This window comes from Yinghuangia seranimata (assembly GCF_029953285.1).
GTDB classification, from domain to species: Bacteria; Actinomycetota; Actinomycetes; order Streptomycetales; family Streptomycetaceae; genus Yinghuangia; species Yinghuangia seranimata.
In genome coordinates this window covers 114,154-171,824 of the sequence record NZ_JASAOI010000022.1, presented here as the reverse complement: position 1 = coordinate 171,824, position 57,671 = coordinate 114,154, and the positions used below count along the sequence as shown (strand labels likewise).

Annotated in this window: 47 protein-coding genes and 1 pseudogene (2 of these 48 only partly in view); 19 read left to right on the top strand and 29 right to left on the bottom strand. The window is 72.7% G+C overall.

Annotated features, from left to right (window positions below; translation table 11 throughout):
• The 3 genes and pseudogenes from QI554_RS15225 to dusB form a co-directional block, all read right to left on the bottom strand.
• A pseudogene (locus tag QI554_RS15225) lies at window positions 1-465 on the bottom strand (TetR/AcrR family transcriptional regulator) (its annotated part extends 63 nt beyond the left edge of the window); the annotation flags it as partial.
• A gap of 162 nt (window positions 466-627) precedes the next feature.
• Entirely contained in the window at window positions 628-3,375 is a 2,748-nt protein-coding gene (gene ppdK, locus QI554_RS15220) for a pyruvate, phosphate dikinase (protein ID WP_281470272.1), read from the bottom strand.
• A 192-nt stretch (window positions 3,376-3,567) separates the two neighbouring features.
• A complete protein-coding gene (gene dusB / locus QI554_RS15215; RefSeq protein WP_281470339.1) occupies window positions 3,568-4,749 on the bottom strand; it encodes a tRNA dihydrouridine synthase DusB in 1,182 nt (393 codons plus the stop codon).
• A gap of 185 nt (window positions 4,750-4,934) precedes the next feature.
• Between dusB and ybiA the strand changes: the two genes are divergently transcribed.
• A complete protein-coding gene (gene ybiA / locus QI554_RS15210) occupies window positions 4,935-5,579 on the top strand; it encodes a riboflavin biosynthesis intermediates N-glycosidase (protein WP_425527983.1) in 645 nt (214 codons plus the stop codon).
• A 125-nt stretch (window positions 5,580-5,704) separates the two neighbouring features.
• Here the strand turns inward: ybiA and QI554_RS15205 are convergent, their stop codons facing one another.
• Window positions 5,705-7,087: a glycine--tRNA ligase gene (locus tag QI554_RS15205; RefSeq protein ID WP_281470269.1), complete on the bottom strand. Its 1,383-nt coding sequence runs from the start codon at window positions 7,085-7,087 to the stop codon at window positions 5,705-5,707.
• A 196-nt stretch (window positions 7,088-7,283) separates the two neighbouring features.
• On the opposite strand from QI554_RS15205, the gene QI554_RS15200 reads away from it, so the two are divergent.
• Genes QI554_RS15200 through QI554_RS15185 form a run of 4 tightly spaced genes read left to right on the top strand, consistent with a single transcriptional unit; the run spans window position 7,284 to window position 10,442 of the window.
• Window positions 7,284-8,258 carry a metal ABC transporter substrate-binding protein gene (locus QI554_RS15200; protein ID WP_281470268.1) on the top strand — a complete coding sequence of 325 codons (975 nt, stop codon included), beginning with the start codon at window positions 7,284-7,286 and terminating at the stop codon, window positions 8,256-8,258.
• The gene (locus QI554_RS15195) at window positions 8,249-9,073 is read left to right on the top strand and encodes a metal ABC transporter ATP-binding protein (RefSeq protein ID WP_425527980.1); all 825 of its coding nucleotides are present in this window, start codon (window positions 8,249-8,251) and stop codon (window positions 9,071-9,073) included. Before QI554_RS15200 ends, QI554_RS15195 begins: the two co-directional genes overlap by 10 nt.
• Window positions 9,070-10,029 (top strand): metal ABC transporter permease, encoded by a 960-nt coding sequence (locus QI554_RS15190; protein ID WP_281470266.1) that lies wholly within the window; start codon window positions 9,070-9,072, stop codon window positions 10,027-10,029. Before QI554_RS15195 ends, QI554_RS15190 begins: the two co-directional genes overlap by 4 nt.
• Window positions 10,026-10,442, top strand: coding sequence for a Fur family transcriptional regulator (locus QI554_RS15185; protein WP_281470264.1), 417 nt, complete (start codon window positions 10,026-10,028; stop codon window positions 10,440-10,442). The genes QI554_RS15190 and QI554_RS15185 overlap by 4 nt, the downstream gene beginning before the upstream one ends.
• A 30-nt stretch (window positions 10,443-10,472) precedes the next feature.
• On the opposite strand, the gene QI554_RS15180 is transcribed toward QI554_RS15185, so the two are convergent.
• From QI554_RS15180 to QI554_RS15110, 15 genes are all read right to left on the bottom strand, one after another.
• Window positions 10,473-11,327 carry a TIGR03943 family putative permease subunit gene (locus QI554_RS15180; protein ID WP_281470262.1) on the bottom strand — a complete coding sequence of 285 codons (855 nt, stop codon included), beginning with the start codon at window positions 11,325-11,327 and terminating at the stop codon, window positions 10,473-10,475.
• Entirely contained in the window at window positions 11,324-12,391 is a 1,068-nt protein-coding gene (locus tag QI554_RS15175; RefSeq protein ID WP_281470260.1) for a permease, read from the bottom strand. The genes QI554_RS15180 and QI554_RS15175 overlap by 4 nt, the downstream gene beginning before the upstream one ends.
• Before the next feature lie 100 nt (window positions 12,392-12,491).
• Window positions 12,492-13,340, bottom strand: coding sequence for an isoprenyl transferase (locus QI554_RS15170; RefSeq protein ID WP_281470334.1), 849 nt, complete (start codon window positions 13,338-13,340; stop codon window positions 12,492-12,494).
• Window positions 13,341-13,378: 38 nt separating this feature from the next.
• Window positions 13,379-14,131, bottom strand: coding sequence for a DNA repair protein RecO (recO, locus tag QI554_RS15165; RefSeq protein WP_281470258.1), 753 nt, complete (start codon window positions 14,129-14,131; stop codon window positions 13,379-13,381).
• Window positions 14,132-14,185: 54 nt separating this feature from the next.
• Window positions 14,186-14,794 (bottom strand): TerB family tellurite resistance protein, encoded by a 609-nt coding sequence (locus tag QI554_RS15160; RefSeq protein ID WP_281470256.1) that lies wholly within the window; start codon window positions 14,792-14,794, stop codon window positions 14,186-14,188.
• Between the two features lie 185 nt (window positions 14,795-14,979).
• The gene (locus QI554_RS15155) at window positions 14,980-15,888 is read right to left on the bottom strand and encodes a TauD/TfdA dioxygenase family protein (RefSeq protein WP_281470255.1); all 909 of its coding nucleotides are present in this window, start codon (window positions 15,886-15,888) and stop codon (window positions 14,980-14,982) included.
• 182 nt (window positions 15,889-16,070) lie between these two features.
• The gene (gene leuA, locus QI554_RS15150; RefSeq protein ID WP_281470254.1) at window positions 16,071-17,834 is read right to left on the bottom strand and encodes a 2-isopropylmalate synthase; all 1,764 of its coding nucleotides are present in this window, start codon (window positions 17,832-17,834) and stop codon (window positions 16,071-16,073) included.
• A gap of 420 nt (window positions 17,835-18,254) precedes the next feature.
• Window positions 18,255-19,217 (bottom strand): GTPase Era, encoded by a 963-nt coding sequence (gene era / locus QI554_RS15145; RefSeq protein ID WP_425527979.1) that lies wholly within the window; start codon window positions 19,215-19,217, stop codon window positions 18,255-18,257.
• Between the two features lie 56 nt (window positions 19,218-19,273).
• A complete protein-coding gene (locus tag QI554_RS15140; RefSeq protein WP_281470250.1) occupies window positions 19,274-19,621 on the bottom strand; it encodes a cytidine deaminase in 348 nt (115 codons plus the stop codon).
• Between the two features lie 195 nt (window positions 19,622-19,816).
• A complete protein-coding gene (locus QI554_RS15135) occupies window positions 19,817-20,671 on the bottom strand; it encodes a hypothetical protein (protein ID WP_281470248.1) in 855 nt (284 codons plus the stop codon).
• Between the two features lie 198 nt (window positions 20,672-20,869).
• Window positions 20,870-21,712, bottom strand: a complete 843-nt coding sequence (locus QI554_RS15130; RefSeq protein ID WP_281470246.1) for a hypothetical protein — start codon at window positions 21,710-21,712, stop codon at window positions 20,870-20,872.
• Between the two features lie 123 nt (window positions 21,713-21,835).
• Window positions 21,836-23,155 carry a hemolysin family protein gene (locus tag QI554_RS15125; RefSeq protein ID WP_281470244.1) on the bottom strand — a complete coding sequence of 440 codons (1,320 nt, stop codon included), beginning with the start codon at window positions 23,153-23,155 and terminating at the stop codon, window positions 21,836-21,838.
• Window positions 23,156-23,191: 36 nt separating this feature from the next.
• Complete coding sequence (gene ybeY / locus QI554_RS15120) at window positions 23,192-23,662, bottom strand: rRNA maturation RNase YbeY (protein ID WP_281470242.1); 471 nt, start codon at window positions 23,660-23,662, stop codon at window positions 23,192-23,194.
• Between the two features lie 5 nt (window positions 23,663-23,667).
• A complete protein-coding gene (locus tag QI554_RS15115; protein WP_281470332.1) occupies window positions 23,668-24,672 on the bottom strand; it encodes a PhoH family protein in 1,005 nt (334 codons plus the stop codon).
• Window positions 24,673-25,542: 870 nt separating this feature from the next.
• Window positions 25,543-26,457: a ribonuclease Z gene (locus QI554_RS15110; protein ID WP_281470240.1), complete on the bottom strand. Its 915-nt coding sequence runs from the start codon at window positions 26,455-26,457 to the stop codon at window positions 25,543-25,545.
• An 80-nt stretch (window positions 26,458-26,537) separates the two neighbouring features.
• Between QI554_RS15110 and QI554_RS15105 the strand changes: the two genes are divergently transcribed.
• On the top strand, window positions 26,538-26,822 hold the full coding sequence (locus QI554_RS15105) for a VOC family protein (protein ID WP_281470238.1): 285 nt from the start codon (window positions 26,538-26,540) through the stop codon (window positions 26,820-26,822).
• Window positions 26,823-26,849: 27 nt separating this feature from the next.
• Here QI554_RS15105 and QI554_RS15100 read toward each other — a convergent pair whose 3' ends face one another.
• Window positions 26,850-27,212: a histidine triad nucleotide-binding protein gene (locus tag QI554_RS15100; RefSeq protein WP_281470236.1), complete on the bottom strand. Its 363-nt coding sequence runs from the start codon at window positions 27,210-27,212 to the stop codon at window positions 26,850-26,852.
• A 105-nt stretch (window positions 27,213-27,317) separates the two neighbouring features.
• Between QI554_RS15100 and QI554_RS15095 the strand changes: the two genes are divergently transcribed.
• Window positions 27,318-28,934, top strand: coding sequence for an MFS transporter (locus QI554_RS15095; protein WP_281470233.1), 1,617 nt, complete (start codon window positions 27,318-27,320; stop codon window positions 28,932-28,934).
• Here the strand turns inward: QI554_RS15095 and QI554_RS15090 are convergent.
• From QI554_RS15090 to hrcA, 4 genes are all read right to left on the bottom strand, one after another.
• Window positions 28,917-29,657 carry a 16S rRNA (uracil(1498)-N(3))-methyltransferase gene (locus QI554_RS15090; RefSeq protein WP_281470231.1) on the bottom strand — a complete coding sequence of 247 codons (741 nt, stop codon included), beginning with the start codon at window positions 29,655-29,657 and terminating at the stop codon, window positions 28,917-28,919. The two genes, QI554_RS15095 and QI554_RS15090, sit on opposite strands and share 18 nt — an antisense overlap.
• Window positions 29,658-29,915: 258 nt before the next feature.
• A complete protein-coding gene (locus tag QI554_RS15085; protein WP_281470229.1) occupies window positions 29,916-31,076 on the bottom strand; it encodes an NAD(P)H-dependent flavin oxidoreductase in 1,161 nt (386 codons plus the stop codon).
• A 119-nt stretch (window positions 31,077-31,195) separates the two neighbouring features.
• Window positions 31,196-32,320 carry a molecular chaperone DnaJ gene (dnaJ, locus tag QI554_RS15080; protein WP_281470227.1) on the bottom strand — a complete coding sequence of 375 codons (1,125 nt, stop codon included), beginning with the start codon at window positions 32,318-32,320 and terminating at the stop codon, window positions 31,196-31,198.
• On the bottom strand, window positions 32,321-33,337 hold the full coding sequence (gene hrcA / locus QI554_RS15075; protein ID WP_281470225.1) for a heat-inducible transcriptional repressor HrcA: 1,017 nt from the start codon (window positions 33,335-33,337) through the stop codon (window positions 32,321-32,323).
• A 103-nt stretch (window positions 33,338-33,440) separates the two neighbouring features.
• On the opposite strand from hrcA, the gene QI554_RS15070 reads away from it, so the two are divergent.
• The 8 genes from QI554_RS15070 (at window position 33,441) to QI554_RS15035 (ending at window position 43,421) form a co-directional block, all read left to right on the top strand.
• The gene (locus QI554_RS15070; protein WP_281470223.1) at window positions 33,441-34,205 is read left to right on the top strand and encodes an MBL fold metallo-hydrolase; all 765 of its coding nucleotides are present in this window, start codon (window positions 33,441-33,443) and stop codon (window positions 34,203-34,205) included.
• A gap of 11 nt (window positions 34,206-34,216) precedes the next feature.
• Complete coding sequence (locus tag QI554_RS15065) at window positions 34,217-35,071, top strand: DUF3097 domain-containing protein (protein WP_281470220.1); 855 nt, start codon at window positions 34,217-34,219, stop codon at window positions 35,069-35,071.
• 124 nt (window positions 35,072-35,195) lie between these two features.
• Entirely contained in the window at window positions 35,196-36,779 is a 1,584-nt protein-coding gene (locus QI554_RS15060) for an ABC transporter substrate-binding protein (protein WP_281470219.1), read from the top strand.
• Window positions 36,780-36,786: 7 nt separating this feature from the next.
• The gene (locus QI554_RS15055) at window positions 36,787-37,731 is read left to right on the top strand and encodes an ABC transporter permease (RefSeq protein ID WP_281470218.1); all 945 of its coding nucleotides are present in this window, start codon (window positions 36,787-36,789) and stop codon (window positions 37,729-37,731) included.
• A gap of 5 nt (window positions 37,732-37,736) precedes the next feature.
• Entirely contained in the window at window positions 37,737-38,603 is an 867-nt protein-coding gene (locus tag QI554_RS15050) for an ABC transporter permease (protein WP_281470217.1), read from the top strand.
• Window positions 38,600-40,483, top strand: a complete 1,884-nt coding sequence (locus tag QI554_RS15045) for a dipeptide ABC transporter ATP-binding protein (protein ID WP_281470216.1) — start codon at window positions 38,600-38,602, stop codon at window positions 40,481-40,483. The genes QI554_RS15050 and QI554_RS15045 overlap by 4 nt, the downstream gene beginning before the upstream one ends.
• A gap of 12 nt (window positions 40,484-40,495) precedes the next feature.
• Window positions 40,496-42,847 (top strand): arylsulfatase, encoded by a 2,352-nt coding sequence (locus tag QI554_RS15040; protein ID WP_281470215.1) that lies wholly within the window; start codon window positions 40,496-40,498, stop codon window positions 42,845-42,847.
• Between the two features lie 67 nt (window positions 42,848-42,914).
• Complete coding sequence (locus QI554_RS15035) at window positions 42,915-43,421, top strand: DinB family protein (protein ID WP_281470213.1); 507 nt, start codon at window positions 42,915-42,917, stop codon at window positions 43,419-43,421.
• 117 nt (window positions 43,422-43,538) lie between these two features.
• On the opposite strand, the gene QI554_RS15030 is transcribed toward QI554_RS15035, so the two are convergent.
• The 5 genes from QI554_RS15030 to QI554_RS15010 form a co-directional block, all read right to left on the bottom strand.
• The gene (locus QI554_RS15030) at window positions 43,539-44,426 is read right to left on the bottom strand and encodes a phenylalanine 4-monooxygenase (protein WP_281470211.1); all 888 of its coding nucleotides are present in this window, start codon (window positions 44,424-44,426) and stop codon (window positions 43,539-43,541) included.
• Between the two features lie 405 nt (window positions 44,427-44,831).
• Window positions 44,832-45,530, bottom strand: a complete 699-nt coding sequence (locus QI554_RS15025; protein WP_281470209.1) for a hypothetical protein — start codon at window positions 45,528-45,530, stop codon at window positions 44,832-44,834.
• Window positions 45,531-45,548: 18 nt separating this feature from the next.
• Complete coding sequence (locus tag QI554_RS15020) at window positions 45,549-46,304, bottom strand: hypothetical protein (protein ID WP_281470206.1); 756 nt, start codon at window positions 46,302-46,304, stop codon at window positions 45,549-45,551.
• Window positions 46,305-46,866: 562 nt separating this feature from the next.
• Window positions 46,867-47,748, bottom strand: a complete 882-nt coding sequence (locus QI554_RS15015; RefSeq protein WP_281470205.1) for a hypothetical protein — start codon at window positions 47,746-47,748, stop codon at window positions 46,867-46,869.
• Between the two features lie 98 nt (window positions 47,749-47,846).
• Window positions 47,847-48,677, bottom strand: a complete 831-nt coding sequence (locus QI554_RS15010) for a hypothetical protein (RefSeq protein ID WP_281470204.1) — start codon at window positions 48,675-48,677, stop codon at window positions 47,847-47,849.
• Between the two features lie 304 nt (window positions 48,678-48,981).
• Between QI554_RS15010 and QI554_RS15005 the strand changes: the two genes are divergently transcribed.
• From QI554_RS15005 to QI554_RS14990, 4 genes are all read left to right on the top strand, one after another.
• Window positions 48,982-51,165 (top strand): dynamin family protein, encoded by a 2,184-nt coding sequence (locus QI554_RS15005; RefSeq protein WP_281470330.1) that lies wholly within the window; start codon window positions 48,982-48,984, stop codon window positions 51,163-51,165.
• Entirely contained in the window at window positions 51,162-52,997 is a 1,836-nt protein-coding gene (locus tag QI554_RS15000; RefSeq protein ID WP_281470203.1) for a hypothetical protein, read from the top strand. Before QI554_RS15005 ends, QI554_RS15000 begins: the two co-directional genes overlap by 4 nt.
• A gap of 293 nt (window positions 52,998-53,290) precedes the next feature.
• The gene (locus QI554_RS14995) at window positions 53,291-55,882 is read left to right on the top strand and encodes a dynamin family protein (protein ID WP_281470202.1); all 2,592 of its coding nucleotides are present in this window, start codon (window positions 53,291-53,293) and stop codon (window positions 55,880-55,882) included.
• 91 nt (window positions 55,883-55,973) lie between these two features.
• On the top strand, window positions 55,974-57,671 hold the 5' portion of the coding sequence (locus tag QI554_RS14990; protein WP_281470199.1) for a dynamin family protein. Its footprint extends 279 nt past the window's final position; the window shows 1,698 of its 1,977 coding nt (coding positions 1-1,698); it begins with the start codon at window positions 55,974-55,976; its stop codon lies beyond the right edge, outside the window.

Genomic DNA, 57,671 nt, shown 5'->3' with positions numbered 1-57,671 from the left:
CTCGATCCGGCGCACCGCCGCGTCGACCATGCCCTGCACGAGCGAGGCGACCAGCATCGGGTCCGGGTGGCCGAGGTCGGCCAGCGCGCTGACGACGAGTTCGACGATGCGCCCGTGCGCCGCGCGGATGCGCTCGCGCGCGCCCGCGTCCAGCTCGCCGGTCGAGATCGCCACGACCACGCGGTGCGTGCGGTCGCCGACCAGCTCCAGCTGGCGGTGGACGTACGCCGCGATCTTGCCGGCCGGGTCCTCGACGGCGGCCATGGCGTTCTCGACCTCGGCGACCCAGGCCGGCAGGTCGACGGCGCACAGTTCCTCGACGACCGCGGCCCGCGAGCGGAAGTACTCGTAGACCGAGGACCGGGCGAGCCCGGTGCGCTCGGCGAGTGCGGGGAAGGTCAGTGCGGCGAATCCGCCCTCGTCCAGCAGGGCGCGGGCGGCGTCGAGCAGGGCGGCGTGCTGCATGGCGCGGTGCTCGGCGACGGAGGCTGCTCGTATCTTCGGCACGGGATCACTGTAGAGCGTCGACACGGCCGGGTTTCAAGGGCGCCCGCGCCATCGACGTGCGACGAACCCGCCGGGGAGTCCCCGGAAGGCGCCCCGCAGCGATCCCGTGCGAAGTCCCCGTCAGCGGGTGTCGGCGGTGCCTCCGCCCGTGCCGTGCGCGCGGCCGTCGAGCACGGCGGCGCGGCCGGCCTCGAGTCGGGCGACGGGGAGCCGGAACGGCGAGCACGAGACGTAGTCGAGCCCGGTGTCGTGGAAGAACCGCACCGAGTCGGGGTCGCCGCCGTGCTCGCCGCACACCCCGAGGCCCAGGCCGGGGCGGGTGGCGCGGCCCTCGGCGGCGGCGAGCGCGACGAGGCGGCCGACCCCGTCCCGGTCGAGGGACTCGAACGGCGAGACGCCGAAGACGCCCGCGTCCAGGTAGGCCGCGAAGAACGACGCCTCGACGTCGTCGCGGGAGAACCCCCACGTGGTCTGCGTGAGGTCGTTGGTGCCGAAGGAGAAGAACTCGGCGGAGCCGGCGATCTGCCCGGCGGTCAGCGCGGCGCGCGGCAGCTCGATCATGGTGCCGATCGGGAGGTCGAGCGGGACACCGTGCTCCGCGCCGACCTCCGCGAGCACCCGCAGCGCCTCGTCGCGGACGATCTCCAGCTCCTGGACGCCGCCCACCAGCGGGACCATGATCTCGGGGTGCGGCGCGCCGCCCGCGCGCAGCCGGTCGGCGGCGGCCTCGGCGATCGCGCGGACCTGCATGGCGAACAGTCCGGGGACGACCAGGCCGAGGCGGACCCCGCGCAGGCCGAGCATCGGGTTCTGCTCGTGCAGCCGGCGCACGGCGTCCAGCAGCGCGCGGTCCTCGTCCGACCCGGTGCCGCGCTCGTCGGCGAGCGCGACCTTGACCGACAGCTCGGTCAGGTCGGGCAGGAACTCGTGCAGCGGCGGGTCGAGCAGCCGGATGGTGACCGGCAGGCCGTCCATCGCGGCGAGCACCTCGGCGAAGTCCTGGCGCTGCAACGGCAGCAGCGCTTCCAGCGCGGCCGCGCGCGAGTCGTCGGTGTCGGCGAGGACGAGCCGCTCGACGTGCTTGCGCCGCTCGCCGAGGAACATGTGCTCGGTGCGCAGCAGGCCGATGCCCTGCGCGCCGAACCTGCGGGCTCGGGCGGCGTCCTCGCCGGTGTCGGCGTTGGCGCGGACGCGCAGCCGCCGCACGCGGTCGGCGTGCCCGACGATGCGGTCGACGGCGGTCAGCAGCCCGTCCTGTCCCTCGCCGTCGGGCGTCGCGCGGCCCTCGAAGTAGTCGACGACCGGGGAGGGCACCACGGGGACCTCGCCGAGGTAGACCTTGCCGTTGGTGCCGTCGACGGAGATGACGTCGCCCTCCTCGACGACGACGCCGTCCCGTGCGGTGAACCGCTTGCCGCGCGGGTCGACGGCCAGCGCCTCGGCCCCGCACACGCAGGTCTTGCCCATGCCGCGGGCCACGACGGCGGCGTGCGAGGTCTTGCCGCCGCGGCTGGTGAGGATGCCCTCGGCGGCGACCATGCCGGCGAGATCGTCCGGATTCGTCTCCCGGCGCACCAGGATGACGCGGTCGCCACGGGCCGCCCACGCGACCGCGGTGGCCTGGTCGAACACCGCGCGGCCGACCGCCGCGCCGGGGGACGCGGCGATCCCCTCGGCGACCGGTTCGGGCGCGTCCGCGTCCGCACCGTCGGACGCGGCGGCGAAGCGCGGGAACATCAGCTGCGCGAGCTGCGCGCCCGAGACCCGGCGCAGGGCCTCGTCGTCGTCGATCAGGCCCTGGTCGACGAGCTGCGCGGCGATGCGGAAGGCGGCCTCGGCGGTGCGCTTGCCGACCCGGGTCTGGAGCATCCACAGGGCGCCGCGTTCGATGGTGAACTCGATGTCGCACAGGTCGCGGTAGTGGCCCTCGAGGATCTCCATGATCTCCAGCAGCCGGTCGTAGGACGGCTTGTCGAGCCGCTCGAGCTCGGCCAGCGGCACGGTGTTGCGGATGCCGGCGACGACGTCCTCCCCCTGCGCGTTGGCGAGGTAGTCGCCGTAGACCCCCTGTTTGCCGGTGGCGGGGTCGCGGGTGAAGGCGACGCCGGTGCCGGAGTCGGCGCCGAGGTTGCCGAACACCATCGCGACGATGTTCACGGCGGTGCCGAGGTTGTCCGGGATCCGCTCCTGGCGGCGGTAGAGCCGGGCCCGGTCGCCGTTCCAGGAGGCGAAGACCGCGCGCACGGCGAGGTCGAGCTGGGCGCGCGGGTCCTGCGGGAAGTCGCGGCCGGCCTCCTTGGCGACGAGGGCCTTGTAGGCGTCGACGAGGGCGCGCAGGTCGGCGGCGTCCAGGTCGAGGTCGGAGCTGGCGCCCTTGGCCCGCTTGGCGGCGTCGAGGCGCTCCTCGAACAGGTCCCCGTCGACGCCGAGGACGGTCTTGCCGAACATCTGGATGAGCCTGCGGTACGAGTCCCACGCGAAGCGCTCGTCGTCGGCCTGGGCGGCGAGCCCGGCGACGGAGGCGTCGGTCAGCCCGATGTTGAGGACGGTGTCCATCATCCCGGGCATCGAGAACGCGGCGCCGGAGCGCACGGACACCAGCAGCGGGTCGTCCGGGTCGCCGAGGCGGCGTCCCATGCCCTCCTCGAGGGCGCTCAGGTGGCGCTGGACCTCGTCGTGCAGCCCTGCGGGTTCGGCGCCTTCGGCGAGGTAGGCGCGGCAGGCCTCGGTCGTGATGGTGAAGCCGGGCGGCACCGGCAGCCCGAGGTTGGCCATCTCGGCCAGGTTGGCGCCCTTGCCCCCGAGCAGGTCCTTGAGGTCCTTGTTGCCCTCGGAGAAGGCGTAGACGAATTTCGGCGTGTTCGGCACGGGTTTCCCCCTCGCGCACGATGGAGAGCCGCGTGACCGCCTGGACGGGGCCGAGGGAGGCCCCGTTGTTCGAACCGGCGGTGTCCGCGCGGCCCAATTGCCCTGATGGCCGGGAGCGTACCCGTCCGTGCGGTACGGAAAGGTCCTCGTATCAGGATCACGCCACGTGCGCGGGTCGGCACGTGGAGCCGCTCAGCCGCCCGAGTGGTCGAGTTCCGCGTCGGTCGGCGGGAGGGCGCACTCGGGGTCGTCGAGCCAGCCTTCGGGCAGCACGACCTTCTTGCCGCCCGCGGTGCGGCCGCGCGGGCCGTCGGCGCCGGTCGGCCAGGGCTGGTCGAGGTGGAGGCCGGCCAGCAGCGCGTCGAGCTCGGCGAGGTCGCCGACCATGGCGAGGCCGCGGCGCATCTCGGAGCCGACCGAGAAGCCCTTGGTGTACCAGGCGACGTGCTTGCGGAAGTCGGTGACGCCGCGTTCCTCGCCCATCCACCCGCCGAGCAGCTCGGCGTGCCGGCGCATGACGGCGGCGACCTCGCGCAGCGCGGGGCGGGCGCGCCGGTCGCTGCCCTCGAAGACGGAGACCAGATCGCGGAAGAGCCACGGTCGTCCCAGGCAGCCGCGGCCGACGACGACGCCGTCGCAGCCGGTCTCGCGGAGCATGCGCAGCGCGTCGTCGGCGTCCCAGATGTCGCCGTTGCCGAGCACCGGGATGTCGACGGCCTCCTTGAGGCGCGCGATGGAGGACCAGTCCGCGGTGCCGCCGTAGTGCTGCTGCGCGGTGCGGCCGTGCAGCGCGACCCACGTGACGCCCTCGTCCTGGGCGATGCGCCCGGCGTCGAGGTAGGTGAGGTGGTCGTCGTCGATGCCCTTGCGCATCTTCATGGTGACCGGGAGGTGGCGGGCGTTCTTGACCGCGGAGCGCAGGATGTCGCGCAGCAGGTTGCGCTTGTAGGGCAGTGCCGAGCCGCCGCCTTTGCGGGTGACCTTGGGGACGGGGCAGCCGAAGTTGAGGTCGATGTGGTCGGCGAGGTCCTCGTCGACGATCATCGCGACGGCGCGGCCGACGACGTCGGGGTGGACGCCGTAGAGCTGGATGCTGCGCGGGCGTTCGGTCTCGGCGAAGCGGATGAGCCGCATCGTCTTGTCGTCGCGCTCGACCAGCGCGCGCGTCGTGATCATCTCGCTGACGTAGAGCCCGGCGGGGCGCGCCTCGGTGGCCTGTTCGGCCTGCTCCTGGCACAGCGTCCGGAACGGCGCGTTCGTGATGCCGGCCATCGGCGCCAGGACCACGGGAGGCCACACCTCGACCCCGCCCAGCCGCAGCGGGGCGAACTCGGTCGCCGGGTTCCCGGCGGTGGTGGTGGCGGACGAGGTCATGGCGGTCTGCTCCGGTTCGGCGGCGGGCGGATCCACCCATTGTCGCCTACGGCGGCGGGCGCCCGCCGCCCCGGTTTTTCTCAGATAGAGAAAAACCCCTGGCGCGAGGTCGGTGAGCCCTGCCACGATGGGTCGTGTCAGCCGGGCAGCCGCACGGACGATCGCATCGGGGACGGGTCATGGGCATGGAAACCGCGCGGGTGGGTGCCGCAGGGGCGGCCGACGAGGGCGTCGAGGAGCAGGCCGGCGCACGGCACGGCGAGCCGCGCGACGCCGACGCGCTGCGGGCGCTCGTCGAGGCGGGGCGGAAGGTGAAGTACCTGTTCTTCTGGGGCCACCAGGCACCGGAGGACGGCAGGGTGGGGGCGGCGTGTCTGAGCCAGTGGGCGCCGACGCCGTTCACGGTCGACGGCGTGACCTATGCGACCGCCGAGCACTGGATGATGGCCGGCAAGGCCCGCCTGTTCGGGGACGCCGCCGCCGAGCGGCGGGCGGTCGACGCACCGCATCCGAAGGCGGCCAAGGCGGTCGGGCGCCAGGTCCGCGGTTTCGACGAACGCACGTGGTGCGACGCGCGGTTCGAGCTCGTGGTGGCGGGCAACGTGGCCAAGTTCGGGCAGCACCCGGAGCTTCGCGCGTTCCTGCTCGGCACGGGCGGCCGCGTGTTGGTGGAGGCGAGCCCGCTCGACCGGATCTGGGGCATCGGGCTGGCGGCGCAGGACGAGCGCGCGCCGCGTCCGGACCAGTGGCGGGGCCTGAACCTGCTGGGTTTCGCGCTCATGGAGGCGCGGGCGCGGCTGCGGGCGGAGGACCTTCCCGAGGGGCGCTGAGGGGGTCCGCCCCACGCCGCCACGGGGGGTGGGCGTGGGGCGTTCGGCGCCGGGGGCCGGCGGCCGTCGCACTCGGGGAGTGTGCGGCGGCCGCGGCCCCCGTCAACCGTTGATCGGTCGGCCGGTCAGCAGCCGAGCAGACGCGGCGCGAGGAACTCCTGCACGCGGTCCAGCGAGACGCGCTCCTGGCCCATCGTGTCGCGGTCGCGGATGGTCACGGCGTTGTCCTCGAGGGTGTCGAAGTCGACCGTGATGCAGAACGGCGTGCCGATCTCGTCCTGGCGGCGGTAGCGGCGGCCGATGGCACCCGCGTCGTCGAAGTCGACGTTCCAGAACTTCCGCAGGTCGGCGGCCAGGCCGCGGGCCTTCGGCGACAGGTCGGCGTTGCGCGACAGCGGCAGCACCGCGGCCTTGACCGGCGCCAGGCGCGGGTCGAGGCGCATCACGACGCGCTTCTCCATGACGCCCTTGGCGTTGGGGGCCTCGTCCTCGTTGTACGCGTCGAGCATGAAGGCGAGCATCGCGCGGTTCACACCGGCCGCCGGCTCGATGACGTACGGCATCCAGCGCTCCTTCGTCTCCTGGTCGAAGAAGGAGAGGTCGGTGCCGGAGTGCTTCGAGTGCGTCGTCAGGTCGAAGTCGGTGCGGTTCGCGACGCCTTCGAGCTCACCGAACTCGTTGCCGCCGAACTGGAAGCGGTACTCGATGTCCGCGGTCCGCTTCGAGTAGTGCGACAGCTTCTCCTTCGGGTGCTCGAAGAAGCGCATGTTCTCCTCGCGCAGGCCGAGGCCCGTGTACCAGTTCCAGCGCTCCTGGAGCCAGTACTCGTGCCACTGCTCGTCCTCGCCCGGCTTGACGAAGAACTCCATCTCCATCTGCTCGAACTCGCGGGTGCGGAAGATGAAGTTGCCCGGCGTGATCTCGTTGCGGAAGCTCTTGCCGACCTGCGCGATGCCGAACGGCGGCTTCTTGCGCGCGGCGTCGGCCGTCAGCTTGAAGTTCACGAAGATGCCCTGCGCGGTCTCCGGGCGCAGGAACGCGCGGCCGGACTCGTCCTGCGTCGGGCCGAGGTAGGTCTGCAGCAGGCCGTTGAACATCTTCGGCTCGGTGAAGGCGCCCTTGGTGCCGCAGTTCGGACAGTTGAGGTCCGCGAGGCCGTTGGCCGGCGGGCGGCCGTGCTTCGCCTCGTACGCCTCTTCGAGGTGGTCGGCGCGGTACCGCTTGTGGCACGAGGTGCACTCGGTCAGCGGGTCGACGAACGCCTCGACGTGGCCGGACGCCTCCCACACCTCGCGGGCGAGGATGACCGAGGAGTCGAGACCGACGATGTCGTCGCGCGAGGTGACCATCGACCGCCACCACTGGCGCTTGATGTTCTCCTTGAGCTCCACACCGAGCGGTCCGTAGTCCCAGGCGGCCTTCTGGCCGCCGTAGATCTCGCTGCACGGGAAGACGAACCCGCGGCGCTTGCTCAGGCTGACGATGGTCTCGATCTTGTCGGCGGCCACAATGCTCTCTTCGGTGCGACGATGCGGTCAGTGACGTGTGCGCAAAGGGTACCGGCGGTGGGGGTACCGGGTTCAATTCCGTTCTCCCCCGGATACCGCACCGCGTACCGCGCGGACGGGCGGGAGTCCCGCCGCGGCGCCCGCCCCGGCCATCCGCAATTGACAATCATTGTCAGCAAAGTTGAGAATGATTGTCATGAACATACGCCGTGCCGTCCCGGCATCCCTGCTCGCCGCCGCCACCGCGTCGACGCTCCTGCTCACGGGGTGCGGCAAGGACGACAAGGCGTCCGCGAGCTCGGGGGACGGCGGCGGCAAGGTCGACGTCGTCGCGGCGTTCTACTCGCTGAAGTTCCTCGCCCAGCAGATCGGCGGCCCCCAGGTGAAGGTCACCAGCCTGACCAAGCCCGGCGCGGAGCCGCACGACCTCGAGCTCAAGCCCCGGCAGGTCGCGTCCATCAGCGACGCCGACCTGGTCGTCTACCTCAAGGGCCTGCAGCCCGCCGTCGACAAGGCCATCGCGCAGAACCACCACAACGGGACCGTCGAGGCCACCAGGTTCAGCCCGCTCGAGGACCACGGCCTCGAGGTCGACGGCACGCACGACCACGCGCACGGCGCGGGCGACGGCCACGACCACGCCTCCAAGGCCGGCGGCGACCCGCACATATGGCTCGACCCGACCCGCATGGCGGCGATCGCGGACGGCGTCGGCGAGGGCCTCGCCAAGGCCGACCCCGCGCACGCGGAGGACTACCGCAACCGCACGGCCGAGCTCAAGGCCGAGTTCGAAGCGCTCGACAACGACTTCAAGGCCGGCCTGGCCACATGCCGGCGCAAGGAGTTCGTCACCAGCCACGCCGCGTTCGGCTACCTCGCCGAGCGCTACGGGCTCGACCAGATCGGCGTCAACGGCGTCAACCCCGAGTCGGAGCCCTCCCCCGCGCGCATCGCCGAGCTGCAGAAGCTGGTCAGGGACAAGGGCGTCACCACCGTGTTCTTCGAGACGCTCGCCAGCCCCAAGACCGCGCAGACCCTCGCCCGCGACACCGGAGCCACCACGGCCGTCCTCGACCCGCTGGAAGGCGTCGAGGACGAGGCCAAGGACGACTACTTCTCGGTGATGCACGCCAACCTCGACGCACTGCGGAAGGCACTGGGATGCGCGTGACCCGCCCCGACACCGCCATAGCTCGAACCAGCGCGCCGACCGCACAGGTCGACGCCGCCCCCGTCGTCCGGATGACCGGCGGCACCGCCGAGCTCGGCGGCCGCCCGGTGCTGCGCGGCGTCGACCTGAAGGTGTTCCCCGGCGAGGTCGTCGCGCTGCTCGGCGCGAACGGCTCCGGCAAGTCCACCGCGGTCCGCACGCTCGTCGGCCTCGTCCCGCTGACCGGCGGCCGCATCGAGCTGTTCGGCACACCGCACGGCCGCTTCAAGGACTGGGCGCGGATCGGCTACGTCCCGCAGCGCACCACCGCCGCGGCCGGCGTTCCCGCGAGCGTGCGCGAGGTCGTCGCGTCCGGCCGGCTCGACCGCCGCCGCATGTTCCGCCTCGGCCGCGCCGACCGCACGGCCGTCGACGAGGCGCTGGCCGCCGTCGGCATGCTCGACCGCGCCGGCGACGGCATCGCGCACCTGTCCGGCGGCCAGCAGCAGCGCGTCCTGATCGCCCGCGCGCTGGCCCGCCGCCCCGACCTGCTGATCATGGACGAGCCGATGGCGGGCGTCGACCTGGCCAGCCAGGAGGTGCTCGCCGAGACGCTGCGCAGGCAGAAGCAGGAGGGCCGCGCCGTGCTGCTCGTCCTGCACGAACTCGGGCCGCTCGAACCGCTCATCGACCGCGCCGTGGTGCTGCGCGACGGCTGTGTGTGCCACGACGGCGTCCCGCCCGAGGCGCTCGGCCAGCACGCGCTGCCCGGCCACGACCACGTCCACCCGCACGCCGACGACCACGCGCACGCCACCCCGGGACTGCTGACATGAGCCTGCTCCAGTACGACTTCATGCAGCGCGCGCTGCTCGCCGCCCTGCTGGTCGGCATGACCGCGCCCGCCGTGGGCGTCTACCTCGTGCAGCGCCGTCAGGCGTTCATGGGCGACGGCATCGGCCACATCGCGCTCACCGGCGTAGGCCTCGGCCTGCTGCTCGACCGCTCCCCCGTGCTGCTCGCGGTGCTCACCGCGGCGGCCGGCGCGGTGGTCATCGAGCTGGTCCGCGAGCACAGCAAGGTGAGCGGCGACCTCGCGCTGTCGGTGATGTTCTACGGCGGCATCGCGGGCGGCGTCATGCTGGCCAGCCAGTCGGAGGGCAACAGCAACCTCGACGCCTATCTGTTCGGCCAGTTGACCTCCGTCGCCCCCGAGGACATCCAGGTCATCGTGATCCTCGCGATAGCGGTCCTCGCGGTGACCATCGGCCTGCGCCGCCCGCTGTTCACGGTGTGCCAGGACGAGGAGTTCGCGCGCGTGACGGGCCTCCCGGTCCGGGCCCTCAACCTGCTGATCGCGGTGACCGCCGCGGTCACCGTCACGGTCGCCATGCGCGTCGTCGGCCTGTTGCTGGTCAGCGCGCTGATGGTCGTGCCCGTCGCGATCGCGCAGCAGCTCACCCGCACGTTCGCGGTCACCATGGCCACGGCGATCGCCGTCGGCGTCGCGGTGTCGGTGAGCGGCACGACGCTGACCTACTACGTCGACGCGCCGCCCGGGGCGACCATCGTGCTGATCGCGATCGCCCTGTTCGTCCTCGTCGGACTGCTCACCGCGCCGCTGAACCTGCGCCGCGCGGCACGGCGGGCAGCGGCGGTTTCGTCGGCCGAGGTCGACGTGGACGTCGCCGCCACGGTCGGGGCGCAGCGCCGTGACGCCTCGACCGGCTCTTCCGGCACAATGTCGGGGACGAGCCCCGCCCCCACCGCCGTCGAGGAGGAGCCCCGGTGACCACCGCGAACAGCCCGGCCCGAGGCAGATCGACCCGGCAGCGCACCGCGGTGTCCAGCCTCCTCGACGAGGTCGAGGACTTCCGCAGCGCGCAGGACCTGCACGACCTGCTCAAGCAGCGCGGTGAGTCCGTCGGGCTGACCACGGTCTACCGGACCCTGCAGTCGCTCGCCGACGCGGGCGAGGTCGACGTGCTGCGCACGCAGGACGGCGAGGCGGTGTACCGGCGCTGCAGCCAGGGGCACCACCACCACCTGGTGTGCCGGGTGTGCGGCCGCACCGTGGAGGTCGAGGGCCCGGCCGTCGAGCGCTGGGCGGGCCGGGTCGCCGCCGAGCACGGCTTCACCGACGTGTCGCACGAGCTGGAGATCTTCGGCACGTGCGGGCCCTGCACGCTGGCCGCCCGGGGCTGAGCACGCCCGCGCCCCGAGCGGGTCGGCGGCCTACTCGTACGGGTCCTTCGGGGTCGCCACCTTCTCGACGCCGGTCGCGGTCATGGCCGGGGTCGCGGTCTCCGAGCCGGTCTCGCCGTTCTTGAACCACGTGCCCGTGACCTGCACCCAGGTGTCGGCGGGCGGCGCCGGGGCGTCGCGGACCTCGACCTTGCGGGCGACCGCGTCGGCGGCGCAGCAGCTGATCACCAGCCGGGTGACGTACCAGGTGCCGTTCTTGCCCGGGGTGACGAAGCCGATCATCCGCACGTTGCGGCCCTTGAGCGTGTCGGCGGTGTCCCACACCGCGCGCACGCCGAAGTCGCCGAGCGTCATGTCCAACGGGTCGCCCGGCGGCAGGGCGGGGAACCCGGCGTCGACGGTCTTGGCCGCGGGCTTGGCGACCGTGTTGTCGGAGCGCGCCGCGGTGTAGGAGCCGAGCGCGGGCGGCGCGATCAGGAACAGCGCGAACACCGGCAGGCACAGCAGCCAGGCGATGCGCGGGCCCTTGCTGTGGTCGTGGCCGTGGTCGGACGCGCGGTCGTCCGGGGCGGCCTCGTGTGCGTCGTCGCTCCCGTGGCCGTCCTCGTGCCCCTCCGCGTGAGCGTGAGCGTGCTCGTGGTCGTGCTCGTGGTCGTGCCCGTGGTCGTGCTCGTGGTCGTCGTGGCCGGCCGCCTCGTGCTTGCGCAGGATGCCGTCGCGCACGACGCCCGCGAACCCGAGCAGCAGCACGGCCGCTCCGGCCGCTATCAACGCGGGCCGCAGCCCGGCCTTCACGTACCGCAGGTAGATCTCGGCGCCGAAGGAGATCCGCAGCAGCGCCGCGCCGATCAGGACCAGGACCACCGACTGGACGTCGCGCTTCACAGCAGCCACCACCCCACCGCGATGCTCGTCACCACGGCGGTGACGAACGTGGCCGACGAGAACCGGGCCGCGAAGCCCTTGCCGAACGTGCCCGACTGGAGCGCGATGAGCTTCACGTCCACCATCGGGCCGACCACCATGAAGGCGAGCTTGGCGGTCGGCGAGAAGCCGGACAGGCTGGCCGCGACGAACGCGTCGGCCTCCGAGCAGACCGCGAGGATCACCGCGAGGAAGGCCAGCGCGAGGATCGAGAACCACCAGTGCCCGGACACCGCGTTGATGATGTCCTTCGGCACCGTGACGTTGAGCGTCGCGGCCGTTATGGCGCCGATGACCAGGAAGCCGCCGGCGTGCAGGAAGTCGTGCTGCATGCCGGTCCGGAAGTCCTCCCACCGCGACCCCGAGCCGGCCTCGGTGAAGCGCCGCGGGATGCGCAGCCACTCGGCCTTGCCGAACCGCACCCACAGCCATCCCATGAGCACCGAGGTGGCGAGCGACGCCGCGAAGCGGGCGAGCACCATCTCGGGCCGCCCGGGGAAGGCCACCGCGGTGGCGGTCAGCACGATCGGGTTGATCGCGGGCGCGCTGAGCAGGAACGCGAGCGCTGCCGCGGGTGCCACGCCGCGCGCCATGAGGCCGCCGGCGACCGGCACGGACGCGCACTCGCAGCCGGGCAGCACGGCGCCGGCCGCGCCCGCGATCGGCACGGCGAGAGCCGGGTTGCGCGGCAGCACCTTGCTGAACAGCGACGCCGGGACGAACGCCGTGATGGCCGCAGAGATCACCGTGCCGAGGACCAGGAACGGCAGCGCCTGCACGGAGATCGCGACGAACACCGTGCTCCACGCCTGAACCGCGGGCGCGTCCAGCTGACCGGCGATCCAGGACTGGCCGACGATCAGGAGCAGCAGCCCCACGACGAACAGCTCGAGCTGCCCGGGCCGCCATCGGGCACCGCCTCCCGAGGCGCGGGGTGACGCGCCTCGTCGAGGGCGGGTCACCTCGGCGGGTGGGCTTGCGGGGGTGCCGCGTACCGGCATGGTCTGCTCGGACATGCCGTTCATGCTGGCATCCGGATCGCCGTGCCATCGGCACATCCGGCCGCTCGTACGAGCGTTTTGCAGCGGTTTTGCCGGACCTTGTGGACCGGGGCACCGCCTGTGATCAGGGCGTCTCGGGCCGCGGGGCGGCCGACACGACGTTCGGCAGCGCGCCGCCGTAGCGCCGGTCGCGGGAGACGTAGCTCTCGACGGCCTTGAACAGGTGCGTGCGGTCGAAGTCGGGCCACAGCACGTCGTCGAAGACCATCTCGGCGTACGCGGACTGCCACAGCAGGAAGTTCGACGTGCGCTGCTCGCCGGACGAGCGGATGAACAGGTCGACGTCCGGCATGTCCGGTTCGTCGAGGTAGCTCGCGAACAGCTCCTCGTCGATGTCCTTCGGGTCGACGCGGCCTTCCCGCACGGCCTCGGCCAGCGCTGTGGCGGCGTCCACGATCTCCGCGCGGCCGCCGTAGTTGATGCACATGGCGAGGGTGAGGCGCGTGTTGTTCTTGGTGCGCTCCTCGGCGATCTCCAGCTCGCGGATGACGCTCTTCCACAGCCGGGGCCGTCGGCCGCACCAGCGGATGCGCACGCCGAGCTCGTCCATCTCGTCGATACGCCGGTGGATCGTCTCGATGTTGAAGCCCATGAGGAAGCGGATCTCCTCGGGCGAGCGCTTCCAGTTCTCGGTGGAGAACGCGTACGCCGACACGTACTGGACGCCGATCTGGGCGGCGCCCTCGACGACGTCGAACAGCGACGACTCGCCCGCGGTGTGCCCGTCGGTGCGCGCCAGTCCGCGCTCCTTGGCCCAACGCCCGTTGCCGTCCATGACCAGCGCGACGTGCTTGGGCACGGCGTCCTTCGGGAACGCCGGGGCCTGGACGCCGCCCGCGTGCGGCTTGGGGTCGCGGTACTCGTGCGGCTGCCGCGCCGCCGTCGCCTGGGCGGGTCGGCGCGACCCGCCCATGAGGAAGGAGAGCACTCCCCGACGGCCGCGTGCCTGACTCACGATGATCGCTCCACCAGTCTCAGCGAGCGGATGCCCCGCTCCAGATGCCATTGCAGATACGCGGCCACCAGGCCGCTCCCCTCCCGCCGATACCGCGTCTCGCTGGCGTCGGCGCCCGCCCAGTCGCCGGTCAACAGCGCTCCGAGCAGGTCGAGTGTCTCCGGAGAGGGTACGACGGATCCGGCCGGACGGCAGTCGCCGCATACCGCTCCACCGCCGGGGACGGAGAAGAACCGGTGCGGACCGTCGAGGCCGCAGCGTGCGCAGTCGCCGAAGCTGGGCGCGTATCCGGCCACCGCGAGCGAGCGCAGCAGGAAGGCGTCCAGCACCAGCGCGGGTTCGTGGGCGCGCGCGGCGAGGGTACGCAGCGCGCCGATGAGCAGCAGGTACTGCTGGAGCGCGGGTTCGCCCTCGTGGTCGGTGAGGCGTTCGGCGGTCTCGAGCATCGCGGTGCCCGCGGTGTACGCCGCGTAGTCGCTGACCAGCGGGGCGCCGAACGCCGCCAGCGTCTCGACCTGGGTGATCGCGGGCAGGCCGCGGCCGGGGAAGTCCGAGCCCTTGACGAAGAACTGCACGTCGACGTGACCGAACGGCTCGACGCGGGCGCCGAACTTGGACTTGGTGCGGCGCACTCCGCGGGCGACCGCCCTTATCCGCCCGTGCTGGCGGGTGAGCAGCGTGATGATGCGGTCGGCCTCGCCGAGCTTCTGGGTGCGCAGCACGACACCCTCGTCGCGGTAGAGGCTCATGCCTCCATTATTGACCCCGCCACCGACGGTCCCGTCGGCGCGCGGGGGCGGTTCTCACAGCGGCATGTGCCCCGCGGCCTCGTCGAGGACCCGGTCTATCTCGGCGCGGGTGAGGCCGAGGCGGGCGCCCGCGCCGAGCAGCATGTCGAGTTCGAGCGTCCGGTACGGGCCGTCGGCGAGCGCGACGCGGGCCGCGACCGCGACGAGCCGGGCGCGGCCGCCGGGCGCGAGGTGTGCCGCGAGGGCGTCGAGGGCCTCGACGCCGTCGTCCTCGCCGGCGTGCGCGTACAGGTCCGCGCCGAGCAGTTCGTCGGTGTACGCGGTCACCCCCACGTCGCGGACCGCGGCCACGGCCGCGGCCCGCGCGGCGGGTGACGACTCGCCGCCGGCGACCAGCGCGCCGACCGCGAGCGCGCGCGTGACGTCGCGCAGCAGGGCGGTCAGCCGCCGGCCGGTCGGCACGGTGAGCACGCCGGGGTCGAACCCGAAGCGGCAGACGGCGCATTCGACGCTGCTGGCGGGTCGGGAGACCGGGAGGACGGCTATCCCGCACACGAGCAGGAAGCGCCGCCCCACGCCGTACTGATACCGCCGGTCGCCGCCGCACTCGGGGCAGAAGAACTCGCCGTCCTCCAGCACGGTCCGGACAGTCCGGACACCCACGATGACCACCATGGCGTGGCTCCCCTGCACCCGTCGGCCGCCGACGCGTCAACGCGTTCCCACGTTCGATGGTCGCACAGTTTTCACCGCACGTCATCAGTTAGGCACAGAGAGCAACGAACCATCTCCCGTCCGCGGCCCTGCACTTGCCGAACGGGCCTGGTGGCGCGAATGGTTCCCGTGGGTCAGTACGGGCGGTCGCCGAGGATCGCGGCGCGCTCCATGACGCGGATGTGCGGGTGGTAGTCGTTCACCGCGTAGTGCACGGTGGCGCGGTTGTCCCACACGACCACGGAATCCGGCGACCACCGGAAGCGCGCCTGGTACTCGGGCGCGGTGGACTGCTTGAAGAGGAACGCGAGGAGCTCCTCGCTCTCGTCGTCGGGCAGTCCGACGATGTGGTCGGTGAAGAACTCGTTGACGAACAGCGTCTTGCGGCCGGTCACGGGGTGGGTGCGCACGACGGGGTGCTCGACGGGCGGGTACTGCTCGCGCATCTTCGCGAAGGCGTCGGGGTCCATGCCGAGCCCGAAGGTGAACGCGAAGTCGTGGACGGCGGTGCGCCCTTCGATGCGCTCCTGGACGTCGGCGGGGAGGTTGTCGTAGGCGGCGGCCATGTCCGCCCACAGCGTGTCGCCGCCGTACTCGGGGACGTCGATCGCGCGCAACACCGACCCGAGGGCCGGTTCCTGACGCCAGGTCACGTCGGTGTGCCAGACGTTCTCGACGCCCGCGGAGTCGGCGCCCTTGCTGAACCGCACGACCTCGGGGACGTCGCCCTGGGCGAGGAACGGGTGCACTTCGAGCTCGCCCCACAGGCGCGCGAACGCGCGGTGCTGCGCGGAGTCGATCGGCTGGTCGCGGAAGAACAGCACCTTCCATTCGACGAGCGCGCGGTCGAGTTCGGCGAACAGCTCGGGGCCGACCGGCTCGCGCAGGTCGACGCCGTGCACCTCGGCGCCGATCAGCGGGCCGTACGGGCGCAGCTCGAACAGCTCGTACGGGGCGCTCTCGACGCCCGCGGGCAGTCGGCGCAGGACGCGCGGGCCGAGCGCGGTGCGGCGTTCGCCGAGCCGGTTGCGGACGGTGCTCATGGGACCTCCCGAGGATGTCCGGCGGCCTCCCGGGGCCGCCGCCTGCACGGAGGTTAAGACAGTTGACTTAAAGTGGGAAGGGGCACGGAGTTTCCGGCAACAACTCGGCAACATCCGCCGGAAAACGCGACGGCGGCGACCCCGGGAGTTCCCGGGGCCGCCGCCGTACCGCCGACGATGCGTCAGTTGACGCTGCGCGCCGCCCGGTTGACCGCGCTCACCACGGCCTTCAGCGACGCACGCACGATGTTCTCGTCCACGCCCACGCCCCACAGGACCTGGCCGTCGACGGCGCACTCGACGTACGCGACCGCGCGCGCGTCCTCGCCGCCGCTCATCGCGTGCTCGGTGTAGTCCAGGACCCGGACGTCGAAGCCGATGTCGCCCAGGGCGCGGACGAAGGCGTCGATCGGGCCGTTGCCGACGCCCTCCAGGGTGGCGTCCTTGCCGTCGACCGCCATGTCCACCGACAGCGCGTCGCGGTCGTTGTCCACCGACTGGGTCGAGTGCGCGCGCAGCGCCAGGCGGCCCCACGGGGCGTGCGGCGTCGGCAGGTACTCGTCCTGGAACACCGACCAGATCTGCGCCGGCGTGACCTCGCCGCCCTCGGCGTCGGTCTTGCCCTGGATGATGCGCGAGAACTCGATCTGCAGGCGGCGCGGCAGGTCCATCTTGTGGTCGGCCTTCATCACGTACGCCACGCCGCCCTTGCCGGACTGGCTGTTGACGCGGATGACCGCCTCGTAGGTCCGGCCGACGTCCTTCGGGTCGATCGGCAGGTACGGGACGCCCCACAGGATCTCGTCGCGCGACACGCCCGCGGCCGCCGCGTCCTTCTCCAGCGCCTCGAAGCCCTTCTTGATGGCGTCCTGGTGCGAGCCGGAGAAGGCCGTGTAGACCAGGTCGCCCGCGTACGGGTGGCGCGGGTGGACGGGCAGCTGCGTGCAGTACTCGACGGTGCGGCGGATCTCGTCGATCTCCGAGAAGTCGACCATCGGGTCGACGCCCTGGCTGAACAGGTTCATGCCCAGCGTCACCAGGTCCACGTTGCCGGTGCGCTCGCCGTGCCCGAACAGGCAGCCCTCAACGCGGTCGGCGCCGGCCATGACGGCCAGCTCGGCGGCGGCCACCGCGGCACCGCGGTCGTTGTGCGGGTGCACGGACAGCGCGATGTGCTCGCGGCGCGACAGGTTGCGGCTCATCCACTCGATCTGGTCCGCGTACACGTTCGGCGTGGAGCGCTCGATGGTGGCGGGCAGGTTCAGGATGATCTCGCGGCCGGCCTCGGGCTGCCAGACGTCCATGACCGCCTCGCAGACCTCCAGCGCGAAGTCCAGCTCGGTGTCGATGAAGATCTCGGGCGAGTACTCGTAGCCGAACGTCGTCTCGGGGCCCAGGTGCTTCTCGGCGAACCGCATGACGTGCCCGGTGCCCTCGACGGCGATGGCGCGGCACAGGTCGCGGTCGACGTTGAAGACCACGCGGCGGAACAGCGGCGCGGTCGCGTTGTACAGGTGGACGGTGGCCTTCGGCGCGCCGACCAGCGACTCGACGGTGCGCTCGATCAGCTCCTCGCGGGCCTGGGTCAGCACCGAGATGGTGACGTCCTCGGGGACCGCGCCTTCCTCGATGATGCTGCGGATGAAATCGAAGTCGGTCTGCGACGCGGCCGGGAAGCCGACCTCGATCTCCTTGTAGCCCATGCGTACCAGCAGGTCGAACATGGTCCGCTTGCGCGCCGGACTCATGGGGTCGATCAGCGCCTGATTACCGTCGCGCAGGTCGGTCGACAGCCAGCGGGGCGCGGTGGTGATGGTCTTCGACGGCCACGTGCGGTCCGGCAGCTCGACGCCCTGGAACGGCGCGTACTTGTGGATCGGCATGCCGGACGGCTTCTGGCCGACGGTCGCGGCGGTGATCGGCGTGGGCCGGTTGATGGAGGACATGCGGCAGGCTCCTCGAGCTGGATTCGGCGCTGCGGCGCGGTGGCGCAACGCGACGGCGGTCGTGACTTGCGAGAACTTCCTCGATGCCGGCGCGCGAATCCTGGGACCCGTAAAAGGCAATGCCTCTACCCCGCGGCGAGGGAGGCCGGCCCACTTCTCATCAGAAGGGCGAGCCCTCGCCGCGGCGGCTAAGAAGAAGCAGCCACTGACGCATGATGTACGCAACCCTACCTGACGGCCCTTGGCGGGACCCAGCCGATCCCCTCAAGGCGTGGCGCATCTCACTTTCACGTGGCCTTTACACGCATCGGGGTGAGAATGGACGCGGAGAGACACGGCGCCGCCTTCACCTCCCCTTTGAGAGGGCGGCGCCTTTCCATGCCCGCTCCGCGTCCCCCGAGCCCCCGGCTCCGCGGCGGGTCAGAACCCGAGTCGGCGCAGCTGCTTGGGGTCCCGCTGCCAGTCCTTGGCGACCTTGACGTGCAGGTCCAGGTAGACCGGCGTGCCGAGCAGCGCCTCGATGTGCTTGCGGGCGCGCGTCCCGACCTCCTTGAGCCGGGAGCCCTTGGCGCCGATCACGATCGCCTTCTGGCTGGGCCGCTCCACGTACAGGTAGGCGTGGATGTCGACGAGCGGCTTGTCGGCCGGGCGGTCCTCGCGCGGAATCATCTCCTCGATGACCACGGCGAGCGAGTGCGGCAGTTCGTCGCGCACGCCCTCGAGGGCGGCCTCGCGGATCAGCTCGGCGGCCATGATCTGCTCGGGCTCGTCGGTCAGTTCGCCGTCCGGGTAGAGCGGCGGGCCCTCGGGAAGCAGTCCGGCCAGCAGGTCGGCGACGAGGCCGACCTGGTTGCCGCCGACGGCCGACACCGGGATGATCTCGGCCCATTCGAAGCCCAGGTCGCTCGCCATGGACTGGACGGCGATGAGCTGCTCGGCGAGCGTCTTCTTGTCCACGAGGTCGGTCTTGGTGACGATCGCGACCTTCGGGGTCTTGCGGACCTCGGCGAGCTCCTTGGCGATGAACCGGTCGCCGGGGCCGACCTTCTGGTCGGCGGGCAGGCAGAAGCCGATGATGTCGACCTCGGCCCACGTGGTGCGCACCAGGTCGTTCAGCCGCTGGCCGAGCAGCGTGCGCGGCTTGTGCAGACCGGGGGTGTCGACCAGCACCAGCTGCGCGTCGGGGCGGTGCACGATGCCGCGCACCGTGTGCCTGGTGGTCTGCGGACGCCCCGAGGTGATCGCGACCTTGGTACCGACCAGCGCGTTCGTCAGGGTGGACTTGCCCGCGTTGGGGCGGCCGACGAAACACGCGAAGCCGCTGCGGTGGGCCGGGACGCGCGCGGCGCCGGCGGGGGTGGAGCGATCACTCATGGGTCTCATTGTCCCCTAGCGGGGGCCGGGTCCTGACCGCTCCCGACCGGTACCGGCGCTGGTGGTCAGGCGGGCGTCGACGAGACGACCGTCCCGTCGGGTCCGGCGAGCAGGATCGGGGTGCCCTCGCCGCCCAGGTCGCGCACGGCGTCGAGGTCGGCCTGGACGACCGCGTCGCCCTTGGACACGATCGCGGCGGCCTCCAGGCCCCGCGCGCCGCCGGCGACGGCCATGGCGACGGCGGTCTGCAGCGCGGTCAGCTTGAGCGAGGGCAGGTCGACGGTCGAGGCGACGTACGTGCGGCCGGTCTCGTCGCGCACCGCGGCGCCCTCGGGGGCGCCGTTCCGGGCACGCGTGGAGCGGGCCAGCGTGACGATCTTGGCGTCCTCGGGGTCGACGGTGGTCCCGCTCATCGTGCCTCCTGCGTAACGGGGAAGATCCGCACGAACAGTACCGCCCCGGGGTACGGGGACTCCGTACGCCCGGGGCGGTCCGGGGGTGCCGCCCACCCGTCGCCCCCCACCGCCCGTATTCGAAAGCGCTTCGCGCTTGCCCCTCCCGTGGGGAACGCAGGCGGCGGCTCAACGGGCCTGAGCTCAGGCCCCAGCTCAGGCCCCCGCGGCCTGGCCGACCTTGTCGATCTGGCCCTTGGCGAACTGCGTGGGCTCGGCGGGCGGCCCGTCGGCCGACACCGCGGCGACCTGGACGCTGACGGTGCCCTTCACGGCCACGACGAAGTACATGTACTTGCGGCCGTCCTTGGCGTCGTCCTGGAGCCGGAAGGAGACCGAGTCGGCGCCGTACTTGCCCGTCTGCACGGTGGTGACCGTGTACTTCTCGACGGTGCCGTCCTTCTGCGTCTCCGTGAAGGACGGGCAGGCCTTGAGCGCGGCGGCGTAGCTCTCCACGTACTGGCGCAGGGACGCGTTGGACTGGCTGTCCAGGGCGATGGCGACCGCCTCGCGGGGCTGTCCGCCGTCAGCGGGCGCCTTCACGTACGTCTGCACGATGTGGCCGACGGACGTCGCGTCGAGGGAGTCGTACACGAGGGTCTTGCAGCGCGGGTCGGAGACCTCCGAGTCCTTGGCCTCGGTGTCCCGGCTCTGGTCGGGGTCGCCCGGCGTGTAGCCCGCCGGGATCTCCTGCGCGTTGAGCAGCGCCGCGGTGAGGTCGTCCGTGCTGGGCTGCTTGGCGTTGGCGCCCGCGGCCGGGCTCTTGCCGCCGGTGCCGGGCTTGGCGGTGTCGGCCTTGCCCGCGTCCGGGGACTTGGACGGACCTCCCCACAGACCCCCGGAGTTGCCCGCGTCGGACGACGCGGACGAGCCGGCCGAGGCGTCGGCCTTCTTGTCGTCGTTGCACGCGGTGAGCCCGGCGAGGGCGAGGCCCAGGACGGGGACGAGCGCGAGGCGCGCGGCCTTGGCGCGGCGCGGGACGGACGTGGTCGTGCGCGTGGTGAACGGCACCGTGAACCCCCCAGTTCGGTGTGATGGGACAGCCGTCGAGGCGGCGCGGCGCCCGGCCCCCCCTGTGGTTCCGGCCCCGCCACTGCCACCTGACGGCCTGTTACGTCACACGCTAGCGCCTGGAGATCGCCTTTCCGCCCGTTGTTACCCGCTCGGCACACTGCTGTGACCGGCGGACGGACCGCGACCGCGCGCCGCTCAACGTCCGATCTGGAGCTTGACCTTCTGGACCTGCGCGGCGATCAGCGGCGCGTAGGGCGTGGTGTCCGGCTGGTCGGTGCCCGGCCCGTACATGAACTCCGCGACCGTGTCCCCGACCCGGATGAGGACCACGTTGCGGGCGAACGGCTGCGCACCCTGGACGCCGCTCACGGCGACCCGGTAGGCCACGGTCTCGTCGCCGAGCATCGGGGCGCTGTCGAGGGGCGTCACGGCCCACTTCTCCGGACCGGCCGACTGGGTGACGGTGAACGGCGCGGCGCAGCCGGCCATCGCCTTGTCGAAGGACGCCAACAGCGTCGTGGCCGTGCCGCTCTTGTAGCTGGACAGCGTGACGCCCATCTCCGTCGGCGACCCGGCCGCGCTCCGGCCCGCGTACCCGCGGCGCACCCAGGCCAGGGGGTCGCCCGCGGTGTGCGTGAACTCCTGGGTGAACACCGCGCAGTCGGGCCGGTCGGTGGGCGCCGCGGTCTGGGCGTCCTTGCCCTTCGCGCTGTCGGTGCCGTCTATCTGGAAGCCTGCGAGGGGCATCGCGCTCTTGTCGAGCAGTGCCCCGGTGAGCTGGGCGGTCGTCGCGGGCGCGGTGGCCTTGGGGACCGTCGCGGGCGCCTTGTTGGTGGCGCCCTGGGTCGGCTCGCTGCGGGGCGGGGGCGCGGAGCCGGTGGCGACGGGGTCGGGCTGACCGGCGACGGTGGCGCCGGGCGTGCCGCCGGACGTGGCGGCCTTGTCGTCGCCGCTGTCGCAGGCGGCGGTGCCGACGAGGACGAGCCCGAGCACGGGGAGGACTGCGAGGCGGCGAAGATTCGCTGCGGCGGTGTGCATGGGCAGAAGTTACGGGCGCGCGCGGGGACCACGGCGGACTGTTACCAGGACGACACACGGCCGGGACAACTCCTGTACCGTGCGCGGCGCCCGCGATTCGGCCGCGTCCGGGCCCGGACCCGGTCAGCCGTGGCCGTGCTCGTTGTCGGCGTCCTCGTCGTCGCCCTCGGCCGGCGCGGCGCGCTCCACCACGATCGTGCCGACCTGGTTGCGGCGCCCGGACGGCCGGTCCGCGACCAGCCGCAGTCCCTCGACCTCGGCGGCCGCCCCCGGGATCGGGACCCGGCCGAGCTGCTTGGCGAGCAGGCCCGCGACGGTCTCGACGTCCTCGTCGTCGAGTTCGATGCCGAACAGGTCGCCCAGGTCGTCGATCGGCAGCCGCGCGGTGACCCGGAAGCGGCCGTCGCCGAGGTCCTCGACGGGCGTGGTCTCGCGGTCGTACTCGTCGGTGATCTCGCCGACGATCTCCTCGAGGATGTCCTCGATGGTGACCAGCCCCGCGGTGCCGCCGTATTCGTCGACGACGATGACCATGTGCGTGCGGCTGGCCTGCAGTTCGCGCAGCAGGTCGTCGGCGGGCTTGCTGTCCGGGACGAACGTCGCGCGCCGCATCACGGTGTCGACCCGCTCGTGCGCCCAGCGGTCGTCGGTGCCCCCGGCGGCGTGCGCGGCCAGGTCCTTGAGGTAGACGATGCCGACGACGTCGTCCTCGTTCTCGCCAATCACCGGGATCCGCGAGTAGCCGGAGCGCAGCGCGAGGCGCAGCGCCTGCCGCACGGTCTTGTGGCGTTCGATGAACACCATGTCCGGGCGGGGCACCATGACTTCGCGCACGATGGTGTCGCCGAGCTCGAGGACGGAGTGGAGCAGCTTGCGCTCCTCGTCCTCGATCAGCGACTCCTTCTCGGCGAGGTCGACGAACGCGCGCAGCTCCGCCTCGGACGCGAACGGGCCCTCGCGGTAGCCCTTGCCGGGCGTGACAGCGTTGCCGATGAGGATCAGCAGCGGCGGCAGCGGGCCCAGGATGCGGGCGAGCACGACCAGCACGGGCGCGCCCGCGATGCCGACCGCGACCGGGTGCTGGCGGCCGATGGTGCGCGGGGAGACGCCGACCACGACGTACGACACCACGACCATGACGCCGATCGACGCCAGCACCGCCTGCCACCGGCTGTCGAAGCCGTCCAGGAACACGACGGTGATCAGCACGGCGGCGGACACCTCGCACGCCACGCGGATCAGCAGCGCGAGGTTGAGGTAGCGCGCCGGGTCGCGGACGACGGTGAGCAGCCGCCCGGCGCCGCGCCGCCCGGTGCGCACCAGTTCCTCGACGCGCGGCCGGGAGATCCGCGCGAGGGCGGCCTCCAGGCACGCGAACAGGCCCGCGACCACGACGAGCACGACGGCACCGACGACGAAGCGAAAGACCTCGTCAGAGGTCACGGCCGCTCCCGTCGCCGCCGCGTTGCACGGCGGGCATCAGCCGGTCCCGGCCGCGCCGCGCCGTTCGCGCCAGGCCGTGAGGATCTCGCCCTGGAGCCCGAACATCTCGCGCTCCTCGTCGGGTTCGGCGTGGTCGTACCCCAGCAGGTGGAGCACACCGTGCACGGTGAGCAGCTGCAGCTCGTCGTCGGTGCCGTGCCCGGCCGTCTTGGCCTGCCGGGCGGCCACCTCGGGGCACAGCACGACGTCGCCGAGCAGGCCCTGCGGCGGGTCCTCGTTGTCCTTGCCCGGACGCAGCTCGTCCATGGGGAAGGACATGACGTCGGTCGGCCCGGGCAGGTCCATCCACTGGATGTGGAGCTGCTCCATGGCGGCCTCGTCGACGATGACGACGGACAGTTCCGCGAGCGGATGAATGCGCATCCGGTCGAGGGTGAAGCGGGCCACGTCCACGATGGCGTGCTCGTCGAGCTCGTACCCGGACTCGTTGGCGATGTCGATGGACATGGCCGTCAGTTCACATCCCGTTCTGCGTTGCCGTTGCTGGTCGTGCTGTGGATCTGGGCGCGGCGGCCGCGCGAGCGGGGCACCTCGCGGCTCTCGCGGTCGGCGTCCCACCGGCCGTACGCGTCGACGATGCGGCCGACGAGCTGGTGGCGCACCACGTCCTGGCTGCTGAGCGGGCAGAACGCGATGTCGGCGACGCCGTCGAGGATGCGCTGGACGACGCGCAGGCCGCTCTCCGTGCCGTTCGGCAGGTCGACCTGCGTCACGTCACCGGTGACCACGATCTTCGAGCCGAAGCCGAGGCGGGTCAAGAACATCTTCATCTGCTCGGCGGAGGTGTTCTGCGCCTCGTCGAGGATGATGAAAGCGTCGTTGAGCGTGCGGCCGCGCATGTACGCCAGCGGGGCGACCTCGATGGTGCCCGCCGCCATGAGGCGCGGGATCGAGTCGGGGTCGATCATGTCGTGCAGCGCGTCGTACAGCGGGCGCAGATACGGGTCGATCTTCTCGTACAGCGTGCCCGGCAGGAAGCCGAGCCGCTCCCCCGCCTCGACCGCGGGGCGCGTCAGGATGATGCGGTTGACCTGCTTCATCTGCAGCGCCTGGACGGCCTTGGCCATCGCCAGGTACGTCTTGCCGGTACCGGCGGGGCCGATGCCGAAGACGATCGTGTGGCGGTCGATCGCGTCCACGTAGCGCTTCTGGTTGAGCGACTTGGGACGGATGGTACGGCCGCGGTTCGAGAGGATGTTGAGGGTGAGCACCTCGGCGGGCGCCGCGTCGCCGCCGGAGCGGAGCATCGCGATCGAGCGCTCGACGGCCTCCGTGGTCAGCGGCTGGCCGGTGCGCAGCACCAGCATCATCTCGTCGAACAGCCGCTTGATCAGACCGATGTCGGCGCCGGGCCCGGTCGTGGTCACCTCGTTGCCGCGCACGTGGATGTCGACGGCGGGGAACGCCTCCTCGACCACCCGGAGCAGCGCGTCGCCGGAGCCGAGCAGCGCGACCATCGGGTGCTTCGCCGGAATCACGATCTTGGCCTGCGTCGGCGCCAGGTCCTCGGCGGCCTCGGAGGGCTCGGCCGGGGCGCCGCCCGCGGCCTGCGGGTTCGCGGCGCTGTCGGCGGCGCCGCGCGCGTGTCGTGTGGAAGCCATGGGCGGCCTTACGGCCTGATCACGCCTACTTTCCGTTGCTCGGGGTGACGGATGTTTCCGAAGTCAATGGTAGCCCGTGGGCCTTGCGGGGCCTTGGTGGTTTTCCCCCGGATGATCACGGCGGCCGGGGCGGTGGTCACGCGGGGGCGAGGCCGTCCGGTGCCGGGAGGCCGACGCGGTCCGGCAGCCCGCGGACGGCGGCGGCAAGGTCCGGGGGCGCGAGGGCTCCGGCGACGAGGTCGGCCAGTGCGTACGGCGTCCCGGCACGATCGGTGAGCCGGACCGGGTGACGTTCGTGTAGGCGCCGGCGAGGACGTCGGCCCGCCTTTCCGCCACGGTGCGCGCGGCGATGCCTCGGTGGCGGGCGGGGCGGCGCGCAGAGCCGCGAAATGCGCCGCGGCGTCCGGGGTCGGCGAGCAGCTGCATGCATCCGCCGTGCAGGTCCTTCGGCACCCGGCCCACCTCGACGGCGAGCTCGACGTACTCCCGAGCTCGTGCGCCACGACGGCGCGGAACCGCGGTTCGTCGAGGGCGGCCATCAGCGGCGTGCCTACGAAGAGCACTCGGCGGCCGGGCAACAGGCCCAGCAGGCGGGGCCTTTCGAGCGCACCGGCGTTGAGCCTCGCATCTAGGCGGATCTCGTCGGGAACGCGGGTGCGGACGACGCGCGCCAGCTCGGTGACCGTCCCCCACAGTTCGGGCTGCTCCGATGCGGTCGCGCGAGGGTCAGCGGCGTTTGGGGACGGGGACGCGGTCGAGGTCGGCGGCCACGGTGATCTCGCCGTCGAACTCCTTGCGGGCGTCGGCGAGGAAGGCGTTCGGGTCGGTGTAGCGCTGGGAGAAGTGGGTCAGGACCAGGAGGCGGGCGCCGGCTTCGCGGGCTGTGGCGCCGGCTTCGCCTGCGGTCATGTGGCCGTGGGCCTGGGCGAGGTCGGCGTCGGCGGTCAGGAAGGTGGACTCGCAGACGAGCATGTCGGTGCCCTCGGCGAGTTCGGCGACGGCGTCGCAGTTGCGGGTGTCCATGATGAACGCGAAGCGCTGGCCGCGGCGGGGTTCGCTGACCTGGTCGAGGGTGACGGTGCGGCCGTCGACCTCGACCGTGCCGTCGCGCTGGAGGCGGCCGACGTCGGGGCCGGCCACGCCGTGGGCGGCGAGGGCTTCCGGGAGCATGCGGCGGGCGTCGGGTTCGGTGAGGCGGTAGCCGTACGACTCGACCGGGTGCGACAGGCGCCGCGCCTCGAGGGTGAAGGAGGGCAGTTCGACGTGGACGGCAGGCCCGTCGAGCGGGTGCTCGCGCAGCACGGCGGCCTCGTGGAAGGCGCTGGCGTAGTGCAGCCGGTCGAAGAAGTCCTGTCCGGAGGCCGGGAAGTAGGCGGTGACCTCGTGCGCGACGCGGTCGAGGGAGAGACGCTGGATGATGCCGGGCAGCCCGAGGCAGTGGTCGCCGTGGAAGTGGGTCACGCACACGCGGGTGATGTCGGTGGCGGCGACGCCCGCGTAGAGCATCTGCCGCTGGGTGCCCTCGCCCGGGTCGAACAGCAGGCCCTCGCCGTCCCAGCGCAGCAGGTAGCCGTTGTGGTTGCGGTGCCGGGTGGGGGCCTGGCTGGCGGTGCCGAGGACGACGAGTTCGCGTACGGACATGCGGATCATTCTGGCGGGGTCGGCCGGTCGCGGTGCGGTCGGTAACGTCCCGGAGGCGGAGCGATCGCGGGGGTGGGCGGGTGGGCGTGACGTTGGTGGTGCTCTACAGCACGCGGCTGGAGGCGTGCCGGGAGTTCTACGCGGGCCTCGGCCTGGTGTTCGCGCGGGAGCGGCACGGCACGGGGCCGGTGCACTACGCGGCGGTGCTCGAGGACGGCTGCGTACTGGAGCTGTATCCGGCGACGACCGTGCGCGAGACGGGTGCGCTGCGGCTGGGCCTCGGTGTGGAGTCGGGGCCGCTGCCGCCGGGCCGGCATGTGCTGCGCGACCCGGACGGCAGGACGGTGGAGGTGCTCAGGCGCTGAGGCGCCCGGCGGCGCGGTGCGGGGCGACTACCCGGGCGGCCACTGCATGCCGCGGCCGCCGAGCAGGTGGGCGTGCACGTGGAAGACGGTCTGGCCGGCGCCCGCGCCGGTGTTGAACACGATGCGGTAGCCCGGTTCGACGATGTCCTCGGCGTTCGCGATCTCCGCCGCGGCGGCGAGCAGCTTCCCGGTCAACTCGGGCTCGGCGGAGCCGAGTTCGCCGACGTTGGCGTAGTGAAGGCGCGGGATGACCAGGATGTGGACGGGCGCCTGCGGGTTGATGTCGCGGAAGGCGAGGACGTCCTTGTTCTCGTAGACCACGGTGGCGGGGATGTCCCCCGCGAGGATCTTGCAGAACAGGCAGTCCGCCTGGGGTTCCCCGGCCGCCATGCGTTCCTCCTCGAGTGTGCGGATTCGGCGTCAGGCTACCGGCTTCCGGGGGCGCGGCCCGGCGCTCGGGTTTGCGGCGGCGGCGGGCGAGACAAGGTGTGCGGCATGAACGGCGAGGATTCCCCTGGCGGCAGCCGGTACGTGGCGCTGGCCGCGATGCTCTTCGCGGTGTCGATGACGTTCATCGACCAGTCGATCGTGTCGATCGCGGCGCCGGACATGGTGCGCGAGCTCGGCCTGTCCGCGTCGGGCGTGCAGTGGGTGGTGAACGCCTACCTGCTGGCGCTGGCCGCGACGTTCGCGCTCGGCGGCCGGCTGTCCGACACGCTCGGACACCGGCGGATGGCGCTGATCGGCATCGTGGTGTTCGTCGCCGCGTCGGCGCTGTGCGGCGCGGCGCCCACGGGCGACGCCGCGCAGGCGTGGCTGATCGGCTTCCGGGTCGCGCAGGGCGTCGGAGGCGCGCTGATGTTCCCCGCCGCGCTGGCGATCGTGGTGTCGGTGTTCCCGGTCGCCGAGCGGGGCCGCGCGCTGGCGCTGTTCTTCGGTCTGTCGGGCGGGCTCACGGCGCTCGGCCCGATCCTGGGCGGCTGGCTGACGCAGTGGACGTGGCGTGCCATCTTCTGGGTGAACGTGCCGGTCGGGATCGTCGCGGTGGTGCTGACGCTGCGCGCCCACATCCGCACCGCGCACCGGCACGAACCGCTGGACTGGCGCGGCGCGGTGCTCATCGCGGCCGGCATGGCGCTGAGCGTGCTGGGGCTCCAGCAGGCCCAGGACTGGGGGTGGCACAGCGCCGCGACGTGGGGGTGCATCGTGGGCGGGCTGGCGCTGCTCGCGGTGTTCGTGGCGGTCGAGCTGCACACGAAGCTGCCCCTGATCAGGATCCGGGTGTTCCGCGACCGGGCGTTCGCGGTGGACAACGCGGTGCTTTTCTTCGCGATGACCGCGTTCGTCCCGGTGTTCTTCTTCGCGTCGGTGTACGCGCAGGTGGCGCTGGGCTCGACGGCGGGCGAGGCGGGGTTGTACCTGCTGGTGTTCGTCGCCGGGTTCGGGCCGGCCTCGCAGCTCGGCGGGCGCATCCTCGACAAGCGCGGCGCCAAGCCGACCGTGCTGCGGGGCGCGCTGCTCGCGGCGGCCGGGTTCGCGCTGTGGGCGCACACGGCGACCGACCTGTCGCTGGGCGCGCAGTGGCCGTACATCGTGATGGCGGGCGCGGGCATCGGGCTGCTGCTGGGTCCGGCGTCGACGGACGCCGTCAACCGGTCGATCGGCGCCTCGTACGGCGAGGTCACCGGGATCACCCAGACGGTGCGGAACTACGCGTCGAGCTTGGGCTTCGCCGCGCTGGGCACCCTGCTGACGCACCAGATCGTGGACGGTGTCACCGAGACGCTGCACGGCGCGGGCCTGACCGGCGCCGAGGCGGGCGACGTCGCGCACGGCATCGCGAAGTCGATCAGCGGCGCGGGCGGCGGGCACGACACCGCCGGGGGCGCCTCCGACCCGGTCGGCGCGCTGGTGCAGCGGGTGTGGCCGCAGATCCAGGCCGACTACGCGGAGGCGACGCAGGCGGTGCTGTACGCGATGGCTGCGGCCCTCGCGGTCGCGTTTCTGGTGGCGCTGCTGCATCCGGGGACGCGGGTCACCGACGAGGGCGGCGGTGTGGAGGAGGGCTCCGGTGCGGACGCGGGTGGCGTCCGGTCAGGCCCAGCGGCCTGAGCGGGCGAGCAGGACGGAGGCGGCCGACACCCCCGCCGTCGACGTCCGCAGCACGGTCGGGCCGAGCCGGTACGCCCGCGCGCCCGCCTCCGCGAACGCGGCCAGCTCCTCCGGCGCCACGCCGCCCTCCGGCCCGACCACCAGCACGAGGTCGCCGGCGCCGGGCAGTTCCGCCGTCGCCAGCGGCACGTCGGCGGACTCGTGCAGCACCCCTGCGAACGCCGCGTCGCCGAGCAGCGCGGCGACCTGACGGGTCGTCATGAGCTCGGTGACCTCCGGAAGGTGCGTGCGCCGCGCCTGCTTGCCCGCCTCGCGCCCGGTGGCCCGCCACTTCGCGAGCGACTTCGCACCGCGGTCGCCCTTCCACTGCGTGATGCAGCGGGCGGCCGCCCAGGGGACGATCACGTCGACGCCGACCTCGGTCATCGTCTCGACGGCCAGCTCGCCGCGGTCGCCCTTCGGCAGCGCCTGGACGACGACCACCCGCGGCGTGGGGGCAGGCTCGTCCACGCGCTCCACGACGTCGACGTACAGCGTGTCCTTGCCCTCGACGACGGCGACCGTGCCGCGCACCGACAGGCCGCGGCCGTCGGTCAGCACGACCTCTTCGCCGACCGCGATGCGGCGCACGGTGACGGCGTGCCGGCCCTCCGGTCCGTCGAGGACGACGCGGCGTCCGGTGCGCAGGGACGGGTCGTCGGTCAGGAAGACAGGTGCGCTCACGGTGCGGGCTCCGGGGAAAGTGCGGCGGGCGGGGTGGCGGAAGGGACGGGGTGGACGACGGGTCGCGGTGGCCGGGGCGGGGCGGCGTGCGCCTGGTGCCGTCGGGAGTCACAGACGGGGTGAATCGGGGTCGCTGGTCGGGCACGGGTGGGTCGGGTCGGAGGCCGGTGTCGCGCGGCGGGCAGGTGTCCGGCCGACGGACCGCGCTCTGGCCGGTGTCCCGACGCGGTCGGTGTGCGGGGCGGCTTCGCCTTGGAGCTACGGCGTGGCACGGCCGCCCGGCAGGTCGTCGGCGCCTGGAAGCCTGCGCAGGTCCGGGAGGATGCCCGCGGGCGCGGGGCCGGGCGGCTCGGCGGGGGTGCGCCACGGGCCGAAGACCTCGCGCAGTTCGGCGGCGAGGCGGGCCAGCACGTCCGCGGCGGGCTCCTCGCGCGCCAGGCGCCAGCCCTGTCCCGCCCACAGCGCCATGGCCTCGGGGTCCCCGGCGGCGGCCGCGGCGCGGCGGACGGGGGCGGTCGCGTAGTGGACCTCGGGGTAGGCGGCGGGCGCGTACGCGTCGTGCTCGGTGAGGAACCGGTTGACCAGGCCGCGCGCGGGGCGGCCCGAGAAGGCGCGGGTCAGGCGCGTCGCGGTGAAGCACGGGTCGGCGAGCGCGGCCTTGTACGGGGCGGGCGCGGCGCACTCGGGGCAGCGCAGGAACGCGGTGCCCAGCTGCGCGGCGGACCCGCCCGCGGCCAGCACCGCCGCGATCTGACGGCCGGTCATGAGGCCGCCCGCGGCGATGAGCGGCAGGTCCGTCACGGCGCGGACCAGCGCCAGGAGCGTGAGCAGGCCGTAGGGCTCGTCCGACGCGTTGTCCCACCGGCCCTGGTGCGCGCCCGCCTCGGCGCCCTGCACGACCAGCACGTCGGGCCGCACGCCGGCGGCGAGTTCGGCCTCGCGGGCGGTGGTCACGGTGACGACTGTCGCGGTGCCGGCGGCCCGGAACGCGTCCACCAGCTCGACCGGCGGGCAGCCGAACGTGAACGACACCACCGGCACGGGCTCGGCGAGCAGCAGCGCGGTCTTCGCGTGCCAGTCGTCGGAGACGCCGTACGGCGGGACGTCGCCGAGCTCGGCGCCCAGGCGCTCCGCCTCCGACGCCAACCGCGCCCGGTAGACGGGTAGTTCGCGGTCGACGACGCCCGGATCCGAGGCCCCGGGCACGAACAGGTTGACGCCGAACGGCCGGTCGCCGACCAGCTCCCGGAGCTCCCTGACCTCGGCCCCCATCGCCTCGGCGGTCTTGTACCCGGCCGCCAGGAACCCGAGCCCGCCGGCCCGCGACACGGCCGCCGCCAACGCGGGCCCGGACGCCCCGCCGGCCATGGGCGCCTGGACGACCGGCACCGGAGTCCGCCAGACCGAGTCCGCGCTCACGGCCCCGCCTTCCAGGAGATCGGCTATATGCAGCTACGACCGTACGCCCGACACGGGACGGGGTCGAACACGGCGAGGGCCGGGCCCGCACGTGTGCAGGTCCCGGCCCTCGTCGGTGGTCACCGGCCGTTGAAGGCGTCCTTCAGGCGCGAGAACAGCCCCTGCTGTCCCGGCGAGAACTGGCCCGTCGGGCGTTCCTCGGCGCGGAGCTTGGCCAGGCGGCGCAGCAGCTCCTCCTGCTCGGGGTCGAGCTTCGTCGGGGTCTGGACCTCGACGTGCACGATCAGGTCGCCGCGGCCGCCGCCGCGGAGGTGGGTGACGCCGCGGCCGTGCAGCGGGATCGACTGGCCGGACTGGGTGCCCGGGCGGATGTCGATCTCGGCGACGCCGTCCAGCGTCTCGAGCGGGACCTTGGTGCCCAGCGCCGCCGCCGTCATCGGGATCGTGACGGTGCAGTGCAGGTCGTCGCCGCGGCGCTGGAACGTCGGGTGCGGGACCTCGGCGATCTCGACGTACAGGTCGCCCGCCGGGCCGCCGCCGGGGCCGACCTCGCCCTCGCCGGCCAGCTGGATGCGGGTGCCGCTGTCGACACCGGCCGGGATCTTGACGGTCAGCGTGCGTCGGGCCCGGACGCGCCCGTCTCCCGCGCACTCGGGGCACGGCGTCGGCACGACCGTGCCGAAGCCCTGGCATTGCGGGCACGGCCGCGACGTCATGACCTGGCCGAGGAACGACCGGGTGACCTGGCTGACCTCGCCGCGGCCGCGGCACATGTCGCAGGTCTGCGCGGTGGTGCCCGGCGCGGCGCCCTCGCCGTTGCACGTGTTGCAGGTGACGGCGGTGTCGACCTGGATCTCCCGGGTCGTGCCGAACGCCGCCTCCTCGAGTTGCACCTCGATGCGGATCATGGCGTCCTGGCCGCGCCGGGTCCGCGAGCGCGGTCCGCGCTGGCTGGCCTGGCCGAAGAAGGCGTCCATGATGTCGCTGAACCCGAAGCCGGCGCCGAAGCCGCCCGCCGCGCCCGCGCCGCCGAGCGGGTCGCCGCCCAGGTCGTACATCTGCCGCTTCTGCGGGTCCGAGAGGACCTCGTAGGCGGCGTTGATCTCCTTGAACCGCTCCTGCGTCTTGGGGTCCGGATTGACATCCGGATGCAGCTCGCGGGCCAGGCGGCGGAAGGCCTTCTTGATCTCCTCAGGCGTGGCGTCTCGCCGAACACCGAGGACCTCGTAGTAATCAGTGGTCAACTACGACTCCGCGAGAATCTGTCCGACGTACCGTGCCACGGCGCGTACCGCTCCCATCGTTCCGGGGTAGTCCATCCTGGTCGGCCCGAGGACGCCGAGTTTGGCCAGGGCTTCGTCGCCGCTGCCGTACCCGACGGACACCACCGAGGTGGCGGCCAGTCCCTCATGCATGTTCTCGTGCCCGATCCGCACCACCATCGCCGGCTCGGTGGACTCACCGAGCAGGCGCAACAGCACCACGTGCTCCTCGAGCGCTTCGAGGACCGGGCGGATCGTCATCGGGAAGTCGGTGCCGAACCGGGTGAGGTTGGCGGTGCCCGCGAGGACGACGCGCTCTTCCTGCTGCTCGACGAGGGCGTCGAGCAGGGTGGCGAGGACGGTGGTGACGATCGGTCGTTCTTCGGCGTGGAAGGACTCGCCGAGGTCCTGGACGAGCAGCGCGACGTCGGCGAACCGCTTGCCGACGACCCGGGCGTTGATCCGCGCGCGCAGGTCGGCGAGGAGGTTCTCGCCGAGCGGCGCGGGTGAGTCCATGACGCGCTGTTCGACGCGGCCGGTGTTGGTGATGAGGACGAGCATGATCCGCGTCGGCGCGAGGGTGAGCAGCTCGACGTGCCGGATCGTGGAGCGGGTGAGCGAGGGGTACTGCACGACCGCGACCTGGTGGGTCAGCGTGGCGAGCAGCCGCACGGTGCGCCCGACGACGTCGTCGAGGTCGAGCGCGCCGTCGAGGAAGGTCTGGATGGCCCGTCGTTCGGGCATGGACAGCGGTTTGATGTTGGCGAGCCGGTCGACGAAGAGCCGGTAGCCCTTGTCGGTGGGTACGCGCCCGGCGCTGGTGTGGGGCTGGGCGATGTAGCCCTCTTCCTCCAGCACCGCCATGTCGTTGCGGATCGTCGCCGGGGACACTCCGAGGTTGTGCCGTTCCGCGAGCGCCTTGGAGCCGACGGGCTCCTGGGTGGCGACGTAGTCCTGCACGATGGCGCGCAGCACGTCGAGCTTTCGGTCGTCGAGCACCGTGCGCACCTCCTGACCTGCCTTTGGCACTCCTCTTGCTGGAGTGCCAGTGTACGGCGACGCCGATCCGTCCGTACCCTGCCGTCTGTGGAAGGGTCGAGGGATGGTACACGCGGAAGGTGACGAGCGGGCCGTGTGGCGGCTGTTGGCGCCCGGAGTGTTCGTCGCACAGGTCCCCTCGCTGAAGCTGAACGTCACGGCCGTCGCCGGTGCCGAAGGGTTCGTGCTCGTCGACACCGGGTCGTACGAGCGGGAGACGCGCGGCCTGCTGGCCGGCCTCTCGGACGTCCTCGACGAGCACGGCCTGCCCGACCGCGCGGTGATGGTGGTGAACACGCACGGTCACTTCGACCACTGTTACGGCAACGCCGAGGTGCTGCGCCGCCACCCCGAGGCGCTGGTGCTGGGGCACGAGGGCCTGCCGCGCTATCTGGCGCGGTACGGCGAGGAGGGCCGCGCGGACGCGGTGTCGTACGGCATGCCGGCCGAGGACATGGCGGCGGTGCGGATCGTGCCGCCGAACCGGCTGCTCGCCGTGGGCGGCGCGCACCGCGTCGACCTGGGCGGGGTCGAGGTCCAGGTGTACGCGCCGGGCCGCGGCCACACCGGCTGCGACCTGGTCGTGCGGGTCCCGTCGGCGGACGTCCTCATCGCCGGGGACCTGCTGGAGGAGTCCGCGCCGCCGTCGTACGGGCCCGACTCGTTCCCCGCCGAGTGGCCGGCGACGCTGGCCCGCGTGCTGCGGCCGCCCGCCGGCCTGATCGTGCCGGGGCACGGCGCGGTGGTCGACCACGCCTTCGCGCTCCGCCAGATGGAGTACGTCGAGGCGCGGCGTGCCGCGCCGCCCGAGGCGCCGCCGTCGCAGTAGCGTCCTCTTCCATGCGCAGCAGGAGTTACGGCCCGGACCTGACCCCGCCGTGGAAGAAGTCGAAGCCGGTGCCCGAGGTGGAGGCCGAGCGGGACCTGGTGGTCGAGGAGGCCGAGTCGGGCTTCTGCGGCGCGGTGGTACGGGTCGAGAAGACGCCCGAGGGCTTCACCGTGACGCTGGAGGACCGGCACGGCAAGCTGCGGGTGTTCCCCATGGTGCCGCGCGGGTTCCTGCTGGACGGCGCGGTGGTGACGCTGGTGCGCCCGCGTGCCGCGCAGCCGGCACGGCCGGCCGGCCCGGTGCCGCCTGGCCGTACCGCGTCGGGGTCGGTCGCGGTGCCGGACGCGCGGGCGCGGGTGGCGCGCGCGGGACGCATCTACGTCGAGGGCCGGCACGACGCCGAACTGGTCGAGCGCGTCTGGGGCGACGACCTGCGCATCGAGGGCGTCGTCGTGGAGTACCTGGAGGGTGTGAACGACCTGCCCGCGGTGGTCCGGGAGTTCCGGCCAGGCCCGGGGCGGGCCCTCGGCGTGCTGGTCGACCACCTGGTGCCGGGGTCGAAGGAGAGCCGGATCGCCGCCGAGGTGGCCGCGGGCCCGTACGGCGCGCACGTCCTGGTCACCGGGCACCCGTTCATCGACATCTGGCAGGCGGTCAAGCCGTCGGTGCTCGGCATCGGGGTGTGGCCCGAGGTGCCGCGCTCCGTGGCGTGGAAGGACGGCGTCAACGCCGCGCTCGGCCGTACGACGAGCACCGGCGAGACGTGGCGGTGGATCCTCGCGCACGTGAACTCGTACCAGGACCTGGAGCCGGCGCTGCTCGGCCGCGTCGAGGAGCTCATCGACTTCGTCACCGCGCCGGAGTGACCGGGCGCCGCTCAAGCTGAACCGGCCGTAGCCGCAGGTCATTCCGGCAACGGCACGTTCACAACTCTCTGCAAAAGTCGTCGGTACTTCCCTATGCCGCGATTTCGCCCAGAGGAGCACCGCCATGTCCCTGTCCACATTCGCCACCAGCCGTCGCACGGTGCTGCGCGCCGCCGGAGCCGGCGCCGTCGCACTGGGCCTGGCCGGGTGCAAGTCGGCGGTGGACGAGAAAAGGGACCAGGCCGCTCCCGCGGGCTCGGGCGGGGCGCCGAAGCGCGGGGGGACGCTGCAGATAGGCAGCATCAGCGACCTCACCCCGGCGTTGCTGTTCACCCAGAACTCGCTCACCGCGCTGCACCGCCTGGTCTTCAACACGCTGACCGGGTACGACCCCAAGACGCTCCAGCCGCAGCCGCAGCTCGCCACGTCGTGGCAGGTCGCACCGGACGGCACGAGTGTCACGTTCCAGCTGAGAGAGGGCGTCAAGTTCCACTCCGGGCGCCCGTTCACCGCGGACGACGTGGTGTGGGCGATCCAGAACCTGAAGGACCCGAAGCGCAGCGCGCAGCTGAGGGCCACGGCGGCCGTGGTGTCCGACGTCTCGGTCAAGAGCCCGACGGAGCTGACGCTGCGGCTGGCACATCCGGTGAGCAACCTGTTCGACCTGTTCGAGTTCATGGTCATCGCGGACAAGGAATCCGTCGAGGACGCCGTGGCCGGCAAGAGGATCGTCGGCACCGGGCCGTTCGCCCTCAAGAGCTGGACGCCGGGTGCAGGGCTGTCGTTCACGCGCAACCCCGACTACTTCGTCCCGGACCGCCCGTACTTCGACGGCGTCGAGGTGCGGATCATCCCGCAGGCCGACGCGCTGCTCGTGGCGCTGCGCAGCAAGCAGGTCCAGCTCGCCATCGGTCTCAGCGGGCGGGACGTCCAGCCCGTCAAGGACGACGGCCAGTTCAGCATCCGGCAGTTCGACCACGGCTCGGGTGCCGTGTACGTGGGCGCCAACGTCTCGGTGAAGCCGCTGGACGACAAGCGGGTGCGGCAGGCGGTGTCGTTCGCGGTCAACCGCGACCGCATCCTGCAGCAGGCGCTCGGCGGGTACGGTCTGGCCTCCTCGACGCCGTGGCCCAAGTCGTCGCCGGCGTACTCGGACGCGACCGCGAAGCGCTACGCGTACGACCCGGCACGGGCCAAGGCGCTGCTGGCGGAGGCCGGAGCGGGCGAGCTGAGCCTCCCGCTGGCCCACCTGGCGCTGCCCAGCTACACGGTGGCGGCGCAGATGGTGCAGTTCGACCTGCAGCAGGTCGGCGTCAAGACCACGCTGGAGCCGCTCGACGCGGCGAAGTTCCAGACCCAGCTGATCAACCAGACGATGCCCGCGCTGTGGGTCGGCGGCCACGGGTTCGCGCAGGTGCACCCGTCGACGCTCGCGGTGAGCGCGTACCCGTTCAACGAGGCGAAGAACACCTCGAAGTTCTCCGACCCGCAGTACACGGAGATCGTGCAGAAGGCGTGGAACCAGGCGGACGCCGACAGCGCCGCGGCGAAGGCCGCGTACCAGGACCTCAGCGAGGTGCTGCTCGACCGGCAGTTCGTGATCGACCTGGTCGTCCTGGCGAACCTGTACGCGTCCACGAGCAACCTTCAGGGCGTCACGCAGAACCTGTACGCGGACACCGTCCTCGACGACGCCTACCTGGCGTGATGCGGCGATGACCGGCTACCTGCTGCGGCGGCTGCCCTCGGCCTTCGGGGTGCTGCTGCTCGCCTCCTTCGCGATCTTCCTCGTGCTGCGCGCCGTGCCGGGCGACCCCGCGGAGACGCTCGCCGGGTCCGACCCGTCGCCGGCCGCGGTGGACGCCATCCGGCACGACCTCGGCCTGGACCGCCCGCTCCTCGCGCAGTACGCGAGCTGGCTCGGCCACGCGGTGCGCGGCGACTTCGGCCGCTCCTACCTGATCGGCGGATCGGTCTCCGACCTGCTCGGGCAGCGCATCGGCAACACCGTCGAACTGACCCTCGGGGCACTGGTGTTCAGCGTCACGCTGGGACTTGTGCTGGGGGTGCTCGGCGCGACGGTGAAGAACCGCTTCGGACAGACGCTCCTGTCCGCGTTCAACTCCGTGTCGCTGGTGGTGCCCGGCTATGTGACCGGATTCGTGTTCGTGTTCCTGTTCGCGGTCACGTGGCAGGTGCTGCCTGCCGGCGGCCACGAGTCGATCCTCGCGGACCCGCAGATCGGCTTCCAGTACGTGCTCATGCCGGCCCTGGTGCTGGCCCTCCCGGTGTCGGCGATCCTGTCGCGCTATGTGAAGGACGGCATCGAGCAGGCGCTGAGCGAGGACTACGCGCGCACCGCGAAGTCCCTCGGCGTCCCGCCGCGCCGCCTGCTGTGGCGGCACGCGCTGCCGAACGCGCTGCCGCCGGTGCTGACGGCGCTCGGCATGCAGATCGGCGTGCTGCTCGGCGGCGCCGTGGTCATCGAGGCGGTGTTCGCGTGGCCCGGCCTCGGCACGCTCGCCGAACAGGCGGTGACTCGCCGGGACTACCCCGTGGTGCAGGCCCTCCTGCTGTTCCTGGTCGCGGTGTTCGTGGTGGTGCAGCTGCTCACCGACATCGCGTACGCCCTCCTCGACCCGCGTGTCCGGCTGGGGTGACCGCCATGACGACACTGACCGCCGTCCCCGCGTCCGCCGCCGTCCGCAGGCCGCGGATCCGCAACCGCTACCTGCGCGGGCTCGCCACGCCGCGCGGCGTCATCGGGCTGGCCCTGGTCGGGCTGGTCCTCGCCGTAGGGCTGGCCGCGCCGCTGCTGACCTCGTACGACCCGGACTTCCAGACCGCGGACGCCCTGGTCTCCCCGGGGACGGGCGACCACCTGTGGGGTACCGACGAGATCGGCCGCGACCTGCTGAGCCGGCTGCTGTACGGCATCCGCTCCGACGTCCTCGTGGTGCTGGCCGCCGTGCCGATCGCGGCGCTGGTCGGCTGCGGGCTGGCACTGCTCGCCACCGCGCACCGCGCGGCCGACGTGGCCGTGCAGCGGCTGTTCGACCTGCTCCTGTCGTTCCCCGGCCTGATCCTCGGCCTCACCGTCACCGCGATCATGGGCGTCGGGCGCGGCACGATCATCGTGGTCATCGCGCTCGTCGAGACCCCCGCGTTCGGCCGCCTGCTGCGCGGCGCGATCCTCGTGCACCGCGACCGCGAGTACGCGGTCGCCGCCCGGGTCGGCGGCGCGGGCCCGCTGCGGCTGCTGACCCGGCACGTGCTGCCGAACGCCGCCGACCCGGTGGTCGTGCACGTCGCCCTGGCCATGTCGGTGGCGGTGATCCTCGAAGGCGCGATGAGTTTCATCGGCATCGGCATCCGCCCGCCCGAGGCGTCGCTGGGCAGCACGCTGGCCGCGTCCCGGCCCTACCTGGAGGACCATCCGGCCTACGCGCTGGGGCCGTTGGCGGTCATCACCGCGCTGGTGGTCGGCCTGAACCTGATCGCGGAGGCACTGAACCGAGGAGCCCGACGATGACCGTCTCCGTCGAGAAGCCGGTCGCGCCCGCCGCGGCCCCGACCACCACGCCCCTGCTCAGCGTGCGCGGCCTGCACGTGGCGTTCGACTCGGAGCGCGGGCCCGTGCACGCCGTGCGCGGCGTCGACTTCGACCTCGCGCGCGGAGAGACGCTCGCCATCGTCGGCGAGTCCGGCTCCGGCAAGTCCACCACCGCGCTCGCCCTCAACCGCATGCTGCCCGCCGCCGGGCGCATCACCGCCGGGTCGGTGCTGCTGGACGGCGCCCTCGACCTGGTGACGGCGTCCGAGGCCGAACTGCGCGAGGTGCGCGGCGCCCGCATCGGGATGGTCTTCCAGGACCCGATGACGTCGTTGAATCCGCTGCTCACCGTGGGCCGGCACCTCGACGAGGCGATGCGCGCGCACGGCGTCGACCGCCGGCGCCGTACCGCCCGCGCGGCCGAACTCCTGGACCTGGTGGGCATCGCGGAGCCCGCGAAGCGCCTGCACGACCACCCGCACCAGTTCTCGGGCGGCATGCGGCAGCGCGTGATGATCGCGCTGGCGCTGGCGAACGAGCCGGATGTGCTGCTCGCCGACGAACCGACGACCGCGCTCGACCCGACCGTGCAGGACCAGATCCTCACCCTCGTCGAGGACCTCGGCCGCACCCTGGGCACCGCCACGGTGCTGATCACCCACAACATGGGGGTCGTCGCGCGGTCCGCGGCACGCGTGCTGGTGCTGTACGGGGGCCGGGTCGTCGAGCAGGCGTCCACGGCGGAGGCCCTGGGGACGCCGGAACACCCGTACACCATCGGTCTGTTGCGCGCGGTGCCGCGTCTCGACGCGCCGTACGGGACCCGGCTCGAAGGCATCCCCGGCACCCCGCCCGACCTGGCCGCGCCGCCGGTCGGCTGCGCGTTCGCCGACCGCTGCCCGCTGGCGGGCGACCGGTGCCGCACGGAGCAGCCGCCGCTGCGGACGCTCCCCGGCGGACGCACGGTGGCGTGCTGGGTCGAGGACGCGCCGGCCGTTCTCACGGCGGCCGGCAGTCGGTCCGCCGCTGCGGCGAAGCCGAAGGCGCCCCTGGCGGAGGTCGCGGACGCCGCCCCGGTGCTCGCCGTCTCGTCGCTCGGCAAGGTCTTCCGGTCCCGCCGCAACCGGGTCGTCGCGCTCGACGACGTCTCGCTGGAGCTGTTCCGCGGCGAAACGCTGGGCGTCGTCGGCGAGTCGGGGTCCGGCAAGTCGACGCTGGTGCGCACGCTCGTCGGCGTCCACTCGGCCACGTCCGGGCGGATCCTGTTCGAGGGCCGCGACATCACCCGGCCCGGCCGCGCCGACCAGCGCGCGCTGCGGCGCAGCGTGCAGATGGTGTTCCAGGACCCGTACGCGTCGCTCAACCCGCGTCTGACGGTCGGCGCGATCGTCGCGGACCCGCTGGTGTCGCAGGGCATCGGCACGCCCGCGGAGCGCCGCCGCCGGGTCGGCGAACTGCTCGAACGGGTCGGCCTGGACGCGTCCGCCGCGGACCGCCTGCCGCGCGACTTCTCCGGCGGCCAGCGGCAGCGCATCGGCATCGCCCGCGCGCTCGCGCCCGAGCCGTCCGTGCTCATCTGTGACGAACCGGTGTCCGCGCTCGACGTGTCGGTGCAGGCCCAGGTGGTCAACCTGCTCGCCGACCTACAGGCCGAACTCGGCCTGTCCATGGTCTTCATCGCGCACGACCTCGCCGTCGTCCGGCAGGTCTCGCACCGCATCGCCGTCATGCGGGCCGGGCGCGTCGTCGAGACCGGGCCCGCCGAGGAGCTGTGCGCGCACCCGCGCCACCCGTACACCCAGGCGCTGCTGGCCGCCGTCCCCAGTCCCACCCCCGTGTCGGCGCGCGCCGCCGCGTAAGGAGCACCACCCGTGAGCGAGCACACCGCACACACCGGGTCCTCGGACCCGCGCCGCCGCGACCCGTACGCCGGATTCCCCGGCCGGGTCGGCCGCACCTTCGCCGAGTCCGCGCCCGCGTGGCCCGAACGCCCCAAGGCCCGCGCGGGCGCGCCGAACGTCGTCGTCGTGCTCATCGACGACATGGGCTACAGCGACACCGGGCCGTTCGGCTCCGAGATCCCGACCCCGGCGCTGGACGCGCTGGCGGCGCGCGGCGTCCGGCTGACGAACTACCACACGATGCCGCTGTGCTCCCCCGCCCGCGCGGCACTGCTCACCGGCCTGAACCCGCACCGCGTCGGGTACTCGTTCGTCGCCAACGCCGACCCCGGCTTCCCGGGCTACGCGATGGAGATCGCCGACGACATCCCGACCCTGCCGCAGCTGCTGCACGACGCCGGATACGCCACCTTCGCCGTCGGCAAATGGCACCTCGTGCGCGACTCGGCGTCCAACGCGGCCGACGACCGCCGCAACTGGCCGCTGCAGAAGGGCTTCGACCGCTACTACGGGGTCCTGGAGGGCCTCACCAGCCTGTTCCACCCGCACCAGCTGGTGCGCGACAACAGCCCCCTCGACATCGACGAACTGCCGTCCGACTACTACTACACGGACGACATCACCGACGAGGCCATCGGCATGATCACGTCGTTGCGCGCGCACGACGCCGACAAGCCGTTCTTCCTGTACGTCGCGCACAACGCCGTGCACGGCCCCCTCCAGGCCAAGGCCGCCGACATCGAACGCCACAGCGGGCGCTACGACGACGGCTGGGACGCGCTGCGCGACACCCGCTTCGCCAAGCAGCTCGACGACGGCCTGTTCCCCGACGGCACCCGGCTCCCGCAGCGCAACTTCGAGCGGGGCCACGAGGTCGGCGCCTGGGACGACGTGCCCGAGGACGCGCGCGCCCGCTACGCCCGCTACATGGAGGTGTACGCGGCGATGGTCGACAACATCGACCAGAACCTCGGCCGGCTCACCGCGGTCCTCGACGAGCTCGGCGAACTCGACAACACGATCATCGTGTTCACCTCCGACAACGGCGGCACGGGCGAGGGCGGCGCGGAGGGCACCCGCGCGTACTTCAAGCGCTTCGTCCACCACCCCGGACTGCCGGAGGAGTGGAACGGCGACGTCGACCGCGACCTCGACCTGATCGGCGGGCCGCGCAGCCTCGTCCACTACCCGCGCGGCTGGGGCATGGCCTCCAACACGCCGTTCCGGCTCTACAAGGGGCAGACCTATGCGGGCGGTGTGCGCGTCCCGTTCGTGCTGTCGTGGCCCGCCGGGCTGTCGCGCGGGGACGGCGACGGCGGGGTGCGCCCGCAGTACCAGTACGTCACCGACGTCCTGCCGACGCTGCTCGAACTCGCCGGCGTGGAACGGCCGGACGAGCGCCGCGGCGCGCCGACGCAGGAGCTGGACGGCGCGTCGTTCACCGGCGTCCTCACCGACCCGTCGGCGGTCTCCGCGCACACCGAGCAGTACAGCGAGATGACCGGCAACCGCAGCTTCTACAAGCACCCCTACAAGCTGGTCACCCAGCACCGGTTCGGCGCCGAGTACAGCGACGAGGAATGGGCGCTGTACGACATCGAGGCCGACCCGACCGAGACCGACGACCTCGCCGCCGACCGCCCCGACACCGTCAAGGAGCTGGCCGCGGCGTGGGAGGCGGCCGCGTGGCGCAACGGGGTCTTCCCGCTCACCGACGCCTCCGGTCATCTCGTGCTGCGCGGTCCCGACGAGGCCGCGCTCCGCGAGCCTGTGCGGATCCTCGCGGGCACGCCCGAACTCGAGCGCTACCGCTCGGCGAAGCTGGTCTCGTTCCGCGACTTCGAGGCCGCGATCGAGATCGGGCGGCACGGCGCCGACGACGCGGGCGTCCTGCTGTCGCACGGCGACCAGGGCGGCGGCTACAGCGTGTACGTCGAGGACGGCCACCTGTGGTTCGCCTACAACGAGTACGGCGAACTCCACGAGGTCGACGCCGGCGAACTCGCCCCGGGGCCGCACCTGGTGGTGCTGCGGGCACAGACCCGGCCGCGGTTCCGCTGGGACTTCGTCGTCTCCGTCGACGGCGAGGACACCGCCTGGCTGGAGGGCGTGCACCTGCTCATCGGCATGGCGCCGCTGCAAGGCGTCAGCGTCGGCGTGGACCGCAAGTCCCCGGTGTCCTGGCCGGTGTACGAGCGGCACGGCGCGTTCCGCTACAGCGGCGCGCTCCGCGCCGTGACCTACACACCGGGCGCACCCGCCGCGTACGACCCGGAGACGGTGGTCCGCACGCTCCGCGAGGCGGCCGCGACGTACGAGTGAGCGCCGCGTGATCCATCTCGCGCGCCCGCGCGGTCCCGGGACCGTGCGGGCGCTATCGTCCCGTCGGGTGACCACTGAACGCATCCCGCCGCCGCTCGTCGGCGATGAACGCACCATGCTGCGCGCGCACCTCGACTACCACCGCGCCACGCTCGCCTGGAAGTGCGACGGCCTGGACACCGAGCGGCTGCGGGAACTGTCGATGCCGCCGTCGACGCTGTCGCTCCTCGCGCTCGTCCGGCACATGGCCGAGGTGGAGCGGACCTGGTTCCGTCGCGTCATCAACGGCGAGGACGTCCCGCTGGTGTGGTCGGACTCGTTCGACTTCCAGGAGGCGTACGACGCCTCGGAGGCCACCCGCGAGGAGGCCTTCGCGGCCTGGGAGGCGGAGGTCGCGCACGCCCGGCGCATCGAGGCGGCCGCCCCGTCGCTCGACGTGACCGGGTATCAGGCGCGCTGGGAGGAGGACGTGTCGCTGCGCATGGTCATGCTGCACATGATCCACGAGTACGCGCGGCACAACGGGCACGCCGACTTCCTGCGCGAAGGTGTGGACGGCACGGTCGGCGCGTGACCGTGCCGCGCGGCGGCCGCCCGCGGTGATCCCCCCGGTGATCCCCCCGAGGCCGCCGCCCGCGTGCCGTCCCGGGAACGCGGGCGACGGCGCCCGGAAATCCGTGCGCCACGGCCGTCAGGAGACCGGCAGGGCCATCCTGGCGATCGAGTCGTCGTCGCAGGTCGCCCAGAACGCGCCGACGACGTCCTCCAGGTGCGTCATGGACTCGGCCCGGAACAGCACGTCCTGGTAGTGCGTGATGTCGTACGTCGTGGTGCCCATCGCCGCCAGGTCCAGCGGGCGGATGTCCATGCCGCGGAACTCGCGGATCTCGCCGTACGACGACAGGATGCCCGCGCCGTACGCCTTCAGCTCGTCGCCCTCGGTCATCACGCCGAACTCGAGCGTGAACCAAAACACCTTGGAGACGAACTCCAGCGCCTCCCGCGACTCGACCCGGCGCGCGGCCTCGCCCGCCAGCCGGTACAGGGCCGCGAACCGGTCGCTGGCCAGCGCGTTCGCGTGCCCGATGACCTCGTGGATGACGTCCGGCTCGGGCGTGTACAGCGGCACGCTGTGGTGCCGGATGTACTGCGTGGAGTGGAAGTACGAGTCGGCGAGCGTGCCGTAGAACTCGCGCAGCTCGACCAGGCCCGCCGCGGGCAGGTAGCGGAAGCCCGTGAGCGGCTCCAGCCACTCGCTGACCTCCTGGAGCTGCGGGATGCGGTCGTCGGGCAGCTTCAGCCGCTCACAGCCGTGCAGGTACTCGGCGACCGCCAGCTCCCGGTGCGCGACCGCCAGCTCGGCGGACACGATCCGCCACACCTCGTGCTCTTCCGGCGTGTAGTCGACGACGGGGATCGGCTCGCCGGCCGTGTGCGCGAGCGCGAGCTCCGCGATCCGGTTCCGCCGTTCGCGGTACACCAGGTCCGCGAAGCCCGGGTGGCTCTTCGACAGCTCGACCTCGATGCTGCCGTCGGCCCGCCGGGTGACCGGAGCCAGGTACTGCGCTTCCTCGAACATCGCCGCCTCCTCGTGGGGCCGGACCGATCCGGTGCCTGATCCGGTTGGTAGACCGGGTGACTGAGGAGAACCGCACAGCGGCACCGTGCGGCCAGGGGGCGTGACGGGTGCCGTCCGCCCCGCTATGTCCAGTATGCGCCGTGCGGCCGTGGGTGACGGCTCGACCGGTCGCGGCCCGGACGGGCAGCGGTGCATCTGCGAGGGATCGCCTCGACTGGCTCCATCGGATACCCGGCGCGGCGCCCGAGGCAAGATCCACCGGAAGAAAGGTGGACTGGCCCGACGGATCCGGCCACCCCGGGTGCGACGGGAGGGACGGGAGCGGCGCGACAGGCGGGGTGCGGGGCGGAGCGGCCTCGAATGTGGGCGGCGGGGCGGGCGGCGCCGGGGGCGACGGGCTGGGCGTCAGCGGTGCTGCCGGCCGGCGAGCTTGTCGAGCTGGGACCGGACGATGGTGGTCGGCAGCGGCGGGGCGTTCTTGGCGGGCTCGTTGACGGTCGAGGCGACCAGCAGCACCGAGCTGCTGCGGACCACGGTGTACGGGATGGCCATGGGGCCCGCGTCGGTCGTCAGCGTGAACGTGAAGGCCGTCGCACGGTCGCCGAAGCCGGGCGGGTCGGTGCGGGCAGCCGACGCGGGGGCGAGGCTGCCGTCAGCCTGACGGACGCCGAACGTGCCGCAGCTCGGCAGCGCCCGTTCCGCGGCGTCCAGGAGCTTGTCGGCCTCGCCCTGGCGGTACTGCTGGAGGTTCAGGTGCGAGCCGCCGGTGTCGGCCTCGCTGCCGAGGTACAGGCCGGCGTCGGCCTGCCCGGTCGGGGCGACCTTGGCCGAACGCCCGGCGACCAGGTCCAGCACCGGCTGGCACTCCTTGCGGTCGGTCTGCGGGACCTCGCCCGCGCCGACCTTCTGGCCGCCGCCGACCAGCTGCCAGCCGGCCGGGAGCTCGGGCTGGGTGAGCAGCGCCGAGGCCAGCTGCGTGTCCGACAGCGCGTCGGGGGCGGGCTCGGCGCGGTCGTCGTCCCCGCCGCACGCGGCCGCCGCGAACAACGGGACGACCGCCACGAGGGCGGCGGCACGGACACGGCGGCGGGACACGGCGGGCATACGGCTCCTGGGGCGGGGCTAGCCGCGCTCGGCGGCGGCGAGCTTGGCGAGCTGGGCGCGCACGATCGCGTCGGGCACGGCGGCGGGCTCCGGGCCTCCGGGGTCGAAGGCGCTGAACTGCACGACGACGTTCCCGGAGCGCACGAAGGTGGACGGGAGGGTGAAGGTGTTGCCGCGCAGGCTGACCGCGATCGTGCCGCGCAGCGCCTGGTCGCCGAGGTCGGGCGCGTCCTGCATGGCCACGGCGTAGCCGGTGGTGACGCCCTGCGCGTCGCGCGCGCGGAAGTCTGGGCACGCGGCCAGCGCGGCCCTGGCGGCGTCGAACAGCGCGGGCGCGTCGCCGGGGCGGTAGGTGCGCATGCTGATGGAGAACAGCGCGTCCTCCTTGCCGTCGGCGACCAGGCCGACCGCGCCGTACCCCGTCGGGGCGACCCCCGCGCCGGACCCGGTCATCAGGTCAGCGAACGGCTGGCACTCGGGCCGCTCGGTCCGGCCGGTGTCGTCGTCGGTGGCCTTCTCCCCGATCGACCACCCGGGCGGCAGATCCGCCTGCACCAGCCGCACCCCGGGCAACGCCTCGGGCGCCAACGAGGCCCCCGCCTCGGCCGCCTGACCGGGAGCACCCACCACCGACGGAGCGGACGCCGGCGCAGGCGCACTCGCAGCGACCGGCACGGTCCCCCCGCCCTTCCCCCCGCCGGCGGCACACGCGGCCACGACGACCAGCGTCGGGAGTGCGGCGGAGGCGAGCAGGCGACGGGAGGTGGTGCGCATGAAACGGTCCCTCGACGGACGGTGCGGTCGGCGGCAAGTTAGGCATCATCGCGCACAAACCCCCACGCCCGCACCCGAGCCCCCACCGCCCCCACCCCTCCGACGAGCCCACCAGCCCGACGAGACCCCTCCGCGAGCAGAGCCGCGACGAGGCCGCACCAGGCCCTCCGACCCCTCCTTCGGCCTAAGCACCCCCTCACTCGCTGCGCTCGCTCCGCCGCGTTGCCAGGACGGCCGTCAGAGCCCGCTGTCCTCCAAGTGCGACCGAGTACGGGTTGGGCGCCGATGTGGGTGCGAGGCTCTGACCGCCGCAGAGGACCCGCTGCTGTCCGGGGATCCTGCCGGGGCCACGCCGCCGGGGTGGTTGGGGTGTCCGTGGTCGTCGGTGTGGGCAACGCGCTCGGTTCCGCGGTCGCTTCGGCCGCGGTCGGCGGGGCCCCTCAGCCGCCGGCGAGTCGGGCGGCGATGTGCGCGCACGCGAGGCTCTGACTACCGCAGCGGCCCGCACCGGTCCGCACGGAGCGGTGCCTGTGCGCTGGCCGCCTCGTTCCGTCTGTCGCGGTTATCCCGCCGGGGTCGGGGCAGTCGTCGGCGGGGCTGGGGGCGTCCCCGGGTCCGGGGGCGGTGTCGCCGGGGCGGTCGGAGCGCTCGGGGCCGCGGGCGGGTTGGCCGCGGGCGGCGGGGAACCCTCGGGTGCCGTCGGGGACTTGGTGTCCGTCGGGGCGGCAGGGGCGGTCGTCGCGGGCCTGGTGTCCGTCGGGGCGGCGGGGGTGCTCGTCGGGGGTGACGGGCGGCCGTGCGGGGGGAGTTTGGCGAGTGCGGTGCGGACTATCGCGTCCGGGATCGTGACCGGGGCGTAGGCGCTCGGGTCGGACGACATGAACTGGGCCACCACGTCGCCGATGCGGACGATCGTGTACGTGACGGTGCGTTCGGCGCCGCGGCGGCGGGTGGTGACCGTTCCGTGGAGGGCTTCGTCGCCGAGGCCTGGGGCGGGGGTCAGGGTCTGGCGGTAGTCGGCGTCGCCGCTCGGGTCGCGGACTTCGAACGTTTCGCAGGTTGGGAGTGCCGTGCGGCCCGCGGTGAGGAGGGCTTCGGCGGCGCCGCGTTCGTAGGAGCGGAGGGTGATCGCGAAGGTGCCCGCCGGGGCGAGTTGGGAGACGAGGCCGGTGCGGGCCGTGGCGCCGGGGCGTATTCGGTCGCCGCCGCCTTGGACGAGGTCGGCGACCGGCTGGCATTCGGGGCGGGACGCGGGGCCGGTCCGGTCGTCGGGGAGCTTGGTGGTCGGCGTCCACCCGTCGGGCAGGTCCTTCGCGGTCACGAGCGCCGCGCCCAGCGGATCGCGCACGGCCTCGGCCCGGCATCCGGCGGCTCCGGCGGCGGCCACCGCGACGGCGGCCGCGCTCGCGGCGAGGCGGCGCAGCGGCGCGGAAGGGGCGGGCACCGCGGCTCCTCTCGTCGGATGTCCGTTGCGGGACAACTACGAAACAACGCAGTCGGGGCCGCATCATCGCGTACGACGACGCGGCCCCGCCCGTCGGGTCAGCCCTTGCGGGCCGTGGCCACCTTGTCGACCTGCGTCTTGAGGATCGTGTTGGGCAGGTCCTTGGGGAAGTTGCCCGTCGTCGGGTCGCCGACGCCGCTGATGCCGACGAGCGCGTTGCCGCTGCGCACGATGGTCAGGATGCCGCTGGGGTTGGCCTCGGAGGGGTTCTTCATGGACTTCTCGTCGCCGTAGGTCAGCAGCAGGCTGAGGGTGCCGTCGCCGAGCTTGCCGACCTTGTCGGTGGTGACGTTCAGCTCGAACAGCGTGACCACGCCCTTGGCGTCCTTCGCGGAGAAGTCCAGGCAGGGCGTGCTGGTCGAGTTGTCGGCGACCGCGGCGGCCTTGTCCAGGAGTTCCTGGGCGGTGCCGGGCGCGAATTCGGCGAGCTGGACCGTGTAGACGCCGGTGTCGCCGGGGCCCTTCATGGTCTCGGTGGCCTGGGCGACGGGGTTGCGCTTGCCGTCGCCGGAGAGCAGGTCGTAGATCGGCTGGCAGACCGGCGGCGTGATCTTCGCCGGCTGCGTTCCGCCGTTGGCCGCGGGGGCGACCGACCAGCCGGCCGGGAGGTCCTTCGCGGTGAGCAGTGTGGTCTTGAGCTTCGCGGCGTCGAGGGCCTTGCCGGCCGGGGCCTTCGCGGTGTCGGACGGGGACGCGGCGGGGGCGGGCGCGCTGGAGGCCGGGGCCTGGGCGGGGGCGGACGCGCCGGCGTTCTGGGCGGTGCTGTCCTTCTTGTCGCTCTTGTCGTCGGAGCCGAACTTGCAGGCGGTGCCGAGGAGCAGGAGGGGGACGACGGCGGCACCGGCCAGCCGCATGCGGGCAGAGCGCATCGGTTCGTGGTCCTTCGTTCAGTGGGGGGACGACATCTGCATCGATTCCGACCCGAATCGGTCGGAAGTGGTCGCAAGATGTTCAACCGCGTGATCGTAGCGAGGGGATTTGGCTGCGGTCCGGGTGTCGACCCCTGTGGCTCGGACTTGGCCGGCGCTTGGCCGTACCTTGATCCGCACCCGCACTCCTCCGTGGCTTTTCGGCCGCCTGGATACGGCTCGCGCCCGTCGTGACGCCCACGTTGACGCGGGTAACTCGCACTCGACAGACTGACCCCCTCTGGGGGGAGCCATGCACGTGGGAATGTCTCATGGGCCGGACGGATCCCGGTCCGAGGTCGGGCGCGACGAACGCCTCGACACGATCGAAGCGCTCACCGAGGTGTCCGATCACCTCGACTTCGCGCTGCGCCTGGTCCGCCGCACCGTCGCCGACCGCGACCGGCTCGCCGAGCTCACCAAACGCGTCCAGGCCGTCGAACAACGCCTCAACGACGACCGCTACTACCTCGCGGTCATCGGCGAGTTCTCGGCCGGAAAAAGCACCTTCATCAACGCGCTGCTCGGCGAGGACCTGCTCCCCACCTCGGCGCTGCGCACCACCGCCGCCGCGACCCGGATCACGCACGGACCCGAGTTCACGCTCGAAGTCCGGTTCCGCAACGACGGGATCCGCTACATCTACCCCGCCGGCCGCACCGCGGGCGCCGCGAGCCCGCTCGGGCGCATGCTCCTGCACCTCGCGCCGTACCTGCGCGTGCCTGACGACACCGCCGGCATCCTGTCGCTGCTGACCGCCGACGAGCGCATCGCGCCGCACCTCGCCTACCTCGAGGTGCGGCACCCGGCCACGCCGCTGCGCGACGGCCTGGTGATCATCGACACCCCCGGCACCAACGCCGAGGTCGGGCACACCGACATCACCACCGAGGTGATGCGCGAAGAGGCCGACCTGGCCGCCGTGCTCAGCCCGTCGGCGTCGCCCGCGTCCACGTCGCTGACCGACTTCCTGACCGACGCGCTCGACCCCGCGCTGCTGCGCCGCTGCGTCTTCCTGGTCACGAAGATGGACCACGTCGAGGACGACGAGCACGACGACCTGCTCAACCACGTGCGCCGCCGCTACGCGCGGATGCTCGGCGTCGACGACGTCGTCGTCGAGGGCGTCGCCGCCGACGCGGTGCTGCGCCGCGCCACCGGGCGGCCGCTGCGCGGACCGGAACAGGAGTACTGGGCCGACGCGTTCCCCGCGTTCCTCGCCCGGCTGCGGGACGCCATGCAGCGCCAGCGCATCATCGCGGTGTCCGACCACCTGCTGCGGCTGCTGGAGGACGTGCTCGGCGAGCTGGGCACGGAACTGGCCGACGCGCAACGGCGGCTGGACACCGAGGAGGCCGAGCTCGGGGCGGCGCGCATCTCCGACCTCGCCGGCTTCGCGTCCCGGCTCGGCGTCCGCGCCGGCCTGCTGGTCGACGCGGGCGCGGAGAACGCCCGGCGCGCGGTGGGCGCGATGGCCGCGCAGTGGCAGCAGTACATCCACCGCGCGATCGACGACGCGATCGACGCCGCGCCGCATCCCGACGCGGTACGCCGGGTCATCCGCTCCGACGTGCCCGACCTGATCCGGCGCGACCTGCCGCGGATCGGCGACGTCGTGCAGAAGGCCGTGACCTCGGCGCTGGCCGACGGCGCGCGCGAGGCCGAGGGCGTCGTCGAGACGGCGTTCGAGGCCGAGTACGCCAAGCTCGACCAGGAGGCGGTGCGCCTCGCCCGGCCCAAGATCACCGTGGTGTCCGGGCAGCAGTTGGCGAAGAACGCCCTTCAGGCGTACGAGTCCAACGTCTCGGGTGTCACACAACAGCTACGGGCGGTTCGCCGCCAGGCAACAAGATCAGGACCGATCGGCTCCGGAGTCGACCAATGGTTCGCCTCCCCGCCTCAGCCGAGCGGGCCTCCCCAGCCCCCCGGGGTGCCCGCGAAGCCGACCCTGCCGCCACCCCAACCGCCGGGCGGATCAGGGCAATTCCGGCCACCTATTCCGGACAGACCCCCCGCATATCCGCCTCAACCGCCGGTCGCGCCTCCCCCGCCTCCGGACGCCCAAACACGCGGTGGTCTCGGGGGGTTCGCGGCCCGGATCGCCGACTCGCTGGCGACCACGGACATGCACGCGCTGCGGAACCACGCGCGGGCCGAAATGCATCAGACTCTCCAGACGGTCGCGACCGGGCTGGCCCGGCAGATCGGCGAGGCCATCGAGACCGCGACCGAGCACTACGCGGAGACGGTGCGGGCGCACGTGGAGCAGTACCGGGCCACGTACGAGCGGACGGTCGCCGAGCTGGTGGCCGAGCACCACCGCAGCGAGGCCATCCTCGCGGCGCGCAGGACCCTGCTGCAGGACGCGAGCAGGCAAACGGAAAGGCGGCGCGCGACGGTGAACGCCCAGCGCGAACGCCTCACTACTCGGGGGGGTTCCCGAATATGACCGAGCACTACCACGACGACGCCTACGACGGTCTCGACAGCGGTGGCTACGACGACACGTCGATGGACCACTCGTTCGGCGACGAGCCCGGCAACGACCAGCTCTGGGAGACCGGTTCGATCGGCGGCGACCTGGACCAGATCGACTTCAGCGACGACGTCCCGCCCGGCTCCGACTTCCAGCCGAGCGACCCGGCCGCGAACCTCGACGGCGACATCTCCGGCCCGGCGCTGGACGACCCGGCCGCCAGCCTCGACGGCGACATCTCCGGGCCCGCGCTGGACGACTCCTCGGTGTACAACCCGGCCGACTCGGAGGCGCAGGGCGACCTCAACCCGGACGGCTCGCCGGTCGAGCCGCCCGAGTGGGCGACCAACCCGAGCCACACCGACCCGTGGATCCAGGACCAGGTCGACGACGCCGCCGCGCACGGCCTGAACCCGGACGGCACGCCGCTGGACGTCGTCGAGCCCGGCACCGACGACCCGTACGGCGACCCGTACGACAACACCGACCCGGGTGCGCAGCAGGACCTCCAGGACCAGACGGACGCGCAGGCCGCCGGGCACGACCCGAACGACCCGAACGTGGGCCTGGACCCGTCCGACCCGAGCTACGACCACTACTACGCCGAGAACGGCCACGTCTACGACGGCCCGACCGACGTGTCGGACGATCCGTACGCCGAGCCGGTCCCGCACGACGGTCACGCCCCGCACGACGGCCCGGCCCCGCACAACGGCTACGAGGGCTACGACCCCGAGCAGATGCCGACCGAGTACCCGTACGAGGACCCGTTCGCGACGGACGGCTACGACCCCGGCTACGACCCGTACGGCGACCCGAACTACAACCCGTACGAGCAGGGCCCGTACGGCGGTGACTTCGACGTCTACGACGGCTGCTTCGGCGACGCCTCGTACGACGCGTACTCGATCTACATCGACGTGGACGTCACGATCGACGGCGACGTGTACTCCGGCGACCCGGCCGACATTTCCTACGACGGCAGCGCGGACGCCGACACCTACGCCCCGGTCGACGACTCGCCCGACACGCACGAGGCGGCGCCGGTCGTCGCGCCCGAGCCGCACGAGGCCCCGGCTCCGGCCCACGACACGCACGAGGCCCCCGCGCCGACGCACGACACGCACGACTCGCACCTGCCGGTCGAGCCGCACTACGACGGCCACGACCCGGCCGCCGACGCGCCGTACAACTCGTTCGAGATCTCGCACTACTCGCCCGAGTGGGCCCTGGCCGACTTCGACGGCTCGGGCGACCCGGCGCACGCCGCGCAGTTCTTCCACGGTGTCGAGGACCCGGCGCACGCGCCGCTCGCCGTCGAGGGCGGCATCGTCGAGGCGATGACCGGCGAGCCGTACAACGAGCAGGCGTTCCTGCAGCAGGCCCAGGCCGGCGGCCTGTGGGACCAGGCGCAGGGCGGCATGCTCAACACCGACGTGGGCGGCCTGCTGGAGATGCACGGCATCGAGACCACGACGGTGTACGACGCGAACGTCGACACGATCATCAACGCGCTGGACCACGGCGACCAGGTCATCGCGGTCGTCGACACCAACGAGACCGGCGACGCGCTGCACGACGCGGTGACCGGCCAGCCGATCGAGCAGAACCCGCCGCTGATGAACACCGTGTGGGTGACCGGCGTCGACGTGCAGCCCGACGGTTCCGCGTACGTCATCGTGAACGACCCGAGCTGGCCCGAGGGTCAGACCCAGGCCATCGCGCTCGAGGACTTCACCAACGCGTGGGCCGACAGCGGCAACCAGACCGTGATCGCGCACGCTCCGGCCGCCGCCGGCAGCTGACGCACCTAGGGGCTCGCGCCGGGGACGCCCGGGGCCGGCTCCAGGCGGTCGTGGGGGGGGGGGGGGGGGGGGGGGGGGGGGGGGGGCGGGGCGGCGCGGGGGCGGGGGGGGCCGCGGGCGCCGCCGCGCCCCCCCCCCACGCCGCCGACCGGGCCGTGCGGCCCGGCGCTCCGCCCCCACGTCCGCGCACGTCCCCGTACCGCGCGGCACGCCCCCCAGCGTCCCCCGACGCGCGCCGACCGCACCCGCCCGTATTCGCTCCAACCAGACTTAATTGGGAGAGGAACACCTCCGTGACCATCGACCGTGAGGCCGTCAACGCCCGCGTCGCCCAGTCCCAGCCGCGCCGTCAGGCGGGTGTGGCCGGCCTGCTCGGCGGCATCCACCGCAGCGCCGAACTGAGGGGCTGGCTCAAGGGCGGGTCGATCGCCCTGCCGCCGGTGCCCGAGCGGGTGGACGGCGCCTGGACGCTGACCGCGCTCGTCGCCGTGGGCCGCCGCACCCCGCAGGCGCCCGTCATCGACGTCTCCCCCGCGTGGGGCGCCGTCTCGTGGGAGTGGCCTTCGCAGAAGGTGCTTTCGCACGTCGCGCTCGCCGACAACGCCGACGTCGCCGCGATGCTCGCCAAGGGCGCCGGGCACGAGTCGGCGTGGAACCTGTCCATGCAGGCCGAGGCGCTGGCCGCCCGCGCGCGGTTCTTCCAGACGCTGACCCGGTTCGTGTCCGAGCCGGTCGAGCGCGACCTGAAGCTGCTCACCCGCGCGTATGCGCAGGTGCTGCCGCGCGCCGCGTACCCGATCTACCACGTGCTGGTGCCGAGCACCCGGGCGTGGCTGCAGGTGGCGCCGAACGGCGCGGGCCGCGAGGCGCGTTCGCGTTCGGCGGCCGGGTCCGCCGACGCCGGCTCCGCAGGTCTACCCGGCCCGTCGAGGACCGCGCCGCAGCGTCCCGCTGCGACGCAGGCGGCCCCGGCCGGTGCCGCGCCTCGGGGGGCGGGGGCCCCGCCCGCGCGTGCCACCGGTCCGTCCTCGGCGGGCGTTCCACCCCAGCGGGCCGTCGCCGCGGCACCCGCGGCGCGCACCGGGCAGGCGGTCGGCTCCGCCGGATCGCCGGGCCTGGTGAAGTCGTCGGGTGCCGCGCTCAGTACGCCGATCGCCGAGGCTCAGGAGCTGGCCGACCGCTTCGGCCTGTCCCAGGTGAGCACGGAGATCGACCGGCTGCGCACGCGGATGCGCCGCCCGGGCTTCCGCATCGCGGTCATCGGCGAGTTCGGGCGCGGCAAGTCGTCGCTGGTGAACCGGCTGCTCGGGGCGAAGGTGGTCCCCGAGGGCCGGCACACGCGCGTGCCGGTGGTCGTCGCGCCCGGCCCGGAGGCCCGCCTGGAGCTGCAGTTCGCGGACGGGCGCAGCGAGCCGCGGCCGGCGCTGGCGTCGTCGTGGGACGCCGTCGAGGCGGCTGCGGCGGCCACCGGCGACGACGCGCTCGTCGGCGTGCGGGTGCTCGTCGAGGACCCGGAACTGGCGCGTCTGGACGTCGAGATCGTCGACACGCCGGGCGTCAACGCGGGGCTGGCCGGCGACACCGACGACGACAAGGCGCAGGACCTGGTCCGGCGTACCGTCGCCGCGAGCGACGCGGTGTTCATGGTGGTGTCGGCGAGCGCGCCGCTGGGCATCTCGGAGACCTCGTTCCTGGAGGAGGAGGTCATCGCCCGGCACGTGCCGCGGATCACGGTGGTCGTCTCCAAGCTGGACACCGTCGACGAGGACGAGCGCGAGGACATCGTCGACTACCTCGGCGGCCGGGTGCGGCGCATCTCGCCGGTGCTGGAGGTGCTCGCGGGCCCGCACCGCGAGGACTCCGCGCCGATCGCCGCGGTGCGCGCGCGACTCGAGGAGTACGCGCAGTCGGGCGGGCGCCGCGCGATGCGCGCCCGGCAGACCGCGGGCCAGCTGCTGGCGCTGCTCGAGGAGATGGGCGAACTGGCCCGCGGCGGTGTCGCGGACAGCGCGCTCAGCGAGGAGGACAAGCGGCGCGCGGCCGAGGAGGCCGAGGTCCAGATCGACAACATGACCGCCGAGTGGGGCAAGGTCCGCGTCGAGCTGCAGAAACGCCGCAGCACCACCGCCGAGAAGTTCCGCGAGCACCTGGCGACCTCGCAGGAGGAGCTGATGGGGGTGCTGAGCTACGAGATGGAGCGCACCCCCGACCCGAAGACGTGGTGGGAGCGCGACCTGCCGTTCCGGCTGCGCCGCGAACTCACCGGCATGGCCAAGAAGTACGAGGGCCAGCTGCACTCCAGCGTGCAGGCCGACCTGCAGTGGCTCGACGCGCAGATGAAGCGGCACTTCGGCAAGGGCACCCAGCTCAAGGTCGACAAGGCCGAGCAGTTGTCGACCGACTTCGAGCTGAACGAGGCCGAGGACCTGGGTCTGAAGGACCTCAAGAGCCGCAAGCTGGCGTGGCGCATCGGCCCGAGCGGTATCGCGGTGCTCGGCATGCTGCTGATCCCGCTCACCGGCGGTCTGTCGATGCCGATGGGCGCGGGCATGGCGGCGTCGGTCGGCGGCATGGTGCTGGGCGAGGTGAAGTCGGGGTCGCTGACCGACGGGCAGCGCGCGGCGGCCGCGAAGGCGCTGGAGCCGGCGGTGGAGCAGGTGCTGTCCGGGTTCTCCGAGCAGGTCTCCGAGCGGCTGTACACGCTGTACGCCGGGGTCATGGACGAGGCGGTGCGGGGCCAGAAGGCGTGGCGCCAGGACCGGCTCGCGGCGCTGAACAAGGCGGGCACGGACGGGCCGAACTGGCCGGAACTGTTCAACCGCACCCAGGAATTGATCACCGGGGTCAGCGCATTGATCGACGGGGAGACCGCGGGCGCCCGCTGACCGTCCTATGACCGTATGATCCGCAGGTCCGCACGCACGGGGACCGGACCGCGGCAGCGGTCCGGCGGGCGCCGCGGAGGGAGGGAGAGCAGTGGAAGGCAATCGCATGCCGCAGGGCACCGGCGGCGGATACAGCGCGTGGCGGGCCCGCCAGGAGACCCTGGTGGAGCTCATCGACCGGCTCACGCCGATCATCTCCGGGCTCTCCATCGGCAGCGGCGTCAAGAAGCTCGCCTCGGTGCGGACCCGCGCCGCGTCCGAGGCGTTCAAGGTGATGATCGTCGGCGAGTTCAAGCGCGGCAAGAGCACGGTCATCAACGCGATGCTGGGCGACAAGGTGCTGCCGTCCTTCGCGCGGCCGTGCACCGCGATCATCAACGAGGTGATGTGGGCCGACGAACGCTCGGCCCTCATTTACCCGCTGGAGCCGGACGGCAGCGCCGGGGACCCGATCCCGATCAAGGTCGAGGAGATCGTCGACTACGTCACCATCGGGGCCGACGACGACAACACGCCCAACCCGTACCAGCGGGCGGTCGTGCGCTGGCCGCTGGAACTGTGCCGCAACGGCGTCGTGGTGGTCGACTCCCCCGGGCTCAACGAGGCGCCCGAGCGTGAGCGCGTCACCCTGCAGTACCTCGAACAGGCCGACGTGCTGGTGTTCGTGGTGGACTGCCAGGCCGCGATGTCGCGCAGCGAGCAGCTGTTCCTCGACGTGCACGTCAAGGCGCGCGGCCACGAGGACGTCTTCTACGTCGGCAACAAGATCAACCTGGTGGAGGACGAGGAGCGCGAGGACGTCAAGCGGGAGATCCGCAAGCGCCTCGGCCCCTACGTGTCCCGCCCCGACCGGGTGTTCTTCGTCAACGCGCGCGCCGCGCTCAACGGCCGCCGCAAGGACGACCCGGCGCTCGTCGGCGAGTCCGGCATGGTGGAACTGGAGCGCGCGCTGGAGGAGTTCCTCACCCGCGAGCGCGGCCGCGCCAAGATCCTCTCCCCGGCGCGCGAGCTCAAGTACCTACTGATCGAGGCCCGCGAGCAGATCGACCGGCGCGAGGCCCTGCTCACGCAGAACGTCGACGACCTGCGCGCCACCTACGAGCGCGTGCAGGTCCCGCTGACCCGCCTCGAGCAGAACCGGCGCGTCATCGTCGCGCAGATGGAAGGCCACCTGCGGGAGACCCGCGGCGAGGTCGAGGACGCCGGACGCCGGTTCATGAACCGCGTGATCGGCCAGGTCCCCGGCTGGGCCCGCGAGTACGACCCGCAGAACACGCTCGGCGCCAACCCGTTCAAGGCGCGCGAGAAGATGGAGGCCGCGGTCAAGGAGATCTCCGACCACCTGTCGGGGCGCATCCAGGTCGCGTTCGCCGAGTGGCAGGAGAAGGAGCTCAAGCCGCTGCTGCAGCGCCGCGTCGAGGACCTGGAGCGGTCCATCGACGACGACGTGAAGCAGTTCGTCACGCGCATCGACGAGATCCGCGCCTCGCTGACCCGCGACGAGGCCGAGACGCAGATCATGAAGGTCAACGAGAAGGCCGCGCCGCTGGAGCGCCTGCTCGCCGACGCCGTCTCGTTCGTGCTCGACCCGGGCACCGCGCTCACGGGCGGCAAGTTCAGCCTCCGCACGATGCTCACGACGCTGCTCCCGCAGATCGCCGTCGGCGCGATCGCGGTCTTCGTCGGCCTGGGCCCGGTGGCGATCTTCGCGATGCTGCTGGGCGGCAACCTGTTCCGCGGCGCGCTGCAGCTGAACAAGGCCAACCAGCGGATGAAGGAGCAGGTCGCC

Bases quoted from the DNA above. Each gene is read 5' to 3' on its own strand.
- recO (WP_281470258.1), bottom strand. From the start codon at position 14,131: ATGAGCCTCTACCGCGACGAGGGTGTCGTGCTGCGCACCCAGAAGCTC.
- QI554_RS15115 (WP_281470332.1), bottom strand. From the start codon at position 24,672: ATGGTCGCGCTGCTCGGCTCCGGCGACGCGCTGCTCCGGGTGGTCGAG.
- QI554_RS15155 (WP_281470255.1), bottom strand. From the start codon at position 15,888: ATGAGCACCGTCCGCAACCGGCTCGGCGAACGCCGCACCGCGCTCGGC.
- QI554_RS15020 (WP_281470206.1), bottom strand. From the start codon at position 46,304: ATGCGCACCACCTCCCGTCGCCTGCTCGCCTCCGCCGCACTCCCGACG.
- ybeY (WP_281470242.1), bottom strand. From the start codon at position 23,662: ATGTCCATCGACATCGCCAACGAGTCCGGGTACGAGCTCGACGAGCAC.
- QI554_RS15050 (WP_281470217.1), top strand. From the start codon at position 37,737: ATGACGACACTGACCGCCGTCCCCGCGTCCGCCGCCGTCCGCAGGCCG.
- era (WP_425527979.1), bottom strand. From the start codon at position 19,217: ATGAGACCCATGAGTGATCGCTCCACCCCCGCCGGCGCCGCGCGCGTC.
- QI554_RS15175 (WP_281470260.1), bottom strand. From the start codon at position 12,391: ATGAACGGCATGTCCGAGCAGACCATGCCGGTACGCGGCACCCCCGCA.
- QI554_RS15055 (WP_281470218.1), top strand. From the start codon at position 36,787: ATGACCGGCTACCTGCTGCGGCGGCTGCCCTCGGCCTTCGGGGTGCTG.
- QI554_RS15025 (WP_281470209.1), bottom strand. From the start codon at position 45,530: ATGCCCGCCGTGTCCCGCCGCCGTGTCCGTGCCGCCGCCCTCGTGGCG.
- QI554_RS15045 (WP_281470216.1), top strand. From the start codon at position 38,600: ATGACCGTCTCCGTCGAGAAGCCGGTCGCGCCCGCCGCGGCCCCGACC.
- leuA (WP_281470254.1), bottom strand. From the start codon at position 17,834: ATGTCCTCCATCAACCGGCCCACGCCGATCACCGCCGCGACCGTCGGC.
- QI554_RS15140 (WP_281470250.1), bottom strand. From the start codon at position 19,621: ATGAGCGGGACCACCGTCGACCCCGAGGACGCCAAGATCGTCACGCTG.
- QI554_RS15005 (WP_281470330.1), top strand. From the start codon at position 48,982: ATGTCTCATGGGCCGGACGGATCCCGGTCCGAGGTCGGGCGCGACGAA.
- dusB (WP_281470339.1), bottom strand. From the start codon at position 4,749: ATGACCTCGTCCGCCACCACCACCGCCGGGAACCCGGCGACCGAGTTC.
- QI554_RS15190 (WP_281470266.1), top strand. From the start codon at position 9,070: ATGAGCCTGCTCCAGTACGACTTCATGCAGCGCGCGCTGCTCGCCGCC.
- QI554_RS15170 (WP_281470334.1), bottom strand. From the start codon at position 13,340: ATGGGCGGGTCGCGCCGACCCGCCCAGGCGACGGCGGCGCGGCAGCCG.
- QI554_RS15130 (WP_281470246.1), bottom strand. From the start codon at position 21,712: ATGCACACCGCCGCAGCGAATCTTCGCCGCCTCGCAGTCCTCCCCGTG.
- QI554_RS15000 (WP_281470203.1), top strand. From the start codon at position 51,162: ATGACCGAGCACTACCACGACGACGCCTACGACGGTCTCGACAGCGGT.
- QI554_RS15060 (WP_281470219.1), top strand. From the start codon at position 35,196: ATGTCCCTGTCCACATTCGCCACCAGCCGTCGCACGGTGCTGCGCGCC.
- ybiA (WP_425527983.1), top strand. From the start codon at position 4,935: ATGGAAACCGCGCGGGTGGGTGCCGCAGGGGCGGCCGACGAGGGCGTC.
- QI554_RS15110 (WP_281470240.1), bottom strand. From the start codon at position 26,457: ATGTCCGTACGCGAACTCGTCGTCCTCGGCACCGCCAGCCAGGCCCCC.
- QI554_RS15100 (WP_281470236.1), bottom strand. From the start codon at position 27,212: ATGGCGGCCGGGGAACCCCAGGCGGACTGCCTGTTCTGCAAGATCCTC.
- QI554_RS15070 (WP_281470223.1), top strand. From the start codon at position 33,441: ATGGTACACGCGGAAGGTGACGAGCGGGCCGTGTGGCGGCTGTTGGCG.
- QI554_RS15195 (WP_425527980.1), top strand. From the start codon at position 8,249: ATGCGCGTGACCCGCCCCGACACCGCCATAGCTCGAACCAGCGCGCCG.
- QI554_RS15065 (WP_281470220.1), top strand. From the start codon at position 34,217: ATGCGCAGCAGGAGTTACGGCCCGGACCTGACCCCGCCGTGGAAGAAG.
- QI554_RS15010 (WP_281470204.1), bottom strand. From the start codon at position 48,677: ATGCGCTCTGCCCGCATGCGGCTGGCCGGTGCCGCCGTCGTCCCCCTC.
- QI554_RS15095 (WP_281470233.1), top strand. From the start codon at position 27,318: ATGAACGGCGAGGATTCCCCTGGCGGCAGCCGGTACGTGGCGCTGGCC.
- QI554_RS15200 (WP_281470268.1), top strand. From the start codon at position 7,284: ATGAACATACGCCGTGCCGTCCCGGCATCCCTGCTCGCCGCCGCCACC.
- QI554_RS15030 (WP_281470211.1), bottom strand. From the start codon at position 44,426: ATGTTCGAGGAAGCGCAGTACCTGGCTCCGGTCACCCGGCGGGCCGAC.